We start from the raw sequence: 57,355 nt of genomic DNA, 5'->3' as shown, positions 1-57,355 counted from the left end.
GCCCGCGGCCGGCCCGGCTTGCTGGCGCATCCGCGGCACGCTAGGACAAGGCATGGCGGTGTCCCTCTCAAACCAATGTATCCGGCGATGACGACGCCCGTGGCTCTCACCATTGCCGGTTCCGATTCAAGCGGCGGCGCCGGCATCCAGGCGGATCTGAAGACCTTCGCGGCGCTCGGCGTCTACGGCGCCTCCGCGATCACGGCGCTGACGGCGCAGAACACGCGCGGCGTCACCGGCATTCATGCGGTGCCGGCTGATTTCGTCACCGCGCAGATCGATGCGGTGTTCTCCGATCTCGACGTCGGCGCGGTGAAGATCGGCATGGTGGCCCAGGCCGCCAGCATCGATGCGATCGCAGCCGCGCTGGCGCACTGGAAGCCGCGCCATGTGGTGCTCGATCCCGTGATGGTCGCGACATCGGGCGACCGCCTGCTGGCGTCCGAAGCCGTGGAAGCCCTGCGCATGCAATTGATGCCGCTGGCCTCGGTGATCACGCCGAACCTGCCGGAGGCGGCAGCTCTCCTCGGCGAGCCCGCCGCGGCCAGCGAGGCCGGGATCGAAGGCCAGGGGCGCCGGCTGCTGGCGCTCGGCTGCCGTGCGGTCCTGATCAAGGGCGGACACGGCGAGGGCGCCGAGAGCATCGACTATCTCGTCACGTCCGAAAGCACGATCGCGCTCGCCGCGCCCCGCGTCGCGACCAAAAACACCCATGGCACCGGCTGTTCGCTGTCCTCCGCCGTGGCGGCGGGTCTCGCCAAGGGCGAGACTCTCGAGCAGGCGGTGCGCAACGCCAAGGCCTGGATCAGCGCCGCGATTGCCGCTGCCGACCGCTTCGGCGTCGGCCACGGCCACGGGCCGATCCATCATTTTCACAAATTTTACTGACGCCGGCTTCGAGCTGCGCGCCGGCCCCGGCCGTTAACCAACAAGGCGACGGGGACCGGGCTTTTGCGGACAGCCATGGCCGCTTCGTGTCGCCTGATTGTCGCATGCGACTGATATTCGCGGGGAGGGCGAGGCGAGGTTTGATTCGTATCTGAGGGTGCCTCAAAGGTTCAATCGGTCATCCCCCTGTCACGGGATATTGTTACAGGCTGTCGCATGGGAAGCTACGATGTGAGTGACGAAAGCCCTGAAAGGCGCTTTCGCACCTTGTTCATCTCCGACGTTCATCTCGGAGCCCGCGGTTCACAAGCCGACCTTCTGTTGGACTTCCTGCGCTACCATGACGCCGAGACGATCTATCTCGTCGGCGACATCGTCGACGGCTGGGCGCTGAAATCGAGCTGGCACTGGCCGCAATCGCATAACGACCTCGTGCAGAAGCTTTTGCGCAAGGCGCGCAAGGGTGCCAAGGTGATCTACATCCCCGGCAATCACGACGAGTTCCTGCGCAACTATTACGGCACGCATTTCGGCGGCATCGACGTGGTCGAGAACACCGTCCACACCGGCGTGGACGGCAAGCGCTATCTCGTCATCCACGGCGACATCTTCGACCTCGTGGTGCAGAACGCGCGCTGGCTCGCCCATCTCGGCGACAAGGCCTACGACTTTGCGATCCAGATGAATCGCTTCGTCAACTTCTTCCGGCGCATGTTCAAGGTGCCCTATTGGTCGCTGTCGCAATGGGCCAAGCAGAAGGTCAAGAACGCCGTCAACTATATCGGCGCGTTCGAGCAGGCGCTTGCCGCCGAAGCGCGCCGTCACGACGCCGACGGCGTGATCTGCGGCCACATCCACTATGCCGTGATCCGCGACGAGGCCGGCATCCGCTACATGAACTGCGGCGACTGGGTGGAGAGCTGCACCGCGCTGGTCGAGCACGACGACGGCCATTTCGAGATCATCACCTGGGCGGATCAGTTGCAGAAGCCCGCGCAGGTGCCGCAAGTGGCAGCAAGGGCCGCCTGATGCGCATCCTGGTCGCGACCGACGCCTGGCACCCGCAAGTCAACGGTGTGGTTCGGACGCTGACCAAGCTTGCTGACGCCGCCAAAGGGCTTAGCGTTGAAGGTCTTAGCATTGAAGGTCTTGGCGTCGAGTTCAATTTCCTGACGCCGCAGTCGTTCCGCACCTTCGCGATGCCGAGCTATCGCGACGTGCGGCTCGCGATGCCGCGCCCGGCGCGAATCGCGAAGCTGATCGCGGAAGCCCGTCCCGACAGCATCCATATCGCGACCGAAGGGCCGATCGGCCTGATGGTCCGCCGCTATTGCCGCCAGCGCAAGCTGCCGTTCACGACCAGCTTCCACACCCGCTTCCCTGAATATGTCCGCGCCCGTGTGCCGGTTCCGGGCTCGCTGATCTGGCGGGCGCTGCGTCGCTTCCATGCGCCCAGCCGCGCCGTGATGGCGGCGACCCCGGCGCTCGCCCGCGAGCTGACCGAGCGCGGCTTTGACAATGTCGTGCTGTGGCCGCGCGGTGTCGACACGCACTTGTTCCATCCCCGCGCGATCGATCTCTGCCTGCCGGCTCCGGTGTTCCTCTCGGTCGGCCGCGTCGCGGTGGAGAAGAATCTCGAGGCGTTCCTCGACCTCAAGCTGCCCGGCACCAAGGTGGTCGTCGGCGACGGCCCGGCGCGGGCTTCGCTCGAAGAGGCCTATCCCGACGCGATCTTCCTCGGCGAGAAGCACGGCGAGGCGCTGGCGGAAATCTACGCGGCCGCCGACGTCTTCGTGTTCCCCAGCAAGACCGACACGTTCGGCCTGGTCCTGCTGGAAGCGCTCGCAAGCGGCCTGCCGGTCGCGGCCTTCCCGGTGAAGGGCCCCCGCGACGTGATCGGCGATGCACCGGTCGGGGCGCTGGATCATGACCTGCGCAATGCATGCTTTGCCGCGCTCGACATCTCCCGGCAGGCCTGCGTCGAATTCGCCGCCAATTACACCTGGGAGGCCTCGGCGAGGGCCTTTATCGACAGCATAAGGGCGGTCGGTGCGGTGCTGCCGGGCCGGAACGGGGCGGAGCAGCCACGCTTCGTCGCCTGAAGAAGAAAAACCCTCGCGCGGAGGTGTCTTGCCCGGGCGTCATCCGCCGCGATAAGGTCGGCCATGACCGAACAGCCCCTTCCGATCGGCCCTGCCGATATCGATGCCGCAGCGCGGGTGATCGCACCCTTCGCCATCCGCACCCCGCTGTTGTCCTTTCCCGTGCTCAACGAGCGCGTCGGCGCAAAAGTGTTCCTGAAGCCGGAGATGCTCCAGCGCACCGGCTCCTTCAAGTTCCGCGGCGCCTTCAACAAGGTCGCCTCGATCCCGCAGGACAAGCGCGCCGGCGGCGTCGTGGCATTCTCTTCCGGCAACCACGCCCAGGGCGTGGCGGCGGCGGCCAAGATCCTCGACATGCAGGCGACCATCGTGATGCCCGCGGACGCGCCGCTGTCCAAGCGCGAGCGCACTAAATCCTACGGCGCCGAGGTCGTGCTGTACGACCGCGACCGCGACGACCGCGAGGCGATCTCGCGCGGCATCGCCGAGAAGCGCGGCGCGACGCTGGTCAGGCCGTATGACGATCCCTTCGTGATCGCTGGCCAAGGCACCGCCGGCCGCGAGATCGCGGACGACATGGCAGCGCTGGGCCTCAGCCCCGACATCGTGGTGGCACCGGCCTCCGGCGGCGGCCTGATCGCCGGCGTCGCGACCGCGATCAAGGCGCGATATCCGCTGGCGCAGATCGTGGTTGCCGAGCCGGAGGCGTTCGACGATCACGGCCTTTCGCTGACCGCCGGCCATCGCGAGCCGCATGGGCCGGCGGGCCGCACCATCTGCGACGCGCTGATGGCGCTGATCCCCGGCGAGATGACGTTTGCGATCAACAGCAAGCTGCTCGCGCGCGGCGTCACCGCATCCGACAAGGAAGTCGGTGCGGCGGTCGCGTTCGCCTATCGCGAGCTGAAGCTGGTGGTGGAGCCGGGCGGGGCCGTCGGCCTTGCCGCACTGCTTGCGGGACGTCTCGACGTCGCCGGCAAGAACGTCGTCATCGTGCTCTCCGGCGGCAACGTCGATGCGGATTTGTTTGCCGAGCTGGTGGCTTGATTTTTGGAGAGTCTGCTACTGCGACGTAGCATCGTTCTTGAAACCCGCGAGGGCCAGGTAGAGATCGTCGATGAGCCGACGTATTCGTTTGGCTCCGCGGACAATCTGCGAAAGTACGGTACGGAAATCCGTCTTGATAACGCTCATCTAAACTCCGTTCACGGAGTCCGCGCGGACGGGAAGTGGTCCGCGGTCTTTGGCGCCAGTGGAGGGTGTTCTGGCGTCCATCAACACTCTGCCATCGAAGTGGACCGCCATCTATATCTCGCGGTGGGTGATCAAGTCGTCTGCTTAGACCTTGCGACAGGTTCGAGGGAATGGTCACGACGCGTTGATCCGGCGACGTGCTTCGGCGTCTATTGGGATTGCGCTCACGAAGCTCTCATATCCCACGGTGAGCTGCAGATTTCTCGTCTTTCCCTGACGGGCGAAGAGATTTGGAGTGCGACAGGCGCAGACACTTTCTCCGAAGGGTTCAGGTGCCTAGCTAGTGGCATCGAGGTTATCGATTTCAATCAGTCGGTGTACCTTTTTGACTATCGCAGCGGTGCGCGTCTAGCCAGCCCGTAGAGTTCGTGCCGCGAACATGACAAAGGGGCAGAGCGTTTCCGCTCTGCCCTTTTGTCGTTTCGCTTGCCGCGATCAGTGCATGAAGCCGCGGTGATTGTTGCCGCCGCCCATGGCGGGCGCCTGGTTCATCTACTGCCGGAAGTTGTTGCCGCCGTTGTTGACCATGCGGTTGGTCGCATTGAACTGCGGGTGGTTGTTCTGCTGGGTGTTCTGGACCTGCACCTTGTTCACCGGGTTGTTGTTGAGCTTCACGATGCCGGTGTTGCCGTTGTTGACGCGGCTCGGGTTGTTCTGCGTCTGAACATTGACAGGCTTGGTCTCGACAGTTGAACCGGCCTTGCCGACATTCACCGGCATGCTCACGATCTTGCCGGGGGTGCCATTGCCGGCGTTCGGCGTGTTGTTGGTCGCGGGCAGCGTCACGATCTTGCCGATGCCGCCATTGTTGTTGGTGGTGTTGGTCGGCGCAGGCAGGGTGACGATCTTGCCCGGGGTCTGCGAGGGCGTGCCGTTCGGCTGGCTCGGCTGGTTGTTGCCGGCCGGCAGGTTGACGATCTGGCCGCCATTGCCGAGCTTGCCGATGACGTTGCCGTCCACGGGCTTCTGCACGACCGGCAGATTTCCATTCATCTGACCACCGCCATTGCCCTGCTGCAGCGGCAAGTATTTGGGCTGGCCGAGATTGCCGATCTTGAAGGTCGGCGCAATGTTCTGCGGCGCCAGGAACTTCGTCGCCTGCATCAAGGGGACCAGCTTCGGCTGGGCTGCGAGCTTCAGCGCGGACACGGCGTAGGGGCTGTTGCCATAGCTGTCGTAGAAGGTCTGGTAGCCGAGCGGCGAGTTCGCGAGCACCGCCTTGTGCCAGGCCTGCGTGAGCAGGAGGTTGTTGAGCAGCCAGCGGATGTGATCGCACAGCGGGTCGTGCGGGTACATCTGGATGAACTCCTGATAGTACTCCGGCCGTCCCTCCGAGACGACGTAGTCATAGGCCTGGCGCGTCGAACGGCTCGGCAGGTTGGAGGCCATCTGCACGACGGGCGCATTCACCGGCGCACGGTTGGCGGCGACAGCGGTGTCGCCGAAGAAGGTGAAGTCCGACGTCAGCGAGGAACTCTCCCACGGGATCTGCGCGCCGCTGGTGGTCTGGTTCACTGCGAGGCGCACGCGCTTGAAGAGCTGCTCGATCGGCACGTTGGGCTCGCGCGCGACGCTCAGGAAGGCCTGGGTGTAGGGACTGTGGCCGCCGGTGCCGTCGAGCGCCTCGGCGCCCGGCGCGGTCGAGTAACCCACGATCGAGCCGTTCGGCGCATCGACGATTGCCAAGCCGCGGCCGGCATCGTTCACGGAGGGGAAGGGGTTGTTGCGGCAGGCATCGAGGATGACGATGCGCATGCGGCTCGGGATCGTCTCCAGCGTCGACATCACGTCGACCAGACGCACCGAATTGTTGACGAGCTCGGTCGGGCTCGAGACCCTGGCGTCGACGGGAACGAGATAGTTCTCGCCGGCGAGCTGCACGCCGTGACCGGCGTAATAGACCATCGCCACCGTGTTCGGACCGCGCGCGGAGACTTTGGCGGAAAAGTCCTGCACCACGCGGAGCATGTCGTTCTGCGTGAGGTCGGTCGCGGCGACCACCTCGAAGCCGGCCGAATTCAGGAACTTCGCCATCGACTCGGCGTCGTTGTCGGGGTTTTGGAGCTGCGGCGCGTTCTGGTAGTTCGAATTGCCGATCACCAGCGCCACCCGCTGCTCCGGGCCTTGCAGCGCGGTGGGGGCCGGCTCGACCGGGGCGACTTGCGCGGACACCGGGCCGCAGGCAAAGCCGAGCAGGCTTCCCAGGAGGCCTGCAGTCATCAGGAAAGGCTTTAGGCGGAACATGGCGTGCTCCTCTGGCACTGATCTCGATGCGAGATTGGTTGCGAGGAAGCCTGGCCGCGTTCGAGCCCGGGGTCCGTGATCCCTGTCACCATGGGTGGCAGCGTGATCTGAATCACGCTTGGAACCTGCTATGGTGAATGGCCGGTTTCGCCGGCGAAAGACAAGCCTTTAGGGGAAATGCCGTCACATGCTGAAATCGATCGATCCGATCCTGACGCCCGATCTGCTCTGGCTCCTGGCCTCGATGGGCCATGGCGACGACCTCGTTTTCGTCGACGCCAATCATCCGGCAACGCGTATCGCCGCTGCGACATCCTCGCGGCGCCTGATCCAGCTGCCGGGCATGCGCATGGAGACTGCCGCCCGCGCCATCATGTCGGTCTACCCGCTCGACGATTTCGATCCCGATCCGGTGCGCGTGATGATGCCGGTGGACGATCCCGATCGCGTGCCCGACGTGCAGCGCGCGGTGCTCGCGGAAATCGAGCGCGCCGCCGGCCGCACTGTCGCTCCCGGCAAGCTGGCGCGTCCGGATTTCTATCGCGCGGCGGCGGCGGGCTTTGGCGTCGTGCAGGTCGGGGACAGCAGGGGCTATGGATGCTTCCTGATCCGCAAGGGCGTGATCAGTTAGCGGACGCCTTGCGTTCGATCAACAAGATCGCCGCTTCTCACGCAGGGTGTGACGCAATTCCCGTCTGCGATATCCTGCGCATGGCTGCAAACAGTTCTGCACTCGAATTTGAATGGTCATCTCGCAACCGGCTGTCTATGGTCGATCCATGTCGCGCCTTATGTGTCTATTCGTTGCTGTCATCCTGTCTCTGCTGCCGGCCGTCGCGCCCGCCGAGCCCGCTCAAAAGCGCCCCAAGCCGGTCTGGCACGGCTACGGCTTCCTGCCGGGCTATCGCCAGCCGCTGAGCAACAGCATTCCGCTCTACAAGCAGAAGGACGCGATGCGCCGCCTTGCGCGCAACGACCGGCGCCACTGGTACATCGATCCGGTTCCCCAATATTATCGCTGGGACGGCGAGTGGCATTATTTCGGCCGCCCCGGCTTCGGCGGCGGCCGCTACAACGGCGGCAGCTTTGGCCCGTGCTGGACGCGGACACCGATCGGCGCGGTGTGGAATTGCGGGTGACGCTGATCGTCACCATTGCGAGCGTCCATCTATCACCGTCACCCTGAGGTGCTCGCCTCTTCGGCGAGCCTCGAAGGGCGACGGCCCGGCTGCATCGGGGCCGTTCATCCTTCGAGGCTCGGCTTGCCATGCTTCGCATCGCAAGGCTCGCACCTCAGGATGACGGGGCCAACGGCGCCTCCATTGCGAGTGGAGCGAAGCAATCCATACTGTGGCCGCGGAAAGACTCTGGATTGCTTCGCTGCGCTCGCAATGACGATGTTGAGAGAGTGTGCGCCCGCCTTACGAGAAGAACGCGATCTTCTCGGCCTGGGTCATGCGGCGGATCGGCGCGAGCGGGTCGTTGGCGGGCGCGCGGGGTTTTTGCAGGATGCCGCTGGCGAGGATGGTGGCGCCAAGCGAGGACTCGGACAAGGACGCCGACAAGGGCGAGGGCATCGGCAGCGGCGCGGTCGGCGCGGCTGCGAATGAGGCCGTGGCCGCCATGGCCGGGGCGGGTTGCTCCATCACTTCGGCGGCGGCTTCCGCGATGGCATTGGTAAGGCGCGCCAGCGATTCCATCGCGATCGGCGCTTCTTCTGCGTGCGCCTCCGCGATCGGCGCGGCGGCGGGTTCCGGCGCGGCCGGCTCCCGAAGCACGGCAGCAACGGGCGCGGCGACCTCCGCGATCATCGGCTCGGGAATGGCCGCTGCCATCTCGACCGGCTCGATGATCTCGTCGAAATCAGGATCGGGCGCGGCCATCTCCAGCGCGATGGCTGCGAGCACGGCGTCGTCCTCGGCTTCCGCGGCGGCGTCGAGTGAAAACTCGTCGGCGACTTCCGCGAACGCGGGCTCTTCGAAAGCGGCGTCTTCCGGGGCGGCATCTTCGAGCGCGATCGGGCTTTCGGCTGCAATCTCCGGCTCGACGGCGGCATCCATTGCCTGCTCGGCAATTGCGAACGCTTCAGCGTCGCCGGCCGTCTCAGCGGCGGCTTCGGGCTCGGCAGCCACCGTGATGTCCTGCGGCGTCTCCGTAAAAGCCACGGCGGTTTCGCTCGCCATCGCGGCGGGCGCAGCCTCGAGAGGCGAAGCTTCTGCGACGGACGGCGGTGCTTCCCGCACCGGAGCTGCCGAGGAACGCACTGCCGTCGCCTGCGGCGTTGCGTCGCCGTCGGCATCGAGCTGCTCGACCCGATCCCTCAGCAGATCGAATGCGGCCTTGAGCTCGACGCGGGGGTCGAGGGTCGAAACCTGTCCGCAGGCGGCCTCGATCGAGGCGAGCTGCGAATCAATGAGGTCGCAGATTCGCCCGTCGGCGCCGATCTCGCGCCAGCGCCAGGAGATCTCCTTGATGATGCGCACGCCGCGCGGGATCGGGGCAAGGCTCGCCTCGATCGCCGCGGGGTCGAACGCCGCGATCGCGATCGTCTCGGCTTCCCGGATCGCTCGGCGGATCTCGACCAGCGCCTCGGGCAGACGGTCCTCGACGACGGGTTGTCGCTGTGCCGCAAGGGTTTCTTCGATTTTGGCGACCGCATCGAGCACCATGCTCGTGTCGGCATTGCGGTTGCGCTTGGCATATTCGCCGAGGAACCAGCGGCCGCGCGCGGTCTCCATGAAGGCTTCGCGGATCGCGTCGTAATCCTGCTCGTTCGGCTCGGCCGCGCGGGCAGACATGGGCGAGAGGGCGAATGCTTCGTTGGCCATGACAATCTCGTCGCGCAAATCACCGCGCGTTACTGTAACGATCACCACGATATCGACCGAATCGCAATTGGTTTGATGGCAGGCGAATCACAAATCCCCACGCAAGCCGCCGTGAAGCGGCGATTCGCCGTGAGCCTTGCCCTGTTCTACTCGGCCTTCTTCGCGGTCCTGGGCACGCATATGCCCTTCTTCCCGGTTTGGCTGAAGGCGATCGGTATCGACGCGGCCTGGATCGGCCTCATCAACGCGCTGCCGGCGATCACGCGCTTCACCACGCTGCCGCAGGTCGCGGCCTTCGCCGAAAAGCGACATGCCATTCGCGCCGGCATCATGGTGTCGGTGCTGGCGACCGCGATCGGATTTGCGGCCGTCGGCCTGCAGCAGCAGCCGCTGGCGCTGTTCCTGATCTACGCGCTGACCTGCATGATGTGGACGCCGACGATGCCGCTGACCGATGCCTATGCGCTGCGCGGTGTCGCCCGTTACGGACTCGATTACGGACCCTTGCGGTTGTGGGGCTCGGCGGCGTTCGCCGCCGGCTCGCTCGCCTGCGGCTATCTCGTCGACAGCATCGCGGCGCGCGACCTGATCTGGGTGATCGTCGCGTGGGCCGTCGTTGCGGTTCTCGCCAGCCTGCGGCTTCAGCCGCTCGACGATCTCAGGCGGAGGACGACGGAGACGCATGCCGGCAAGGCGCTGCTGCACGATGGCGGCTTCTGGGCCGTGATCGCCTCGGCGGCGCTGATCCAGAGCAGCCATATCGCCTTCTACACGTTCTCGGCCATCACCTGGCAGCTCCATGGTCACGGCGGGCTGACGATCGCGGGGCTGTGGACGCTGGGTGTGATCGCCGAGATCGTCGTGTTCGCGCTGTCGCCGCGCTTCTCGCTGCATCCGTCCTCGCTGATGGCGATCGGGGGACTGAGCGCCGTGGTGCGCTGGATCGTCACCGCCAGCGAGCCGTCGCTGGCGCTGCTCGCGATCGTGCAGCTCGGCCACGGCCTCTCCTTCGGCATGACCATGGTCGGCACCATGAATCTGCTGGTGCAGCGCGTGCCCTCGCATCAGATCGCGCGGGGGCAGGGCTACTACGCCGCCTGCAACGGGTTGCTGGGCGCGGCGACCTCGATCGCGTCAGGCGCGATCTACGCCCGCATCGGCGAGGGCCTGTATTACGTGATGGCCGCGATGGCCGCGGCCGGCGCGCTTGTCATCTGGTCGGCGCGACACCGGCTCAAGGCTCATCCCCACAGCGAGGGGGAGGGCGGATAGACCAGGCTGTCGTCATAGCGCAGGCCGTGATCGCGGTCGCGCGCCAGCAGCAGCGGGCCGTCGAGATCGACGAAGCGCGCCTGCGGCGTCACCAGCATCGCGGGGGCCATCGACAGCGAGGTTGCGACCATGCAGCCGATCATGATCTCGAAGCCGAGCGACTGCGCCGCATCCGCCATCGCGAGCGCCTCGGTGAGGCCGCCGGTCTTGTCGAGCTTGATGTTCACGGCGTCGTAGCGCTCGCGCAGGGGAGCGAGGGAGCTGCGGTCGTGCACGCTCTCGTCGGCGCAGACCACGAGCGGCCGCCTGATCCGCGCCAGCGCGTCGTCCTTGCCGGCCGGCAGCGGCTGCTCGACCAGGGTGACGCCGACGGCGTCGCAGGCGGCGAGATTGTGCTCCAGATTGGCCTCGGTCCAGGACTCGTTGGCATCCACGATCAGCTCGGACTCTGGGGCGGCCTTGCGCACCGCTGCGATGCGGGCGTCGTCGCCGTCGCCGCCGAGCTTGATCTTGAGCAGCGGCCGGTGCGCCGCTTTCGCGGTCGCTGCGGCCATGGCCTCGGGTGTGCCCAGCGAGATCGTGTAGGCGGTGGTGCGCTCGCCCGGGATCGGGCGGTCCAGCAGGCTCCAGGCCCGCAGGCCCGCCGCCTTGGCCTCGAGGTCGATCAGGGCACAATCCAGCGCGTTGCGGGCGGCGCCCGGCGGCATGGCGACTTGCAGCGCCTGCCGGGTGATACCGCCTGCCACGGCCGCCTGCATGGCCTGGACGGCGGCCAGGGTTGCCTCGGGGGTCTCGCCATAGCGGGGATAGGGCACGCATTCGCCGCGGCCGGTGAGGCCGTTCTGGCTCACTTCGGCCACAACGGTCACGGCCTCGGTCTTGGCGCCCCGGCTGATGGTGAAACTGCCGGCGATGGGAAAGCGCTCGATTCGCGCCCGAAGTGCCGGAACTTTGCTGGAAGTCATTTTGAACTCTGGCGAAATCTGAACCTGCTAGTTACCTCTAGCAACTAACATTAACCAGTTGGGGATACCTTCTCCGGGTAAGGGCGCGTGCGCAACTATCTGATTTCCTCCGCCCCGGCACGGGAGCGGACATCTTGAGCAGCGATCCGAAGCTGGAACGGATTGCGAAGGGCAATGCGCTGGCACTCTGCGCCACCGGAACCTGGACCGCGAGCTTCGCGCCGGTCCTGGAGCGGATGGTGGCGGATGCCGAGAAGTTGGCCGGCAGCCCCCAGAGCATCTTCATCGACGTCTCCGAGGTCGCCAAGCTCGACACCTTCGGCGCGTGGCTGATCGAGCGGCTGCGCCGCAGCCTGACCCAGGGCGCCGTCGAGGCGCAGATCGCGGGCCTCTCGGCCAATTATTCGAGCCTCGTCGACGAGGTCCGGCGGGTGAGGGCGACGCCGGTGGTCGACGCCGGCACGATCACCATCACCGGCATGCTGGAGCAGATCGGCCGGGCCGTGGCGGGGGTCGCCGGGACGGTTGCGGGCCTGATCGACATGCTCGGCGCGGTGCTCGCGGCGGGCGGCCGCGTGCTGATCCATCCGCGCTCGTTCCGCCTGACCTCGACCGTGCACCACATGGAGCAGGTCTGCTGGCGCGCGGTGCCGATCATCGTGCTGATCACCTTCCTGATCGGCTGCATCATCGCCCAGCAGGGCATCTTCCATTTCCGCAGGTTCGGCGCCGACATCTTCGTCGTCGACATGCTCGGCGTGCTGGTGCTGCGCGAGATCGGCGTGCTCCTGGTCGCCATCATGGTCGCGGGCCGCTCGGGCAGCGCCTACACCGCCGAGCTCGGCTCGATGAAGATGCGCGAGGAGATCGACGCGCTGCGCACCATGGGCTTCGACCCGATCGAGGTGCTGGTGCTGCCGCGCATGCTGGCCCTGGTGCTGGCGCTGCCGATCCTGGCCTTCCTCGGCGCCATGGCCGCGCTCTATGGCGGCGGGCTCGTCGCCTGGCTCTATGGCGGCGTCGATCCCGAAGCCTTCCTGCTCCGCCTGCGCGATGCCATCTCGATCGACCATTTCATCGTCGGCATCGTCAAGGCGCCGGTCATGGCCGCCGTGATCGGCATCGTCGCCTGCGTCGAAGGGCTCGCCGTGCAGGGCAGCGCGGAATCGCTGGGACAGCACACCACCGCGTCGGTGGTGAAGGGCATCTTCTTCGTCATCGTCATGGACGGCGTGTTCGCCATCTTCTTCGCCTCGATCGGGATGTGACGATGGCCCAGGAAACCCAAAACGGGATCCAAAATCCCATCATCCGCGTCCGCGACATCACCGTGCAGTTCGGCGCGACGCGCGTGCTCGACGGCCTCAACCTCGACGTCAAGCGCGGTGAGATCCTCGGCTTCGTCGGCCCATCGGGCGCGGGCAAGTCGGTGCTGACGCGCACCATCATCGGCCTCGTGCCGAAGGTGGCAGGCTCCATCGAGGTATTCGGCGTCGACCTCGATTCCTCCAACACCTCGCAGCGCCGCAACGTCGAGCGGCGCTGGGGCGTGCTGTTCCAGCAGGGCGCGCTGTTCTCCTCGCTCACCGTGCGGCAGAACATCCAGTTCCCGATGCGCGAATACTTGCGCGTCTCGCAGCGGCTGATGGACGAGATCACCATGGCCAAGCTGACCATGGTGGGCCTGAAGCCCGAGGTCGCCGAGCGCTTCCCGTCGGAGCTCTCGGGCGGCATGATCAAGCGTGTGGCGCTCGCACGCGCGCTTTCGCTCGATCCGGACCTCGTTTTCCTCGACGAGCCGACCTCGGGCCTCGACCCGATCGGCGCCGGCGACTTCGACGAGCTGGTCAGGACGCTCCAGCGCACTTTGGGGCTGACCGTTTTCATGGTAACGCACGACCTCGACAGCCTTTACACCGCTTGCGACCGCATCGCCGTTTTAGGGAACGGTAAGATCATTGCGGCAGGGTCGATCGCCGACATGCAGGCCTCGCAGCATCCCTGGCTGAGGCAATATTTCCATGGCAAGCGCGCCCGCGCGGTCATGGGCTGAGTGGTAGCCGGAGTACCTGATGGAAACGCGGGCGAATTACGTATTGATCGGATCGTTCACGCTGGCAGTGATTGCCGCGGCGATCGGCTTCGTGCTGTGGTTCCAGTCGCTGCACACCACCAAGCAGCGCAGTCCCCTGCGCGTGGTGTTCGAAGGCCCGGCGGCGGGCCTGCGCAACGGCGGCAGTGTCAATTTCAACGGTATCCGGGTGGGTGAAGTGGTCTCGGTGAAGCTCGACAACCCGCGGCGGGTTGTCGCACTCGCCATGGTCGAGAACAACGCCCCGATCCGCAAGGACACCCTGGTCGGCCTCGAATTCCAGGGCCTGACGGGCGTCGCCGCAATCTCGCTCAAGGGCGGCGAGGAGGCAGCGCCGCCGCCGCCGCTCGACGAGGACGGCATCCCGTCGCTGACGGCCGATCCCAACAAGCTCCAGGACGTCACCGAAGCGATCCGCGGCACGCTCCAGAACATCAACAAGATCGTCGCCGACAATCAGGAATCGGTGAAGAACTCGCTGAAGAACCTCGAGACCTTCACCAACTCGCTGGCGCGCAACTCCGAGAAGATCGACGGCGTGATGGCCAAGGTCGACGGCGTGATGCTCAAGGCCGACAACCTCATGCTCGGCCTCAACACGCTCGCCGGCGGCAAGGACGGCGGCGAGCTGTTCCAGGCGGTGAAGTCGATCCGCGAACTCGCCGACGATTTCGACAAGCGCTCCGGATTGCTGATCTCGGACGGCCGCCGCACCCTCGGCGACATCAGCCGCGCCGTGAACAATTTCGACCGCAACCCGACCCGCGTGCTGTTCGGCGCCAGCAACAGCGCGCCGGCAGCCGCCCCGCCGCCAGCCGAGCCGCCGAAGCCGGCGGCGAGCGAGCGCAAGCGGCAGTAGCGGTCCCTCCGTCCATCATTCGTCTCACGCGCGACACGCATCGGCGTCGCGCGATGACCGCGGCGTGCGCGCTGCTCAGGACGGCGAGAGTCCGGTGACGATACGAAAGTATGGGGGTCTGGCCGAGCCAAGGTAGGGGGCGGGGCCGGCGGCGATGTCAGCTATATCGCGCTCAAGTCGCGCGCCAAGGACGCGCGTCGTTTCACTCACAGGGGAGGAGAGCGCGTGGTACGCCTATTGCTGTTGTTGCCGTTCGTCGGCCTGATGATCGTGCCGTTCTACAATATCCGGGAGCCCCAGCTGCTCGGCTTCCCGTTCTTCTACTGGTACCAGCTCGCCTGGGTGCCGCTGACCTCGCTGCTCACCTACATCGTCTACAGGAGCGTGCGTCGTGCTGACTAATGTCGATAGCGCGGCGTTCGCCGTTTTCCTCGCACTGTTCGTCCTCGTCACCGGCATGGGCTTCGTCGCAGCGCGCTGGCGCAAGCCGGAGACGCTCGCCCATCTCGACGAGTGGGGCCTCGGCGGCCGCAAGTTCGGGACCTGGATCACCTGGTTCCTGGTCGGCGGCGACTTCTACACCGCCTACACGGTGATCGCCGTTCCGGCTCTGGTCTATGCGGTCGGCGCCTACGGCTTTTTCGCGCTTCCCTACACCATCATCGTCTATCCCTTCGTATTCGCGGTGATGCCGGTGTTGTGGAAGGTCGCCAAGGAGCGCGGCTACGTCACCGCAGGCGACGTGGTTCGCGGTGCTTACGGCTCGCGTGGGCTCGAGCTCGCCGTTGCGGCGACGGGCGTGCTTGCGACGATGCCTTACATCGCACTCCAGCTCATCGGCATGGAGGTGGCGATCAAGGCGCTGGGGCTGAGCGGCGAGGTGCCGCTCGTCCTCGCCTTCCTGGTGCTGGCGCTCTACACCTATTCGTCGGGCCTGCGCGCGCCGGCGCTGATCGCCTTCGTCAAGGACATCATGATCTACATCGTGGTGATCGCCGCGATCGCGATCGTGCCGTCGAAGCTCGGCGGCTACGGCGCGATCTTCACCGCGGCGGATGCGGCATTCGCCGCCAAGGGCTCGGGCGGCATCCTGCTGTCACCGGCACAGGTCGTGCCCTACGCCTCGCTGGCGCTCGGCTCGGCGCTCGCCGCCTTCATGTACCCGCACACGCTGACCGGCATCTTTGCCTCGTCCGGCGGCAACACCATTCGCAAGAATGCGATGCTGCTTCCGGCCTATACGCTGCTGCTCGGCCTGCTTGCGCTGCTGGGTTACATGGGACATGCGGCGGGACTGAAGCTCGCGAGCAACAACGACGTCGTGCCCGCGCTGTTCAAGACGCTGTTTCCGAGCTGGTTCGCGGGCTTTGCCTTCGCCGCCATCGCCATCGGCGCGCTGGTGCCGGCGGCCGTGATGAGCATCGGCGCGGCCAACCTGTTCACCCGCAACTTCTGGAAGGTGTGGATCGATCCGAAGGTGACGCCGTCGGGCGAGGCGAAGGTCGCCAAGATCACTTCCATGCTGGTGAAGGTCGGCGCGCTGCTCGCCATCCTGCTGATGCCGACGCAGTTCGCGCTCGACCTGCAGCTGCTCGGGGGGCTCTGGATCCTGCAGACGCTGCCGGCGCTGGTGTTCGGCCTCTATCTGAACTGGTTCTCGAGCACCGCGCTCCTGGCCGGCTGGGCCGTCGGCCTCGCAGGCGGATCGTGGCTGGCCTGGTCGGACGGGTTGAAGCCGCTGCACGGCATTGACCTCGGGGCTGGCCCGGTTGCGATCTACACCGGTCTGTTGGCGCTCGCCCTCAACATCGTGGTTGCCGTCGTGGTCAACCTGGTGATCAAGCGCATGCCGCAGGAGCGGCTGTCCCGCGAGGCAGCCTGAGGTTGGCCTCACCGGCGGCCGGAGATCTCCGGCCGCCAATCCCTCCGGCACGAATAGCCTTCCATGCGATTGAAAACGCTCTAGTATCCGCCCCGGCGCTCCGGCCGCTCGTCGGGGGCGGATCGGATGGTCTCGGGTGAGGATGTCTTGCAGGCGTGGTTCGTTCTTGCGGTCGCTGCCGGCTATGTGACCACGCTGTTCCTGGTGGCCTGGTGGGGCGATCGGCGGAGCGCAGGTGGGCCGCTGGTCTCGCCAAATTCCTGGGCGGCCGCGATCAGCTATTGCCTGACGCTTGCGGTCTACAACACCTCCTGGAGCTTCTACGGATCGGTCGGGCGTGCCGCCACCAGCGGACTGGACTTCGCCACGATCTACATCGGCCCGACCCTGGTGCTGTTGTTCGGCCAGACGCTCCTGTCCAAGGTCATCGCGATCGCGAAGGCGCAGAACGTCACCTCCGTTTCGGACTTCATCGCCGCGCGCTACGGCAAGAGCCAGGTACTCGCGGCCTTCGTGACGCTCGCATCGCTGCTTGGCGTGCTTCCCTATATCGCGCTTCAGCTCAAGGCCGTCGGCAAGAGCTTCGATTATCTGATCCTCCAGCCGGAGCGGGCGGGCGGCGAGGCGCTGCGGTTCTGGCAGGACTCCGCATTCGGCGTCGCCGCCTCGATGGCGCTGTTCGCGATCGTGTTCGGCGTCCGGCATGTCCACGCCAGCGAGCATCATCGCGGGCTGATGCTCGCGATCGCGTTCGAGAGCGTCGTCAAGCTGATCGCGTTCCTGATTGTCGCGCTGTTCGTGCTGTTCGGGCTGTCCGGCGGGCCGGGCGCCCTGCTGTCGCAGTTTCAATCGGATCCGCAACTGACGAGAATCCTGAGCTTCGACCCGATGCAGCCGGTCTGGCCTTCGACGATCATCATCTCGGCTATCGCCTTCCTGTGCCTGCCGCAGGCATTTCACGTGGCCGTGGTCGAGAACGAGGCGCCGGCGCATACGCGCACTGCGGCGTGGCTCTACCCGGCCTACCTTGCGCTGTTCAGTCTGCTGATCCTGCCGATCGCTGCGGCGGGGCTCGCCAGGTTCGGCGCCATGATGGACCCCGACACCTACGTCATCTCGCTGCCGATCGCGGCGGACGCGAGCACCGTCAGCCTGATCGCCTTCCTGGGCGGTCTGTCGGCCGCCACCGGCATGGTGATCATGACATCCGTCGCGCTCAGCACCATGCTCTGCAACGATGTCATCATGCCGCTGCTGCTGCGCTCCCGGTTCTTCGGCCTGCGTGCGCAGAGCCGGCCGATGACCTCCGTGCTGGTGGCGGTGCGCCGGCTCTCGATCCTCGGCATCCTGCTGCTCGCCTATCTGACGCACCGCCTGGTCAACCAGGCCTATCCGTTGACCGTGATCGGTCTGTTGTCGTTCGTCGCCGTCGCACAGTTCGGACCGGCATTCGTCGGTGGCTTGTACTGGCCGCGCGCCAACAAGGTCGGCGCGTCGGTCGGGATCGCGGCCGGATTCTGCATCTGGGCCTATACGTTGCTGCTTCCCTCGGCCGCGCCGCTCTGGCCCGCGGTCGGGGAGATCGTTCGCCTGGGCCCATGGCAGCTCGCCTGGCTCAAGCCAAACGCGCTGTTCGGTATCGACGGGCTCGATCCGATCTCGCATGCGACGCTGTGGAGCCTTGCGGCCAACCTCGTCTGTTTTCTGGCATTTTCGACGCTCGGACGGCAGTCGACCGTCGAGCGCAACCAGGCCGCCGCATTCGCCGACGGCGTCGTCCGCGAGATGGTCCCGAAGCTGTCCTCGCGCGTGGTGGTTCGCCTCGACGATCTCCGCGCGCTGACGCTGCGTTTTGTCGGCGTGGAGCGGGGCTCGGCGGCTTTCGACGGCTATCTCGCCTCCCGCACGACCGGTACCGGGCCGCGTCTCGACCCATCGGGTCTCGTCGATCTCGACTCGATCCGATTCACGGAGAACCTTCTCGCCGGTGCAATCGGCGCGGCGTCGGCGCGCGTGGTGATCGCAGCTTCGCTGGAAGGGCACTCGCTGTCGCGGCGGGAGGCGATGGCGATGCTGGACGAGGCCTCCGAGGCGTTGCGCTTCAACCGCACGCTTTTGCAGAGCACGCTCGAAAGCGTACCGCAGGGCATCTGCGCGTTCGATGCCGATTTCAACATCACGGCCTGGAACGGCCGCTTCATCGCGCTGTTGGACCTGCCTCCGGACTTCGTGCGTGTCGGCCTCCCGCTGGCGGACCTGATCGCCTTCAACGTCGAGCGCGGCGAATATGCCGCATCCGAATTCGCCGCACTCCTGGTCAATCGTGATGTCGCCACGCAGAGCTGGCCCTATCTGTACGAGCGCAAGCGGCCGGATGGCACCGTGCTCGAGATCGTCTACGATCGCATCGCGGAGGGCGGCTACGTCTCGACCTATACCGACGTAACCGAGCGTCACCGCGCGGCGGAAGCCCTGCGGCGGGCGAACGAGGATCTCGAGCTGCGTGTCCGTGAGCGGACCGAGGCGCTCGAGCGGGCCAAGGCGGAGGCCGAGCAGGCCAATCTCGGCAAGACCCGCTTCCTGGCGGCGGCCAGCCACGATCTGCTGCAACCGCTGAACGCGGCGCGGTTGTTCCTGTCCGCGCTCGACGAGAGTCTGCACATCTCCGCGTCATCGGGCGGAGTCGACAAGGAGCGCAACCTGGCGAGCAGCGCGATCACGGCGCTACGCTCGACCGAACATGTGCTCGACAGGCTGCTCGACATCTCCTCCTATGATGCCGGCGCCGTTCGTGCCGAGCCGTTCGAATTCCCGATCGCGGATCTGCTCGTGCAGCTGAAAGTGGAGTTCTCGGCGATGGCGCGGGAGCGCGGGCTTGTCCTGCGCGTCGTCGATTGCGGGCTCGCGGTGCGCAGCGACCCGCATCTGTTGCGGCGGATCCTCCAGAACCTGCTGTCGAACGCGCTGCGCTATACGCCCAAGGGCCGTATCCTGCTCGGCTGCCGGCGGCGCGGCGGCGACCTGCGCATCGAAGTGTGGGACACCGGCGTCGGGATCGCGGCGGAGGATCAGAAGCGGATCTTCGAGGAGTTTCAGCGTCTCGCGCCCGGACCGGAGAAGGGCCTGGGCCTCGGCCTTGCGATCGTGGATCGTGTCTCCCGGCTGCTGGGCCACGCCGTCGACGTCCGATCGCGGCCGGGACGCGGTTCCGGCTTTGCCGTCACGGTGCCGCTGGCACGCGGCGCGGGGACATCGCTTCAGCGCAAGCCGGCAAGCCCGGCGCCCGCGGCCGCCGAGCGCGCGATGACGATCCTGTGCCTCGACAATGATGTGACCATTCTCGATGGCCTGACGGCACTGCTCGGCGGATGGGGGCACCATGTGCTGGTCGCTGCGGACGCTGACGGAGCGATGCTCGCTGCCGCGGCCAGTCCGCCGGATATCGTGCTGCTCGATTATCACCTCGATGGCGGCCGCAGCGGCTTGGACTTTCTCGATGATCTCAGGCAGAAGTCGGGTCGCGACGTCCGCGCGCTGGTCGTCACCGCCGATCGCAGTGAGGCGGTGCGCAAGGAGGCGGGGGCACGCGGCTGCGCGATCCTGTCGAAGCCGGTCAAACCGGCGGCGCTGCGGCGCTTCCTCGGCGGCGAAGCCCTGAGCCGGCAGTTCGGAGCGAAACAGAGGACTTCCCCGGCGTGACCATGCGCATCCTCATCGGTGACGATCACCCGCTGGTACAGGCCGCTTTGCGCAGCGCGCTTTCGACCGTGCTGCCCGATCTCGACATCGTCGCCTGCCAGTCGCTCGACGAGGCGCTGAGCGTGCTGTCATCCCAGTCCGACGAGATCGACCTGATCCTGTGGGACCTGACGATGCCGGGCATTCAGGGATTTGCCGCGCTGTTCATCTTGTCGGCGCAGTTCCCGACGGTGCCGGTCGCGATCATCTCGGCGCGGCAGGATGCCGCCACGATCCGCCGCGCTATTGCCTATGGCGCGTCCGGCTATATCCCGAAATCGCTCAGCCTGCCGGAGATGGCCGACGCGATCACAAAAATCCTCGCCGGTGAAATCTGGATGCCGCCCAATGTCGGGGGACGGGGCTCGATCCAGAGCGCCGATGTCGAGCTGGCCGCGCGCATGGCCACGCTGTCGGCGCAGCAGCTCCGCATTCTCGCGATGATCGTCGAGGGCAAGCTCAACAAGCAGATCGCGGGCGAGCTCGACATTGCCGAGCAGACGGTGAAGGGCCATGTCTCGACCATCCTGCGCAAGCTCGGCGTCGGCTCACGCACGCAGGCCGCCGTCCTGGCCGAGCGGCTGTCGTTCGGTCAGCCCGGCGGCAATTGAGCCCAGGACATCCAAACGAAAACGGAGGCCACGAGGCCTCCGTTTTTTATTCGCGATTGGCTTGAGTGTTACCCCAGCCGTCCCGCCGCGTGCGCGAGCAGCGTGTACACCAGGCCGGTCTCCGAGGTCAGGTGGCTGCGCAGCTCCTGCGGGCCGCGGCCGTCGCGGGCGACTTCGTCGAGCAGGCGTTCGAACTCCGCGACATAGCGGTCGACCGTACCCTTGAAGTTGCGATCGGCGCGATACTTGCGGGCGACCTCGTCGAAGGCCTTCTGGCCGGCGGGCGTGTAGAGGCGCTTGGTGAAGGCCTTGTTCTCGCCGCGCTGGTAGCGGTCCCACATCTCGGCGGCGAGGTTGCGGTCCATCAGCCGGCCGATGTCGAGCGACAGCGATTCCAGCGGATTGCTGCTACCTTGCGGAGCCTGCGGCTGCGGAGCCGGTGCAGGCTGGCGGCCGCGCGGGGCCTCGCGGCCGTTCGGAGCGCCCTGGTTGGCGTCCGTGCGGTTCAAGAGGTCCGACAGCCAGCCGTCGCGGCCCTGGTCGTTGCCAGCCGGCGCAACCGGCGGAGCTTCGGTGCGGCGCGAAGTGGCCGGCATGCCGAGGTCCGGCGGCGGCAGCGTCGAGGCGCTGCCGGTGTCGCGCAGGCGGGTCTCGGTGCTGCGAGCGCCGACGGCCGCCAGCAACGGCTCTTCCTGGCGCTGCACGCTGGCGCGGCCCGCCGTCGAGACGTCGAGGCCACGGCCATGCTGGGCCACGATGCGGTTGAGCTCGGCGAGGGCCTCGATCTGGTCGACGATCACCTTGCGCATCTGCGCAGTGCTCTCGGCGGCCTCCTGCGGCATCTCGAGCACGCCGCGGCGCAGCTCGTTGCGGGTGGCTTCGAGCTCGTTGTGCATCTCGAAGGCCATCTGCTTCATGCTGGAGACGAGGTTGGAGAACTTCTCCGTCGACTGCTTGAACATCGCATCCGCCTCGTCCGTGGTCTGGCGGTAGATGTCGTGCATGGCGTCGAGGGTCTGCCGGTGCTCTTCCTCGGAGGCCGCGCGCACCGCCTCGAACTGGCGGGTGATTGCGGCGGAACCTGCGCCGGCGGTCTCCGCGACGACGCGGGCGATGTCGCGGGCGCGCTCTTCGGCCGCGGCCAGCGATTCATCGAGCAGGCCGGTGAAGCGCGACAGGCGCTGGTCGAGATCGGCCGTGCGCAGGTCGATCGTGGTGACGAGCGATTCCAGCGCCTGCTTGCGTTCGGCGAGCGAAGCGGTGGTGTTCTTGTTGCTCAGCTCGACGACCTGGGCGGCCTCGACGAGTGCCTTGCCGTGCGCGTCGAACTGGGTGGACAGCTCGCCGAGATCCTGGAGCGCTCGCGTGGTCTTCGTGTTGAAGACGTTGAGCTGGTCTTCCAGGTTCTGCGTCGCAGCGCCGTTGCGCGAGGTGACGTCGTTCATCGCCGAGACGAAGTCGGCGACGCGCGTCACCAGCGCCCGCTCGAGCGAGTTCAGGTTGTCGTGCGCACCGGTCAGCACCTCCTGGAGGAGGATGTTGCCTTCGCGCAGACGCTCGAACAGGGCGACCGTGTCGGTGCGCAGGATCTTGCTGGTCTCCTGCATCTCGGTGACGGCCGCGATCGAGACCTGGCGCGACTGGTCGATCGCCGCGCGCGAAGCCTGCTCGAGGTCCTTGAGCGACTTGCCGATCGCGCCGGTGGCCATCTCGCTCGCCGCGTTGATGGTGCGGGCGACTTCGGAGCCGTTGCCCATCATCGTCTGCGAGAACGCATGGCCGCGCGTCTCGATCGACTTCAGCGCGTCCGAGGTGACGCGGTCGATGTCGAGCGTGAGCTGGCTGGTCTTGGAGCCGATCGCATCGACCAGGGCGCCGCGCTTGGCGTCGATCATGTTCGACAGACGGTCGGCCTGCTGCTGCACGTAGGTGACGATCTCGTCGGTCTTGCCGGTCATGGCCTGGCCGAAGCTACTGCTGGCGGCGAGCACGGAGCGCTCGACGTCGGCCGAGCTCGATTTGACCCGCGAGCTCGCCTCGTTGGAGGCGGAGATCAGCGCGTTCTGGGCGTTGAGCGCGCTGGTCTGGATGTCGTTGGTCGCGTTCGCGGTGGCCGCGCTCAGCGCGCGCTCGATCTCGGTCGAGATCGTGCGGATCTGGCTCGCGGCATCCGCCGAGGTCGAGGTCAGCGAGGTCTGCGCCTCACGCGCGCTGTTGAGGATGGTCGAGGCGGTGTCGGCGCCGACCGCGGTCAGCGTGCGCTCGATGTCCGTGGTCAGCGACTTGATCTGGCCTGCCGCGTCCGTCGAAGCGGAGATCAGCGTGCCCTGGGCCTCGCGCACGCCGCTGGTGAGCGCCTCGATGGTGGCGCCGCCGGCGGTCGCCAGCGCGCGCTGCATCTCGGCCGCGAGCGAACGGACCTGGCTGGTCTGTTCGGCCGAGACCGCGAGCAGGGTGCTCTGGGCGTCGCGGGCGCTGGTCGTGATCGTCTCGGCGGTCGACTGGCCGACCTGCGAGAGCGAACGATGCACTTCGGCCGCGAGCGACTTGACCTGGCTCGCCGCATCCGAGGACGCCGTGACCAGGGTGTTCTGCGCCTCGCGGGCGCCGGTCGTGATGGTCTCGGCCGTCGCGGTGCCGGCCATCGAGAGCGAACGCTGGACGTCCGAGGACAGCGCCTTGATCTGGTTGGCGGTCTCGCTCGAAGCCGCGATCAGCGCGCTCTGCGCATCGCGGGCGCCGGCGGTGATGGATTCCGCCGTGGTGGCGCCGGCCAGCGACAGCGAGCGCTGCACGTCGGCGGTGAGCGTCTTGACGTGGGTGGCGGCATCCGAGGAGGCGGTGACGAGCGTGGTCTGCACCTCGCGGGCGCCGGCCAGGATCGAGGCTGCGGTCGCAGAACCGGCCGCCGACAGCGTGCGTTCGACGTCGGCCGCGAGCCCCTTGATCTGGTTGGAGGCATCGCCCGAGGCGGCAACCAGCGTCGACTGCGCTTCGCGGGCGCTGGTCAGGATCGAGTTCGCGGCGCCGGTGCCGACCGCGGTCAGCGCGCGCTCGACCTCGGAGGAGGTCATCTTGAGCTGGGCGTTGACGTCGGAGGAGACCGTCATCAGCGACTGCTGCGCCGTGCGCGCCCCGGTCTGGATGGTCTCGCTGGTGTTGACCACGAGGTTGGTGAGCGAACGCTCGGCGTCCTCGACATGCGAGCGGATCGCGGTCGAGATCATCTCGGCGCGGGACATCATGTCCTCGCTGGCCTGGCGGCCGCTGCTCTCGATGCGGCCGGCGACGGCCTCGACGCGCGAGCCGAGCAGGTCCTCGAACTGCGCCACGCGCACGTCGATGTCGCTGGCGACCGAGCCGACCTTGGTCTCGATGGCCTGGTGGATGTCCTGGAAGCGCGCCGTGACCGTGTCGGTCAGGTGCATGCTGCGACCGTCGATGATCTCGGTGACGCCGGTGATGCGGCGGTCGACCGCCTCGATCGCCTGCGCGGTGCCGTCCGTGAGGGTCGAGGTCAGGAGGCTGAGGCGCGAGTCGATCGACTGCACGGCCTGCGAGGCGCCGTTCGTCACCGCGCTGGTCAGGTAGGTGAGGCGGGAGTCGATGGATTCGAGCGCCTGCGAGGCGCCGCCGGTGAGCGTGGTCGTGAGGTGCGTCAGGCGCGTATCGATCGTCTGGATCGTCTGGGATGCGCCGTCGGTCAGCGTCGTCGTGAGGCTGGTCAGGCGGGAGTCGATGGACTCGAGCGCCTGCGAGGCGCCTCCGGTCAGCGACGTCGTCAGATGGGTGAGGCGGGAGTCGATCGACTGGATCGCCTGCGCGGCACCGTCGGTCAGTGACGCGGCGAGCGTGTTGAGACGTCCGTCGATGGTCTCGGTGACGGACCTCGCGCGGGTGTCGAACGACTGTTCGAGCGCGGTGACGCGGCCGCCGAGCTGCTCGTCGAAGGTCTTGATGTGGCCGTCGATCGTGCTGTCGAGGCTGGTGATCTTGCCGTTCAGCGAGTCATCGAGGTTGGCGACGCGTTCGCCGACCGTGGTCTCGAACTGCATCAGGCGCTGGTCTAGCACGGCCGTGATCCGGCCGCCGTGCGAGGTGAAGCGGGTGTCGAAATTGTCGACATAGGTCTTCAGCGTCTCGGCAATGTCCTGCGTGCGCTGGCCCATGCGCTCCACGACCTCGCCGCCGAACGTCTTCACGGTGCGGTCGAACTCGGAGATGTGACGGGTGATCAGCGCGCCCAGCGTGCCGGAATCGCGGGCGAACTTCTCGACCAGCTCGGTGCCCTGGTTCTTCACCAGTTCGTCGAACGCGCTCATCTGGAGCGACAGCGAGTCGTGCGCGGTCTCGGTCTGGCTGACGACCTTGGCGACCAGGGTGTTGACGGTGGCGTCGAGCGCGTCGCTCGCCTTGTCGCCGGAGGTCATGATCTGGTTGGCGAGCCGGTTGCCGGCATCGTCGATCTTGGCGGAGAGGTCGTTGGAGCGCAGCTCGAGCTCGAGCAGCAGGGAGTCCGACGAATTCTTCAGGCTGTCGTGCACCTGCTCGGTGCGCTCGGAGATGCCGTCGACGATCGCGGCGGAGCGCTGCTCGAACTCGCCGGTGATGCGGTCGATGCGCTCGTTCAGCATCTCGTGGACGCGGTCGGCGAGGTCGACGAACTCGTCGTGGACGTGGCCGGTCTTGAAGTTGAGGCTGGTGGTCAGCCGCTCGCTGGCGTCGAGCACGGCGCGCGTGGTCTCGTTGCTGGCTTCCTCGAGGCGGTCGAGCAGGTCGCCGCCGCGCTCGCCGAGCGCGAGGATCATGTTGTCGCCGGCATTGCTCAGGGCGCCGGTGATGTGGGCGCCGCGCTCTTCGAGAGCGCCGGTGATGCTCTTGGCGACCTCGTCGACGCGCGAGGCGATCGCATCCGAGATCAGCGCGATGTCGTGGCGCAGGTCGATCTGCACGCCGGAGATGGCGCTGCGGACCTGCTCGGCCTGGCCGACCAGGTTGTCGCGCTGATGCGCGATGTCCTGGAGCAGGGCGCGGATGCGCACCTCGTTGTCGGAATAGGCGCGCTCCAGCGCCGCGACCTCGTTGGCGACCAGCGTCTCGAGCTCGCCGGCGCGCGCGATCGCGCGCTCGATGCCGTCGCCCATCGCCGCGACCTCGCGGCGGATGGCTTGGCCGACGGTGACCATGGAATCGGAGGCCGAGCCTTCCGGCTCGGAGAAGCGGATCGCAACCTGCGCCATCGCCTGCGCGATCATGCGCATTTCCTGGCCGCGCCAGACCAGGCTCGCGAGGAAATAGAACAGCATGATCGGCGCGAAGAACATCGCGATCAGGCCGGCGATGACGAGCACGCCGCCGCTCTGGCCCATGGCGGCCTGGATCGAGGGCAGGAAGCCGACGGTCAGCGCGGCGCAGGCGGCGAGCCAGACGCCGGCGAAGATGGTGGCGAAGGTATAGACGCTGCGGGCAGGGCGGCCCTTCTGAAGCGCCTGGAGCAGCTGGCCGATGGTCTCGCGGTCGTCATTGGCGGCGCGGCGCGTCGAGCGCGGCTCCTCGATCGTATCGAACACGGTGGCCCGCTCGTTCGCGGCAGGGTGCGGCTCGAAGCTCGGCTCGTCAAAGATCGGGGGCTCCGGGGGCGCCACCGAAGACGCCGTTTCGTTGCGCATCGAGGCGTTGCGGCTGGTGTCCGCAGCGGTGTCGCTGATGTTCAGAGCTTCCTGGATCGCAGAAAGCGCAACTTCTGTCGGGTCTTTGACCTTTTTCGGAGTGTTCGCCATGTTCAGTCCGAGCCCTCGTTACTTGTACGCGTCCCCCCGCGAGCCCCGCGCGCTACGCAAGCCCACAGACCGGATCATGCCGCTTGCGCGGATCTTTCAGCCGTCCCCACCCGGACGGCTTGTCCGCCAATTTCTCCAACATCCTATTGGCAGAGCGTCGCGAATGAAATGCCCGCGATTAAGACAATCTTAATCATCGTTAACAGGATCGGGCCGTAACGCCTTAGCAATAAATGCAATTCTCCACTGGACTCGGCCGATTGCGGCAACTTTTCGTCAATAAACGGGCGGATTTGCGTAAAGCGGCCCAAACATTTCGTTAACCATTTCCATGCTTGGCTAGGAGGAACCGCACCGCCGAACCGGCGGAACCGTCGCGCGATGCCGGGGTCCTGCGCCATGACGCCTGAACTGCAACGGATGGAATGGATGCCCTCGCCCCCGCTTGCGCCCGTCGACAGCCCGCTCGATCTCGATCACCTCTCCCGCATGACGCTCGGCGACGCCGAGCTGGAGCAGGAAGTGCTCGCAATGTTCGCCGAGCAGGCGGTTCGCCTGCTCGCCGCGATGACCAATTTGCCGGCCGAGGCCGGCGCGCTCGCGCACAAGCTCAAGGGCTCGGCCCGCGGAATCGGCGCCTTTGCGGTAGCGGATGCCGCCGCTCACCTGGAGACCGCGATCCGGACCGGCCACGACCGGCACCACGCCTTCGCCGCGCTGAAGGAGGCCGTGGCCGAGGCCCGCGCCGCCATCGAGGCGATCCTGAAGCACTAGGCCGGCAACCCCGCAAACGGCGGTGTCTCTAGTCTTTTGTTTTGACGCGTTTTCTGCCCGCAAACCGGGATCCAGCTCGCATCAAAACGCTATGGCGCCGGGCTAACCGACCCGTTATAGGACAGCCCGGACCCTCCTTCATTCCCAACATCGCGGCAGCACGAGCACACATGGCCAAGATTCACTTTGTCGACCACAAGGGCGAAACCCGTACGGTGGAAATCGAGAACGGCGCAACCGTGATGGAAGCCGCCATCCGCAACAGCATTCCCGGCATCGAGGCCGAATGCGGCGGCGCATGTGCCTGCGCGACCTGCCATGTCTATGTCGACGAAGCCTGGCGCGAGAAGGTCGGCAGCCCGACGCCGATGGAAGAGGACATGCTCGACTTCGGCTTCGACGTGCGCCCGAACTCGCGCCTGTCCTGCCAGATCAAGGTCTCCGACGAGCTCGACGGGCTGGTCGTGTCGACGCCGGAACGCCAGGCCTGATCCGACCGTCCCCCTGCATCAGGTGCCAGGCGGCGCGACCTCGATGCCGCGCTTGTGCCAGGGTCTGAGCCTCTCGACGATCTCCGCGGCCAGCGGCGCCGGCCGCCGCGTCGCCTCGTCGAGCATGACGCCGACCGACGTCGCCGAGGCGATGCATTTTCCCTGCGAGAACACGACCTGCTCGAAGGTCACTGACGTCCGTCCCAGTTTCACCACGCCGAGGCCGAGCTCGATCGTGTTCGGCCAGTGCAGCTCGGCGCGGAAATGGATGTCGAGCCGCACCATGATCCAGGCGAGGCCCGGCGGCGTCAGCCCGTAGTCCGGGCTCTTCATCAGGGTGACACGGCCGGTCTCGAAATAGGTGGCATAGACCGCGTTGTTGACGTGCTGGTTGGGATCGAGATCGCCGAAGCGGACGTTGTCGCTGAGGCGGTAGGGGTAGTCCTCCAGGCGCGGCGTCGTATCGAGGCGGCTTGGTGCGTTCACCGATTGATCTCCGTCATATCCAGCCTCGTTACAGCCCAGTTATTTTGACCCGGCAAGTGGGCGCGGCTGCGGGGCGCTCCCGCTTTTATGCCTTCCCTGATCCATCCCCGTTGGCTAGACAGGCAGGGTCACCTCGGCCCAAAGGGCGCCGTCCAACCGATAACGATAAAGAGACGACATGAGCGACGTGATCAAAACCGATGTGCTGATTATTGGCGCCGGCCCCTGCGGTCTGTTCGCCGCCTTCGAGCTCGGCCTTCTCGATATGAAGGCCCATTTCGTCGACATCCTCGACAAGGTCGGCGGCCAGTGCGCCGAGCTCTATCCGGAAAAGCCGATCTACGACATTCCCGGCATTCCGCATGTTTCGGGGCAGGGGCTCACCGACGCGCTGATGGAGCAGATCAAGCCGTTCCATCCGACCTTCCATCTCGGCGAGATGGTCGAGACGGTGGAGAAGATCGGCGATCCCGCATTTCGCTGCACCACCGATGCCGGCAAGGTGTTCGAATGCAAGGTGCTGGTGATCGCGGCCGGCGGCGGCTCGTTCCAGCCCAAGCGTCCGCCGGTGCCGGGCATCGAAGCCTATGAAGGCACCTCGGTGCATTACGCCGTGCGCAAGATGGAGACGTTCCGCGACAAGAACGTGCTGATCGTCGGCGGCGGCGATTCCGCGCTCGACTGGACGCTCAATCTGCATCCGGTGGCCAAGCGCATCACGCTTCTGCACCGTCGCGACGAATTTCGCGCAGCCCCTCACAGCGTCGAGCAGATGCGCGCGCTGGTCGCAGCCGGCAAGATGGATCTCCGGCTCGGCCAGGTCACTTCGCTCGCCGGCACTGACGGCAAGCTGACCGGCGCGACGATCAAGGGCAACGACAACAACGTCACCGAGATCGCCTGCGACGCCATGCTGCCGTTCTTCGGGCTGACCATGAAGCTCGGTCCGGTCGCGAACTGGGGCATTGCGTTGGAGAACAATCTGGTGCCGGTCGAGACATCCGCGTTCGAGACCAACATATCAGGCATCTTCGCCATCGGCGACATCAACACCTATCCCGGCAAGATCAAGCTGATCCTGTGCGGCTTCCACGAGGGCGCGCTGATGTCGCAAAAAGCCCATCGCTACGTCTATCCGGAGAAGCGGCTCGTGTTCCAGTACACGACCTCGTCCTCCAGCCTGCAAAAGAAGCTCGGGGTCAGCTGACCGCGAGCGGGGCGGGAAGGATGCCCCATGTTTCTGGTGCTGGAACCGTTCGCGAAATCGCCGTAGTCTGCGGCCATTCCAGTCGTGGAATAGCAAGGTGATCATAATGCGGAATCCGTTTCCCAGCTTTCGGCTGCTCTCGCTCCTCACGCTCGCGCTGTCGCTCGGCGTGGTGAGCCCGGCTGCGGCGCAAGCCCCGGTTGCGACGTCGGCCCAGCCAACCGCCGCAGGGCTCTGGCAGAAGGTCGAAGACGGCAAGACGGTGGGATGGTTCCTCTTCGTTGACCACAACGGTGTGTTCGAAGGCGTGATCGCCAAGACGTTCCCGCGGCCCGGCGACGATCCGAACGAGGTCTGTGCGAAGTGCACGGACGATCGCAAGAACGCGCCGGTGCTAGGCCTGTCCTTCATCCGCGACATGAAGCGCGACGGGTTGAAGTATGATGGCGGTAACGTGGTCAATCCGCGCGACGGCAATATCTGGAAGGCCAAGATGACGGTGAGCCCCGATGGCCAGACCCTGACCATGCGCGGCTTCCTCGGCATCTCCCTGTTCGGCAAGGACGAGACCTGGACGCGCCTGCCGGACGCCAACATCGCGCAGGTCGATCCCGCCATCGTTGCCAAATATCTGCCCGCACAGGCCGCAGCGACCAAGCCCGCACCCGCGCCCGCGGCGAAGAAGGGCGGCGCAATGATGGCGCCGGCGCCGAAGCAGTAGGCTACAGTCGTTGTTTCACATGCCGCTGTCATTCCCCGCGCAGGCGGGGAATCCAGTACGCCGCAGCCTCTCGATTCAATCACGTCCGTCACGGAGTACTGGATCGCCCGCCTTCGCGGGCGATGACAGCTGAGTGCGTGGCACGTGCGCGCCTCATCTCGTCATTGCGAGCGTAGCGAAGCAATCCAGTAAGGTTGCTTCCGCATTCTCTTGTCGCCCGCATGAGCGAAGCGATATGCGGGACCACTTGTCCCTGATATCGCTGCGCTCACCCGGGCTACGGAATTGTCAATACGTCCGCGCCTTCTTGCACGGCGCATAGAAGGTGCCGTTGCCGGCAACGACCCGCTCGAGGCATTGCCGGGGATCGGTGATCTCGCCGTCGACCTGGAAATAATAGGCCTGCGTGCCCAGGCTTAGGACGTAATGTCCGGGCGCAAGTTCGAGCTCTGAATCGCCGGTGTGAAGCTCGTGCATCTCGGGTGTCCCTGGAATCGGTGACACCCGGAACGGATAGGCGAAGTTGCGGATGACGCCGACGTCGTCTCCGCCATTCAGCGTCTTGCCCGCGGCGTCGGTCGAAAACTCCCTGGCGATCTTCGCCACGACCCGAACCTCGACGCGTTCGGAAATCGCGTGTGCGGCGTCGCGGCGGAACACGATGAATTTGACGCGGCCGTTCGGCAGATGCGGCCGATCGGGCTTCTTGAACTCCGGTGAAATCGCGACGCGCATGTCCGGCGCCATGACGCCGGTCGCATTCAACTCCGCCAGCGATTTGTCGTCGATCAAGGCGTAGACGCCGTAGTCGGTTGGAAGCACGCGCGTCGGTTTCAACGGCGGTGCGACGGCGGTCACCATTTCCGGCTTGCTGACCGTGATCGTCGTCTCCGGTCTGGGCGGGACCAGCGCGATCTCCTGGGCCTGGGACGAAACCAGCCGGCGCAGCGCGGCGATATGGTCTCGCTGCGAGATGAGAAGAACGATGGCGCCGGCGGCAAGCAGGATGGCCCCCGTACGCTTCATCACCGGCCAGAGCGGACCCGAGATCGCAGGCCGCCTGGATGTCTCGATCGCCGATCGCAGGACCGGAGCGTCGGCGGACAGAAGTGGGCCGCCTGTCTCGCCCGCCTTCGCCGATGTGAGTTGATGTTGCGGCAACCGCTCCAGCGGCGCCTCTTCACGCGAGAACTTCTCGACCTCCTCGATTGCGACCTCGAGCGCCCGCTTCATCTGATCGATGTTCTTGGCGTCGGCGTAGGTAAACTGCTCCTGGAGCTTGTAGCGGGCAAGATCGTAGACGAGCTGCCGCCTGAACTCCGGATCATCCTTCACCGTCTCCAGCATGCGCGAAATCACCAGCGCAAACTGCACCTCGTTTGCGGGCAAATCGGTCGCGTCCTGCTGGCCAGGGAGCAACTCTCTCGAACTCATAGCGCTGCCGGTCCAATGCCAGTCACGCCGTCACCTGATTTCTCTAATCGAAACAGCCGGTTAAATAAATGCGATAGGTTTCGCGGCCACGTTCGTACACGTTGAGGTGCGACAAGGAAAGCCTCGAAAATGCGCGACAAATCGCCGGCACCCGGAGCATGCAGGACGTGCGTGCCGACATGGGCAACACCGTGCGAGCAGTAGTTCTCCGGAATGCGCGCTGGCGCCGGATTTGCATAGCTGTCGCAAAGCCGCTGGGGAGCGAGTCGCCGTCTCCACGCCTGCCGCCACCGTGCGGAGGGCCGACGGCGGCGCCTATCCCTCGCGGCGCTGATTGCGATCTGCGGGAAGACGACATGCGACTTGCCAGACTATGTGCGGCGGCGCCGCTGGGGCTGATGGCGCTGCTTGCGACCTCGGCGCTGGCGCGCGACGACGGCCGCTACGCCAACTCGCCGCTCAAGCCCTGGTTCGAGAGCCTGCGCAGCGAATACGGACAATGCTGCTCGGATGCCGACGGCTACGTGGTCGCCGATGTCGATTGGGAATCCGACAAGGGGCGTTACCGTGTGCATCTCGACGACGAATGGGTGGTCGTGCCCGACGGTGCCGTGATCACCGAGCCGAACAAGATCGGCCGGACCATGGTGTGGAAGCACTATATCGACGGCCATCCGCGCGTGCGCTGCTTCATGCCGGGCAGCATGACGTAGAAACGTGCGAGCGCCGAACTCCTGACGGCGCGGAAGAGGTTCGTCATGCCCGGGGCTCGTCCCGGGCATCCACGTTCTGAGTGGCCTCGGCAAGACGTGGATGGCCGGGACGTGCCCGGCCATGACGTTGTGGAAACTTCAGCTCAACGATGCGATCGTTGTCCGGTGACGGACGCTTAGCGCGCCTCGCTCGCCGAACCGGCGCTCGCGAGCCGCTTGACCCGCGGCGACAGCACCGAGACTTGCGCGGGCGAGGCGGGCATGCCGGCGACGGTCATCGCGGGCGAAGCCGACTGCTCCTCGACGCCGGCGCCGCCGAGCACCTGCACTTGCGTTGCCGAGATCGGAAACGACTTGATTTCGTAAGAAGGAAGCTCGCCGGCGAACGCCCCGGCCGAGCTCGCAATCATCGCGCCGGCAATGGCAATCATCGAGAGAACACGCATTGGAAAATCTCCGTGAAAGATGGCAATCGGAGGTTTGGTCGCATCGATGCCGCAACAGGTTCGCTGGTGTGCGAACATTCGATCGCCGCCGGCGCGCTATTTGATTGCGTGATGCGACAGGCGCGAAACGCGGAAGAAGTTTTCCGCGCCAATGTTTCCGGACGGTTTCACGGAAGGGCCGAGGCGATTTGCTAGCGCGTTTGCAGATCGAGCTGCCGGGATCTGGTCGTCGCTGTGGCCTCGGGAAAGCACAGGCGCATCGTCGTGCCGCGGCCGGGCTCGGAGGAGATGACCAGCTCGCCGCCGTGGGCGGCCATGATCTCGCGGACGATCGACAGGCCGAGGCCGGCGCCGTCGCCCGCGCTGTTGCCGGTCTGAAACGGCTCGAGCAGCTTGTGCTCCGCATCGTCGGGCAGGCCCGCGCCGTCATCGTGGATCGAGATGCTGCCGCGATCGAGCGTGGCGGTGATGCGTCGCGCGCCACGGGCGTGGATGAGTGCGTTGCCGACGAGATTGGCGAGCGCGCTGCGAATGGCTGCGTCCACGCCCTGCACCAGCAACGGTCCCTGGTCGGCCCGCTCCAGCGCAAGCTCTATGCCGGCGTCCAGCGCCGAGGGGCCGAAATCGGCCAGCACGTCCAGCGTGATCTCGGCAAGGTCGATCGGCCGCTTCTCGATCGCGTGATTTTGCAGGCGCGCGAGGTCGAGCATGGCGGACACCAGCGAGGTGAGGCGGCGGACGTCGCGCACCAGCTCGACCTTCAGGGCCGGATCGGGCACGTCGTCGATCTTCGCGCGCAGCAGCGTCAAAGGCGTGCGGAGCTGATGGGCGGCATTGCCGAGAAAGCGGCGCTGCATCCTGATATAGGCGTCGATCTCGCCGAAGGCGCGGTTCAGCGCCTCGACCAGCGGCTTCAGCTCGCGAGGGACCTCGCACAGGGAGATCAGACCTTGCGGTGCTGCAGGGTCGATCGCGAGCGCGCGAAGCGCCACCCGTTCGATACCGCGTGAGACGAAACGCGCGGCCAGCGCCGCGCCGACGGCAACGGTCGCGGCAAAGGCCAGCGCCAGCAGCGTGATCGAAAAGACACTGCGGATGAGAAAGTTTCTTGCAAGCCGGGCGAAACGGACGTGAGGCTCGCCGACCATCATCGCGAGCTGCAGCGAACCCCTTTGCACGACGGCGAGGCAGAAGGTGCTCTTCTGGTCGAGCGTGCTGAAGACCGATGAGCCGACAGGCCCGTGATAGGGAAACGCGAAGGGGAGGGCCGGCCGGCGTTCGCCGCCGTACTCGCTGACCATGTTGCCTGCGGAAACGACGTACCAGAGGTTCGGACTGTCCGCCTTCAGCTCTTCGAGGGCGGGCGTCGGGCGCACCGTCAGGTTTTGCCCTTCGACCATGGTGGCGCGATCGAGAACGGCGGCCACGACCCGGCAAGCCCTGAACTCGCGTTCCTCCATCGGATAGCGCCAGATGAAGAGGCCGAGCATGATCAGGAAAATCGTCGTCGCGGCGATGCCGAGCGACAGCGCAAAGGTCCGGGCGATCGACGTCATCGCGGCGTTGCCAGCCGCAGGATGTAGCCGATGCCGCGCATGCTGCGGATCTCGACGTCGCCGCCGAGCGCGGCCAGCTTCTTCCTGAGGCGCGAGACCTGCGCTTCGAGCGTGTTGGATTCGATCTCGTCGTCGAAGCCGTAGATCTCCTCGATCAGGGCGGCGCGGGTGATGACGCGGTCGCGGCGCATGAGGAGCGCTCCGAGGATCAGCGCCTCGCGTCGCCGCAGCAGGATTTTGGTGTCGGCGACCACCGCCTCGTTGCTGCCGAGATGCAGCTCGACATTGCCGAGCGACAGCACCGCGGGTGCGAGCAGGCGAGGCCGGCGCAAGACGGCGCGCACTCGCGCGATCAACTCCTGCGGCTCGAACGGCTTGCCGAGATAGTCGTCGGCGCCGCCGTTGAGGCCGTCGACGACATCCTCCTTGGCGTCCTTGGACGTCAGCATGATGATGGCGGGGCGTTCCGGCGACCGGCTCAGCGCCGTGACCACCTCGAGCGCATCGCCGTCCGGCAGCATCCGGTCGACGATGGCGAGATCGTATTTGAAGTTGTCCAGCGCCTGCCGGGCATCGGCAATCGAGCCGACAAGGTCGACGACGCCGTGCAATTGCCCGAGCAGGCGGCTGACATAGGCGCCGATCTGCGGTTCGTCTTCGATCACGAGGGAGCGCACGCGGGTCGTCCTTGACTCTGCTGGGGCAACAAAACCCCGACCTTGACGCTCGCTGGCCGAATTCCAGCAGTTCGGTTCGTGCGCGAGGTTCCCTTTAAGGCAGCGAGCTTGGCGAATAAAAGGCAGGGACGAGAGCGCTCACCTCGCGCGCGGTCAAAGTTAGGAGCGTGAACGTGGCCCGGCAATGTTCGGGCAATGTTGATCCGGCGGCGCATCTGGCGCGCGGAATGTCGCAGGGACGGTTGCCCGTTGCAATCTTGGGGCAATTTTGCCGGATCACATGCTGGGCTCCTGACCACACCAGTCGACCGGCCAGCAGGGCCGGTCGGGGGCCCAGTAATGAAGCATCTTGACGAAGCCGCTCTCGATCGTGCCGCGCGCGCGCAGCAAAGCTTGCTGAGCGTATTCCTTGCCGCACTCGGCGCGATCATGGCGATCCCTCAGTCTGCATCGGCGCAGACCGCGTTTACGCTCCCGGCTCCGCCGTTCGATGTACCGATGCTGCCCTCGCCCTCCGGCAACTGGACCGTCATGGTTGGCATCGGCGGCGAATACACGCCGGACTTCGTCGGGTCGAACAACGGAAAATTCCGCCCGATTCCAATCTTCTCGATTCGCCGCGCCGGATCGTTCGACCAGTTTCGCGGCCCCCGCGACAGCGCCAGCATTGCGCTGCTCGACGTCGGCAATTTTCGCGCAGGGCCTGCGTTCAAATACGTCTCGTCGCGCAAGAGCGACAAATATTCCGAGCTGACAGGTCTCGGCGACGTCAAGGCCGCATACGAGCTCGGCGGCTTCGTCGAATACTATCCGGTCGACTGGCTGCGTCTGCGCAGCGAACTGCGCCATGGCCTGGGTGGCCATACCGGCACGGTGGCCGACGTTTCCGCCGACGTCATCGTGCCGCTGATTCAAAGGCTCACGATCTCGGCCGGCCCGCGCTTCACCTGGAAGAGCACCAAGGCGACCGCGCCGTATTTCGGCGTCGATGCGGCGCAGGCGCTGGCGTCGGGACTGCCGACGTACGATGCCAGGGGCGGTGCGCACTCGGTCGGCTTCGGCAGCCAGATCTCCTATCGCATCAATCCCCAGTGGGAGGTCCATGCCTATGTCGAATACGAGAAGCTGCTTGGCGATGCCGCGGATAGCCCGCTCGTGAAGCTGCGGGGATCGTCGAACCAGACCACGATCGGCCTGGGCGCGTCCTATTCGTTCGACTTCAGGATTCGATAGTCGTCATGCGCCGTCATGTTGTCCTATGGATCGCCCTTGCGGTGACTTCCGTCGTCCTCAGTGCCGCCGCGGCGTTCGAGACGCGCGCGAGCCGGCTCCAGGCGATCAAGACCGTCGGCATCGTCTCGGCCATCGGCGAGGAGATGAGCCTGACGCAGGCCGGCCTGACCGCGCTCGGCAGCACCGGGCAAAGCGCCTCGATCAGCGCGTGGGGGCTGGACGAGATGATCGTCCAGCAGGCGACGAGGCTGCTGAGCCCACGCTTCCGCGTGCAGGCCGTGAGCTACAGGCGCGCCGCGTTCGCCGCGATCAGGGATTCGGCGGTCGCGCCCGTCAATCTCCTGCGCAGCGATCCGTTCAAGGAGCTGGTTCGCAGCGATGTCACGCCACAGGGGCTGGATGCGTACATCGTCATCACAAGGGCAAGATCGAAGCTTGGAAACGGCCGCAACGTCGAGGGTGTCGGGCTCGCCGAATACCGGACGCTGCTTGCGGATTACGGCCTGATCCACGCGCTCTATGAAGTTCGTGTCATCGACGGCAAGTCATTCGACGTGATCGAGAAGCGGGCGGCTGCGCCGCTCGACAACACCGGCACCCTCCGGCTCGCCGGCCCGAGCGGGCCGGTTGACGAGACGTTCGGCGGTTCGGCTTCGGGCGAACGGCTGCGCGCGGCGATTGCGGACCTCATCACGCGCAGCCTGCCCATCACGCTGGGCGACATGCACCTGACCGACAGTCCGTGACTCTCAGGTCACCGGCGCCGGATTGAACAGCGTGAGGTCGTTGTGGATGCCCCAGCGATCCGACCACGGTTTTGTGCGGCCGGAGGCGACGTCGAGGATCAGGCGGAACAGGTCCCAGCCGCATTCCTCGATGGTCTTCTCGCCGGTGGCGATGCTGCCTGAATCGAAGTCGATCAGGTCCTTCCAGCGCCGCGCGAGCTCGCTGCGGGTTGCGACCTTGATCACGGGCGCTGCCGCAAGGCCGTAGGGCGTACCGCGGCCGGTGGTGAACACCTGCAAGGTCATGCCGGAGGCGAGCTGGAGCGTGCCGCAGATGAAGTCGGAAGCGGGCGTTGCCGCAAACAGCATGCCCTTCTGCGTCGCCTTCTCGCCGGGCGCGAGCACGCCGGTGATCGCGGACGAGCCGGACTTGACGATCGAGCCCAATGATTTCTCGACGATGTTGGCGAGGCCGCCCTTCTTGTTGCCGGGCGTGGTGTTGGCGCTGCGGTCGGCGCCGCCGCGGGCCAGGTAGGAATCGTACCAGGCCATCTCGCGCACCAGGGCACGTCCGACATCCTCGTTGATGGCGCGTCGCGTCAGGAGCTGAATCGCGTCGCGCACCTCGGTGACTTCCGAGAACATCACGGTGGCGCCGGCGCGCACCAGGAGGTCGGCGGCAAAGCCGACCGCGGGGTTCGCGGTGACGCCGGAGAACGCGTCGCTGCCGCCGCATTGCAGGCCGATGACGAGATCGGAGGCCGGGCAGGTCTCGCGGGTGCGCTTGTTGAGAATCTTCAGGCGCGCTTCGGCCTGTGTCATGATCGCATCGACGATCGCGCCAAAACCGTCGAAGGCTTCGTCCTGCATGCGGACGATGGCATCGCTGATGCCTTCCGGCACCAGCCGCTCGGGCGCGAGCTTCTCGCAGCCGAGGCTGATGACCAGAATTTCGCCGCCGAAATTGGGGTTGAGCGCGAGGTTCTGCAGCGTGCGGATCGGCACCACCGCGTCGGGCGCGTTAATGGCGACGCCGCAGCCATAGGCGTGCGTCAGCGGCACGACGTCGTCGACGTTCGGGTATTTCGGCAAGAGCTCGGCGCGGATGCGCTTCACCGCATATTCCATCGTGCCCTTGACGCATTGCACGGAGGAGGAGATGCCGAGGATGTTCTTGGTGCCGACCGAGCCGTCCGGATTGCGGTAGCCCTCGAAGGTGAAGCCTTCGAGCGGCGGCAGCGGAGCGGGCACGGCGGTCGAGATTTCCAGCTTGTCGAGGGCAGGGGCCTCCGGCATGCGAATGCGCGCCTCATCCACCCATTCGCCGGCCAGGATCGGCGAGAGCGCGTAGCCGATCACCTCGCCATAGCGGATGATCGGTGTGCCTTCCGCGATGTCGACCAGCGCCGTCTTGTGCCCCTGCGGCACGAAGGCGCGCAGTGTCAGGCCGCAGGCGAAGCGGGAGCCGGCGGGAAGCCCGAAATCATTGACCACGATCGCGACATTGTCGCGCTCGTTGAGCTTGATGTAGCGGGGCTGCTCTTTCGCTGCGACTGACTGGTCCATCTGCGCTTGCCTCCGAAATCGTAGGATGGGCAAAGGCGCAACGCGCCGTGCCCACCGTCTTCACACCGAGCGTAAGTGGTGGGAACGCTTCGCTTTGCCCACCCTACGATGTCTCAACCCGGATAGGTATAAGCGGTCTTCACCGTCGTGTAGAACTCGCGGGCATAGGAGCCCTGCTCGCGGGCGCCGTAGCTCGAGCCCTTCCGGCCGCCGAACGGCACATGATAGTCGACGCCGGCGGTCGGCAGGTTGACCATCACCATGCCGGACTCGCTGTTGCGCTTGTAGTGCGAGGCGTATTTCAGGCTGGTGGTGCAGATGCCGGAGGCGAGGCCGAACTCGGTGTCGTTCGAGATCGCGAGCGCTTCCTCGTAGTTCTTGGCGCGAATGACGGCGGCGACCGGGCCGAAGATCTCTTCGCGCGCAATGCGCATGTTGTTGTTGGCTTCGGTGAACAGCGCCGGCTGGAGGTAGTGGCCGGGCGTCTCGCGCTGGAGCAGCTCGCCGCCGAAGGCGAGCTTTGCGCCTTCGTCCTGGCCGATCTTGATGTAGCGCAGGTCCTGGTCGAGCTGGCTCTGGTCGACGACGGGGCCGATATGCACGCCGGCCTTGAGCGCGTCGTCCACCGACAGGCCCTTCAGGCGCTCGGCCATCGCGGCGACGAAGCGGTCATGGATGCCTTCGGTGACGATCAGACGCGAGGAGGCGGTGCAGCGCTGGCCAGTCGAGAAGTAGGAGCCGTTGACGGCGACCTCGACGGCGGTCTTGAGGTCCGCATCGTCGAGCACGACCAGCGGATTCTTGCCGCCCATCTCGAGCTGGAATTTCTTCATCGGGTTCGACAGCACGCAGGCCTGCGCGATCTTGCGGCCGGTCTGCACCGAGCCGGTGAAGGAGATCGCGGCGACGTCGGGGTGATCGAGCAGGGTCTGGCCGACCACGGAGCCGGAGCCGACGACGAGGTTGAACACACCCGCCGGAATGCCGGAGCGGGTGATGATCTCGGACAGCGCATGCGCCGAGCCCGGCACCAGCTCGGCAGGCTTGAACACGACCGTGTTGCCGTAGCAAAGCGCCGGCGCGATCTTCCAGGCCGGGATCGCGATCGGGAAATTCCAGGGCGTGATCATGCCGACGACGCCCATCGGCTCGCGGGTGAGCTCGACGTCGAGGCCGGGGCGGACGGATGCGCCCTTCTCGCCGATCAGCCGCAGCGCTTCGCCGGCGAAGAACGCAAAGATCTGGCCGGCGCGCGCGACCTCGCCGATGCCTTCGGGCAGGGTCTTGCCTTCCTCGCGGGCGAGCAGGCGGCCGAGCTCTTCCTTGCGGGCGAGGATTTCGAGAGAAATCTTGTTCAGCGCGTCGTAGCGCACCTGCGGGGTCGACTGCGCCCAGGCGGGGAAGGCGGCCTTGGCGGCTGCGATCGCCTTCTCGGTCTGCGCCTTGTCGGCCTTGGCGTATTCGCCGACGAGGTCGTTGGTGTTGGAGGGGTTGATGTTCCTGGTGACGCCGGAGCCGTCGACCCATTCGCCGCCGATGAAGTTTTTCAGGATCGCAGTCATCTCATTCCTCCAGGGAAAGTTTCTTACCGAACGAGGCAGGGACGCTTGTCGTCGAAGGTCCAGCCGGGGATCAGGTCCTGCATGGCAATAGCGTCATCGCGGGCGCCGAGTCCATGCTGCTTGTAGAGGTCATGCGCGGCGTCGATGGCCGCCCTGTCGATTTCGATACCCAGGCCCGGCCTGTCGGGGACCGCAATCTTGCCGCCCTTGATCCGGAGCGGCTCCCTAGTCAGCGCCTGGCCGTCCTGCCAGATCCAGTGGGTGTCGATCGCGGTGACCTTGCCGGGGGCGGCGGCGCCGACATGGGTGAACATCGCGAGCGAGATGTCGAAATGGTTGTTGGAGTGCGAGCCCCAGGTCAGGCCGTTGTCGCGGCAGGTCTGGGCCACGCGCACCGAGCCCTGCATGGTCCAGAAGTGGGGATCGGCCAGCGGAATGTCCACCGCGCCGAGACGCAGCGCATGGGAGAGCTGGCGCCAGTCGGTGGCGATCATGTTGGTCGCTGTGGGCAGACCCGTGGCGCGGCGGAACTCGGCCATGATCTCGCGGCCGGAGAAGCCGGCCTCGGCGCCGCAGGGGTCCTCGGCATAGGCGAGGATGCCGTGCATGTCCTTGCAGAGGCTGACAGCCTCGTCGAGCGACCAGGCGCCGTTCGGGTCCAGCGTGACACGCGCGTTGGGGAAGCGCTTGGCGATCGCGGTGACGGCCTCGATCTCCTGCTCGCCGCGGAGCACGCCGCCCTTGAGCTTGAAATCGGCGAAGCCGTAATGATCCTGGGTGGCTTCCGCGAGCCGCACTACGGTCTCCGGCGTCATCGCCTCCTGATGGCGCAGATTGAACCATTCCGCCCTGCCGGTCTCGCCCGTGACGTAGTCGAGCCTGGACTTACGGCGGTCGCCGACGAAGAAGAGATAGCCGAGCGTCTCGACGCTCTTGCGCTGCTGGCCTTCGCCGAGCAGCGCGGCGACCGGCAGGTTGAGATGCTGACCGAGCAGGTCGAGCAGCGCGGACTCGATCGCCGTGACCGCATGGATCATGACGCGCAGGTCGAACGTCTGCTTGCCGCGGCCGCCGGCGTCACGATCGGCGAAGGCGGTGCGGACGTCGGCGAGGATGTTGTTCATCGCGCCGACGGTCTTGCCGATCACGAGATCGCGCGCGTCCTGGAGCGTCTGCCAGATATTCTGGCCGCCCGGCACCTCGCCGACGCCGGTGTGGCCGGCATTGTCGGTGAGGATGACGATGTTGCGGGTGAAGAACGGCGCGTGCGCGCCGCTTAAGTTGAGGAGCATGCTGTCGCGGCCCGCGACCGGGATCACCTGCATCGCCGTGACGACCGGTGCGCCGGCGACTGGCGCGCCGGAGATGTCAGTCTGGGCCATCGCATGCTCCTCCCTGTTGTCTTGTTATTCTGCAGCCTGTTGTGACGATCGGATGGCGGGCAGCTTCTTGACCAGCGCGGTCAGCTCCGCAATCTCCTGCTCGGTGAGATCGGTCAGCGGCGGGCGGACCGGGCCGGAGTCGCGGCCGATCACCTTCATGCCGGCCTTGATGATCGAGACCGCATAGCCCTTCTTGCGGTTGCGGATCGCGATCAGCGGCAGGATGAAATCCTTCAGCCCGGCATGGATCGTGGCGTGATCGCGCTTGCGCACCGCGGCGTAGAAATTGGTCGCGAATTCCGGCACGAAGTTGAACACGGCGGAGGAATAGGTCGTCACACCCATGTCGAGATAGGGCAGCGCGAAGGTCTCCGCGGTCGGCAGGCCGCCGATATAGGTGAGGCGGTCGCCGAGCTTGGTGTAGACGCGGGTCATCAGCTCGATGTCGCCGATGCCGTCCTTGTAGCCGACGAGGTTCGGGCAGCGCTCGGCGAGACGGGCGAGCGTGTCGGGCTGAAGGATGGCGTTGTCGCGGTTGTAGACGATGACGCCGATCTTCACGGCGGCGCAGACCGCCTCGACATGGGCGGCAAGGCCGTCCTGCTCGGAATGGGTGAGATAGGGCGGCAGCAGCAACAGGCCGTCGGCGCCGGCCTTCTCGGCGCCAACAGCGATCTCGCGGGCGATCGCGGTGCCGTAGCCGGTGCCGGCGAGCACGGGCACGCGGCCCTTGGTCTCCTCGACGGCGATCTTGATGATTTGCGGAACCTCGGTCGGCGTCAGCGAGAAGAACTCGCCGGTGCCGCCTGCGGCGAACAGGCCCGCGACGTCATAGCCGCACAGCCAGTCCATGTTGGCGCGGTAGGTCGCCTCGTCGAAGGAGTAGTCCGCCTTGAACGGCGTGACGGGGAAGGACAGGAGGCCCGATCCGATCGTCTGGGCCATTTCCTGCGGGGTCATCTTGCTCATGGGCGCGGCTCCCTAATTGCGTGTTGTGGAGGACGCAAGCCTGCGCGTCCATGCGCCGTGGTTTAGGAGACCGTTCGATGCGCGTCCAAGCCAAAGCCTATATCGACCGATGCGAAATCAGCATCAATCTTCCATGGTCTCCGCGGAGGACAATTCACCGGCGATTTTGACCAGCGCCGACAGCAGCGGATTCTCGTCATCGCGGCGCCAGACCATGAACAGCTCGACCGGGACGCGCGTGCGCAACTTGAGCGGTCGCAGCCGCACGTCGGAGATCTTCAGGCTTGCGGCCGCGGCCGGCACGATGGCAAGGCCAAGGCCGGCCCGGACCATGGCGAGGATCGAGTGGATCTGGCTCAGATGCTGGACATAGCGCGGCAGCACGTCGGCGCGGGTGAACAGCGCCACCAGGAGATCGTGGAAGTAGCGGCTCTCATAGGGCGAATACATCACGAACGGCTGGTCGTCGAAATCCTTGATGGTGATGCTGTCGGCGCTCGCCAGCGGATGCTTCTTCGGGATCGCGGCAAGCAGGGGCTCGGCGACGACGCGGCGGCTGGCCACTTCGGGGCGCGCGATCGGCGGCCTGAGCAGGCCGGCGTCGATCTGGCCGGAGCTGAGCGCCTCGAACTGGTCGCCGGAGACCATCTCCTTCAGCGAGAAATCGACTTCGGGCAGCTTGGCGCGGCAGGCCGCGACCAGCTCGGGGAGGAAGCCGTAGGCGGCCGCCGCCGTAAAGCCGATCTTGAGCGAGCCGGTCTTGCCCAGCGCGATGCGGCGGGCGACCTGCGAGGCGCTTTCCGCAAGCTTGAGGATGCGGCGCGCCTCCGGCAGGAAGCTGCGGCCGGCCGGCGTCAGGCGCACCGAACGGCTGGTGCGCTCCAGCAGCGGCGCGTCGATGATGTGCTCGAGCACCTGGATCTGCCGCGACAACGGCGGCTGGGTCATGTTCAGCCGCGCGGCGGCGCGGCCGAAATGTAGTTCCTCCGCCACCGTGACGAAACAGCGGAGCTGGTTGAGGTCGAACATCGATACATGCCTTAGATGAATAAGGCGTTTCCCCGGCACTTCTAGCATCGATCATCCCCAAAACAAAGACGGCGGCTTTTGAGCCGCCGTTGAGTTGCCTGGTCAAGCTCCCGCGGGAGCCCTCAGGAGGAACGTTTGAGCACCACCCGCTCGATCTTGCCCACCACGACGAGATAGGCGAACGCGGCGACCAGCGCATTGGCGCCGACGAACAGCAGCGCGCCGTTGAAGGAGCCGGTCGCGGCCAGGATGTAGCCGATCACGATCGGGGTGGTGATCGAGGAGAGGTTGCCGAAGGTGTTGAACAGGCCGCCGGAGACGCCGCCGGCTTCCTTCGGCGAGGTGTCGGAGACGACAGCCCAGCCGAGCGCGCCGATGCCCTTGCCGAAGAAGGCGAGCGCCATGAAGCCGACCACCAGTGCATGTCCGTCGACATAGTTGCAGGCGATGATCGACATCGACAGCAGCATGCCGCCGACGATCGGAATCTTGCGCGCCATGGTCAGCGAACCGGTGCTGCGCAGGATCGCGTCCGAGATGATGCCGCCGAGCACACCGCCGATGAAGCCGCACAGCGCCGGCAGCGTCGCGACGAAGCCGGCCTGCAGGATCGACAGGCCGCGCTCCTTGACGAGGTAGACCGGGAACCAGGTCAGGAAGAAATAGGTCAGCGTGTTGATGCAGTACTGGCCGAGATAGACGCCGAGCATCATGCGGTTGGAGAGCAGCTGGCGGATGTGGTCCCACCCGGAGCCGGACTGAGGCGCACGTTCTTCCTTGGGCGCGTCGAGATCGACCAGCGCGCCGCCCTCCTTGATGTAGTCGAACTCCGCCTCGTTGATCCCGGGATGCTCCTTCGGGCCGTAGATGGTCTTGATCCAGACGAGACCCATGATCACGCCGAGCGCGCCCATCACGAAGAACACGTAGCGCCAGCCGTAATCGTGGGCGATCCAGCCCATCAGCGGCGCGAAGATCACGGTCGCGAAATACTGTCCCGAATTGAAGAAAGCGGACGCGGTGCCGCGCTCGTTGCCGGGAAACCAGGCGGCGACGATGCGGGCATTGGCGGGGAAGGACGGCGCTTCCGCGACGCCGACAAGGAGGCGGAGTGCGAACAGCACGACGATGGCAGCGCCGGCGCTGAGGAAGCCGACCCAGCCCTGCATCAGCGTGAACAGCGACCAGACGATGATGCTGAAGGCATAGACGAGGCGCGAGCCGTAGCGGTCGAGCAGCCAGCCGCCCGGCACTTGGGCGATCACATAGGACCACCCGAAGGCCGAGAAGATCCAGCCCATCGCGACGGGATCGAGATGCAGCTCCTTGGAGAGCGCGGGGCCCGCGATCGAGAGCGTGGCGCGGTCGGCGTAGTTGACGGTCGTGACCAGGAACAACATGGTCACGATGAACAGCCTGACGCGAGACCTCCTCACGTCCGCTGCGGACACCACTGCGCTCATCACGCGCCTCCTTAGAACTCGAAATGTTTCCTCACCACGACTCCTAGAGGCGCGCGCGGCAAAGTGTCCAAGTTCAAGGGAGTATCGATCGATGCCGTTTTTGGATTGATGGAACGGCAGGTGGGAGGGAACGATCGTGAGGATGGAGACCGCGCTCGTCCCAATCGTCGTTCTGGCGAAAGCCAGGACGACTCGGGGAGATAGTATTCGTACTCACAGCGCGTCATTGCGAGCGCGGCGAAGCAATCCAGAATCTTTCGGCGGATGGACTCTGGATTGCTTCGCTGCGCTCGCAATGACGGTGTGGAGAGCGCTCGCTCTCGCTTCTACTGCCGCGCGCTCGGTAGCAGCTGCGGCAGCAGTCCCCGCGTCACGGGCGGCGGTACTGCATCCAGCCCGAGCACGCTGCTTGCGGCCGGCAGCGCCGCATCCGCCATCGCGGCGTGGCCTTCGGCGCTTGGATGCACGGCGCCGCCATAGACGGCGGAGAGCACGCCCCAGGTGGCGTCGTGGATGTCGGTCGGCTGGCTCGCGGCCGGCAGGCCTTGCGGATAGGTCATCGCGGCGAAGTAGCTGTCATTGGCGTCGCGGATCCAGCGCGCGCGCGGCAGATAGGCGCGATACTCGGAGGCGCCGCGGCCGCACAGCATCGGCTGGCTCGCCGCGCTCACGATATCGGGATTGAAGCTCTGGCCGTTCTCGGCAAAACACGTGCGGTCGAATTCGGGATCGTTGCCCGCATGCGCGCAGAAGCCGTGATCGGCGAACGCTGCCTGATGCGCATCGACGAACGTCATGCGGTCGGCTTCGGGATCGCGGCACAGCGCGCCGCGGGTGCAGGTGGCGAGCCCCTTCAACTGAGGCAGGAATTCGGTGTCGACGAAGGTCGAGACGCGGGCGAGGCGCTGCGGATCGGCGTTGAAGGACGGATGAATGTCGAAGCCGGCGCGGCCGCCGCGGCAGGGCACGCCGCCATCGGCAAGCGCCGGATTGGCGTAGGAGACATAGACCACATGCGAGAGGTCGCCGCCGACCAGCGGCTTCAGCGCCTCGCGCAGCTTGACGAAATTCTGCGGCAGCTCGCGCGCCAGCGCATCGCGGGAATCGTCGACGCTCGCCATCACGCCGGAGCGGCGGAACAGCGCGCGCTCGGTCGCGGTGTCGACGATGACGTCGGCGACGAGACCCGAGAAGTAGACATCATTGGCACCGATCGAGAGCAGCACGAGATCGAGCGTGCGGTCCGGCTGGCGCTTCTTCGCCGCGGTGAGCGCCTCGCGCAGCTCGGCGACCTGCGCGTTCACGCTGGTCTGGCAATTGCCGTTTTTGCTGGGCGCGCATTCGCGGGCGCGCTGCGAGCCGAGCAGCCCGTCGCCGATGCTGGCGCCGGTGCAGGCGAGCGGCAGAAAGGTCACCGCGATGTGGGTGTAGCGCACCGCGAGCGCCAGCGCGGTGCGGGCCTGGTAGCTGTAGAGCGAGCGGTGGCAGGGGGAGTTGAACCAGAGCGCGCCGTAGCGCTGCCAGTTGGCGAGCGTATCCGGCGCCTCGCAGGCGCGGCCGCCTTTATAGCCGGCGCGGCTCGGCCGGTAGTACTGCGCGCCGGCGGTGCCGAGATAGGAGCGGAAGCAGAAACCTTCGTCCGACAGCGCCAGCGGCCGGTCGGGATTGCCTTCGCCCGAGGCGATGCTGTCGCCGAGGCCGGCGACGAAGATGTCGCGGACCTGGATCTCGGTCTGAACGCGCTGGGTCGGATCGGAGCCGGAGGAGACGTCGACGCTCGCGACCGTCTGCCGGCCGTAGCGGACGCGCAGATTGACCGGCTCGGCACAGTCGAAGGTCGAGGTCTGCGGTCCGTCGCCGTCGTCGAACGACCAGGCGCAGGTGGCGCCGACCGGCACCGCGCCGGTCAGGCGCACGGTCACCGGATGGTCGATCGGGGTGAGGTAATTCTCTTTGACGTTGTCGCGGGTGCAGGGCTGGTTGACCCGGCCCTGGAGGTCGATGCAGAGCCGGTTGACCATGTTGCGGGCCCAGCCGCGGCCCTCGCTCTGGAGCTCCAGCGACTGTTCGGCGGCGAGGATGCTGCGGTTACGCGCGTTCTCCACATGAAGCAGAAAGTCGCGCTCCTCGCGGAACAGGCGGAAGCGGTTGCGCACCTCCCAATTGATCTGCATGGCGCCGGCGTCCTGCGCGACTGCGCGCTCGGGCGGCAAAGCGGTCAAAATCCCGGCAAGCAGCAGGGCGCCCGCGAAGAAGGTGCGAAGAGATGGTCGGATCATGGCCCGCGTGTTCAACGGCAAAGTTGAGGCGGAAATAAGAGAGGATTGCTCCCCCCGCCCGCAACCTTGTCTGACGATTTTTGCGGGCGCCGTCCAGCGCCCTAGCGCTTGCTGGCCTGTCGCAGCGACCGCTCGCGCTCCATTGCCGCCACCTGCTTGGGCAGGTTGGCCTGGGCGCAGGCCTCCGCCAGCCGCCGTCGCTCCTGCCAGGGCTCGACCACGTTCATCCAGAGCTCGCGCGTGCCCATGATGGAGATGGCGAGGCCGAACGGGATCACGAAATAGAGCAGGCGGAACACCAGCAGCGTCGCCAGAAGCTGCTCGCGGCCGAATTCCGGCAGCGCCACCAGCATGGCGGCATCGAATACGCCGATCGAGCCGGGGGCATGGCTGGCAAAGCCGAGCAGCGTCGCCAAGATGAACACGACCGCCAGCGACAGGAAGTCGATCGGCGGATTGGCCGGTATCAAGAGGTACATCGCCGTGGCGCAGAAGCCGAGATCGACCACGCCGATCAGGATCTGCACCAGCGTCAGCGGCGCCGAGGGCAGCACCACTTTCCAACCCTTCTGGCCGAGCTCGCGGCGCTTCTCGCCCATGCAGAGCCAGACCAGATAGGCGCCGATCGAGGCGAGGCCGCCGAACGCGATCAGCCGGTTGATCGACGACGGCAGCTGATCCATGTAGGAGGCGGCATCGGGATGGACGGCCATGCCGATCGAGAGCACGAAGATGTTACCGAGCCAGAAGGTCAGGCCCGACAGGAAGCAGATCTTTGCGACGTCGATCGCGTTCAGCCCGTAATCCGAATAGATCCGGAAGCGGATCGCGCCGCCGGTAAAGACGGTGGCGCCGATGTTGTGGCCGATCGAATAGGACGTGAAGCTGGAGAGCGCTGCAATGCGATAGGGCACGTGCTTCTTGCCGATCGTTCGCAGTGCAAAAAAATCGTAGAAGGTCAGCGTACAGAACGCGAAGAAGACGCAGATCGCCGCCAGCCCGATATTCCCGCGGGGAATCTCGGTCAATGCGGTCAGGATGACGCCGGTATCGATACCTTTGAGGGTCCGCACCAGCGTGGTGATTGCGAAGGCGATGATGAAGACGCTCGCGGCAATTCCGAGCCGTCGCCAGCCAATCCATCTCTTGAAGCCGCGTTTCAACGCGGGCAGCAGTCCGTGCATTCATCCTCCCGGCAGGGGGCAAGACCGACAAGGCCAGGCATTGGCCAGTCGGGCGCGATGGTTGCCAAAGGCAGGCGTCGATCGCTAGGCATGATCCAGCTCATTTAAGACAAAAACGGTGACTTGTGCAGCCCTTGACAAGGATAGGTTCTGTGCAGGACCGGCGACTTTTGTCATATGTGGTTCACATCGGACGCGCGTTAAGCATATGAGTCGCCAAACCGGCCAGGCCCGCGCGTTCGTATATTGGCATGCTTTCATATCGTGCCGTCCGCGGCATTGTTCCAGCGCAAGCGATGCCGGCTTTTTTGGAACGTCGATGCCGCGTGCCCGTTAGCGCCCCATCAGCAATCGAACATGGCGGGAATATGCGGCTATTCGTGCGAGCCGGTGCCCCCGTGTTCCCGAAACCCAAGAGGATCGGAACGATGGGACTGTTCACAAAAGACATCAAGACCATGAACGACCTGTTCGTGCATCAGCTCCAGGACATCTACTATGCCGAGCAGCAGCTCACCAAGGCGCTGCCGAAGATGGCCGACAAGGCCACCGACCCGCAGCTGAAAAAGGGCTTTTTGACGCACCTCGAGGAAACGAAGCAGCACGTCAAGCGGCTCGAGGAAGTGTTCAAGATGCACGGCGCACAGGTGAAGGCGGTCGACTGCCCGGCGATCGACGGCATCATCGAGGAGGCCGACGAGACCGCCGGCGAGGTCGCCGACAAGGCGGTGCTGGACGCTGCGCTGATCAATGCGGCGCAGGCCGCCGAGCATTACGAGATCGTGCGTTACGGCAGCCTGATCGCCTGGGCCAAGCAGCTCGGCCGGAGCGACTGCGCCGCCGTGCTCGCCAAGACGCTCGAGGAAGAGAAGGCGACCGACAAGAAGCTCACGGCGCTCGCCGAGAGCAAGGTGAATCTGCGCGCGGCGAGCTAGCGCTGGTGTAGGCAGGAAAGCGCCGCGCGGTGGTTCGCGCGGCGCTTTTGCCCTTGCCTCGGCCGTCGTCATTCCCCGCGCGCGGCTGCAGAGTACTGGATCGCCCGCCTGCGCGGGCGACGACGCCGAGTTTCGGGTGGGCACGCTCGCCACACATCCATCCTTCGGCCATTGTCGAAACATGACGGCAGGCCGGAAGCCTATATGTCGCGTGGGGCTGCAACCGAGGTGGCAGCATGCGAGCAAGCACCATCAAATACGAAGCCTTCGACGACGGAGCCGGCGCGCCGCGCGCCTCATCTCGTCCTGCAACCTCCCTGACGCTGGCCGCGATGAGCCTCGGCTATGGCGTGGTGCAGCTCGACGTCACCATCGTCAACACCGCGCTCGACGCGATGGGCAGGACGCTCGGCGGCGGTGTCGCCGAGCTGCAATGGGTCGTCAGCGCCTATACCATTGCCTTTGCCGCCTTCATCCTGACGGCCGGCGCACTCGGCGACCGGATCGGCGCCAAGCGCGTCTTCATGGCCGGGTTCGCCATCTTCACTGCGGCCTCGCTCGCCTGTGCATCGTCCCCCAATGCAATCGTGCTGATCGCGGCACGACTGGTCCAGGGCCTAGCGGCGGCGATCCTGGTGCCGAATTCGCTGGCGTTGCTCAATCATGCCTATGCCGACGACCGCGCGCGCGGCCGCGCCGTCGCGATCTGGGCTGCCGGAGCGAGCCTAGCGCTGACCGCGGGCCCCTTCGTCGGCGGCGCGCTGATCACGCTGGTCGGCTGGCGCGCGATCTTTCTCGTCAACCTTCCGATCGGCCTCATGGGCCTTTGGCTGAGCTGGCGTTATGCGACGGAGACTACGCGCGCGCCCTCGCGCGAGATCGATCTGCCCGGCCAGCTTACGGCAATCGGCGCGCTGGGGGCGCTCGCCGGCGCGATCATCGAGGGCGGCGCGCTTGGCTGGGACCATCCGGCCGTGCTCGCGGCCTTCGCTTCAGCCCTCGTCCTCGCCGTGCTGTTCGTCTGGCGGGAGAGCCGCGCGGCGCAGCCGATGCTGCCCTTGTCCCTGTTCGGTCACCGGCTGTTTACCTTGACCGCGCTCGTCGGCCTGCTCGTGAACATCGCGATCTACGGCCTGATCTTCGTGCTCAGCCTGTACTTCCAGAGGATCAACGGGCTGTCGGCGTGGTGGACCGGACTTGCCTTCGTGCCGATGATGGCCGCGGTGCTCCCGGTCAATCTGCTGGCGCCGCGCCTCGCCGAGCGCGTCGGTCCGTGCCCGACCATTGTCGTCGGCGCCTTTATCTCGGCGCTCGGCTGTCTCGGCCTGATCTGGATCGAGGCTGACACGAGCTATTGGATGATCTGCGCGCAGATGATCGCGATCAGCGGCGGACTTGGGCTGCTGGTGCCGCCGCTGACCTCGACCCTGCTGGGCAGCGTCGAGAAGGCGCGCTCCGGCATCGCGGCGGGCGTCCTGAACGCGACGCGGCAGACCGGCAGCGTGCTCGGCGTTGCGCTGTTCGGCTCGCTGGTGGCCTCGGAAGGTGCATTCATGACCGGCCTGCACGCATCGCTGGTGGTATCGGCCACCGTCCTGCTGCTCGCCGCCGCCGTGATCGGGATCGGCGCGCCTTCGCGAAGATGAACAATGTGAGCAAACGCACACATCTTCCGTTCACCATCGCCGAACCCAGCACATAGCCGGTTACCGACTGTCCATCTCTGCCCGCTCTAGTGCGGGTCGGATAGGGGCCGGCAATGTATCAAGTTCTTTACTGTCTCACGGACCAGCATGACTGGCGCCTCGTCGCACTCGGCGGCGCAGTGTGCCTGCTCGCGAGCGCGGCGGCGATCAGCCTGTTCCAGCGCGCGCGTGCGGCAAGCGGCGGTGCTCGCGTATCGTGGATCGCGCTGGACGCCGTCGTCGCAGGCTGCGGCATCTGGGCAACCCATTTCATCGCGATGCAGGCCTACGGGCCGGGCGCCGGCGGCGCCTACAATATCCCCGTGACCGTTCTGTCGCTGATCTTCGCGGTTGCGGTCACCTTCGTCGGGTTGAGCATCTCGGTGTCGGTGACGCGGACGATTCCGGTCGCGCTCGGTGGCGCCGTCGTTGGTGGCGGCGTTGCCGCAATGCATTACACCGGCATGATGGCGCTCGAGATTCCCGCGCGCATCGGCTGGGCGACTGACACCGTGGCGGTCTCGATCGTTCTCGGTATCGTCTTTGGATCGCTTGCGCTGGTCGTCGCGGGGCGGCGCGACGGCGTGGCGAATGCGCTCGGTGCGACGGTGCTGCTGACCGTCGCCATCGTCTCGCATCATTTCACCGCCATGGGCGCCGCGGAGCTGACGCCGGATCCTTCGATCGTCATCAGCGGCCTGTCGATCCCGCCGGCCTCCTTGTCGGTCCTCACCGCCAGCGCGGCCGTCGCGATCATCGCGATCGCGCTCGCAGCGGCTGTGCTCGACCGCCGCGCCAAGGGTGAACTGGGACGCCAGCAGGTCGTGCTCGATACCGCGCTCGAGAACATGTCGCAGGGGCTGTGCATGTTCGACGCGGACGGCAAGATCATGCTGTTCAACGAGCGCTACGCGGCGATGCTTCGTCGCACCGATATCGCGCTGACCGGCCGCCTCTTGGTCGACGTGCTGCGGGAAGAGCAGGCCAAGGGCCAGTGGCAGGGCGATGCGGATGAATTCTTCGCGCGCCTCGTGATCGACGCGCGCGAGGGCCGCACCACCAGCCAGGTCGTCAACCGGTTCGGCCGCTCCATCCGGGTCGTCAACCAGCCGATGCAGGGCGGCGGCTGGGTCGCGACCTTCGAGGACATCACCGAATGGCTGGAGGCGCAGGCGAAGATCTCGCACATGGCGCGTCATGACGCGCTGACCGGTCTGCCGAACCGCGTGCTGTTCCACGAGCAGCTCGAGCAGGGTCTGCGCCGGACGGGTTCGGGCGACCAGCTCGCGGTGCTCTGCCTCGATCTCGATCACTTCAAGGACATCAACGACTCGCTCGGCCATCCCATCGGCGACGCGCTGCTCAAGGAGGTCGGCCGCAGGCTGAAGGCCACCGTCGGCGAGAGCGACACGGTGGCGCGGCTTGGCGGCGACGAATTCGCAGTGGTCCAGATCGGACGGTCGGAGGAAGCCGCAGCGAGGTGCCTTGCCGGCCGCCTCGTCGAGGTGATCTCGGCGCCTTACGAGATCGACGACCATCAGATCGTCATCGGTGTCTCGATCGGCATCTCGCTGTCGCCGCAGGACGGCAGCAACGCGGACGAGCTTCTGAAGAACGCCGACCTTGCGCTGTACCGCGCAAAGGCGGACGGCCGCGGCACCTACCGCTTCTTCGAGACCGGCATGGATGCGCGCGCACAGGCGCGCCGTCTGTTGGAGATGGATCTCCGCGCAGCGCTGCAACGCGACGAGTTCCAGCCGTACTATCAGCCGATCCGCGACGTCGCCAGTGGTCGCGTCGTCGTCTTCGAGGCGTTGCTGCGCTGGAACCATCCGCAGCGCGGCCTGATCGCCCCCATCAACTTCATTCCGCTGGCCGAGGAGACCGGACTCATCGTCCAGCTCGGCGAATTCGTGCTGCGTTCCGCCTGCACCGACGCGGCCACCTGGCCCGACGATGTCGATGTCGCGGTCAACCTGTCGCCGGTGCAGTTCAGGAATCCGAACCTGATCGCATCCGTGACCGCGGCGCTGACCGTCTCGGGACTGCCGGCGCGCCGGCTCGAGCTCGAGATCACCGAATCCGTGCTGCTTCAGAATAGCGAGGCGACGCTGACCACCCTGCACGAGCTGCGCGCCATGGGGGTGCGGATCTCGCTCGACGATTTCGGCACCGGCTATTCGTCGCTGAGCTATTTGCGCAGCTTCCCGTTCGACAAGATCAAGATCGACCGCTCCTTCGTGTCGGAGCTCGCGACGCGGGAGGATTCCATGGCGATCATCCGCGCCGTGACCGGGCTCGGCCGCAGCCTCGGCATCGTGACCACCGCGGAAGGTGTCGAGAACGACGCGCAGCTCGAGCTGCTCAGGCGCGAGGGCTGCACCCAGGCGCAGGGCTATCTGTTCAGCAAGCCGCGGCCTGCCTCGGATGTGGCGTTGATGCTGGAGCGCCCGCGGCTGCGCGCCTCGGCCTAGAAAGGCTAGCCGCGGCGCAGCGCGAAATGCGCGCCGCAGAATGCCATCACGGCGCCAAGGCACAGCGCGGCGAGCCCGGCAAGCACGCCCGAGACCGTCGGGATCGGGCTCGGGGCCGAGGCCACCTGGCCGGCGCCCGCAAGCAGGAGCACGCCGACCGCGATCAGGAATTGCCGCATCCGTTGCGGGATCTGGCCGTGGGCGGCGCTCTGCATCAATGTCGCCGTGAAATACCCGCCGGAAAAGCCGACCGTGGCGATCAGCCACCAGGCGATCGCAGCGCCCGCCGGAATGAACTCATGCGTGTCGGAGCGCCAGAGGCCGCCGAGGTCGAGCCCGTAGCGCGCGCCCAGCATGTGCACCGCGAGCGCGAGCAGCACGCCGCAGATCACGGCAGCCCCGAGAATCAGGCGGCGCGGAAAAAAGGTCGTCTCAGCCATGCCCCGCTTGTAGGATGGGCGAGGGCGACCGCGCAAGCGGGTCGCAGACCGGATTGCGCGGTCGGGATTGCAGACGGGATCGATTGTCGAGATGCGGGTTTCGGACGCGCAGGGCGCCCCAGGCGCGAGCTATGCCTACAAGGCGTCGCTGATCGGTTCGGCGCATCGTTTCGAGCTGACCGACGCGGGGCTGTCCTGGCACATCGGCGGCCGTTCCGGCCTGTGGCGCTACGACGAGATCAGCGCAATCCGGTTGTCGTTCCGCCCGGTGTCGATGCAGCAGCATCGCTTTCGCGCCGATGTCAGCCGCAGCGGTGGCGGCCGCATCGCGATCCTGTCGACGAGCTGGCAGACTGCGGCGCTGATGGCGCCGCAGGACAATGGCTTTCGCGACTTCATCGTCGAGCTCCATGCGCGGATGGCGAAAGCAGGCAGCCGCGCGGTGCTGACGGCAGGCCTCGGCCGCAACACCTATGCCGCGGTGCTGGCGTTCATGGCGGTGCTGACGGTGGCGATGACTGGGCTCCTGATCCGCGCGCTCATGATCGACGCCTTCGCCGGCGCGTTGTTCATCCTCGGCTTTGCCGCGCTGTTCGCCTGGCAGGTCGGCGGCTTCGTGCGGCGCAACCAGCCGCAGAGCTACAGCTTCGATCGCGTGCCGAAGGCCTTGTTGCCTTAGCTGCAATCGGCCGCAATCAAACGTGACTTCGCGCCCCGGTGCCGGTGTCGCATCGTGCGGCCATGTCAGCGATGGATTGCAGCACGCGCCGGCCTGCGGCGGATGAGATCGCCAGGATCAACCGCACGCATCTGATCGACACGCCGCTCCGGCCGGCCGACCTCTTGTTCATGTTCGGCACCCGCGAGGACATCGCACTCCGCGTCGACACCGCCGCAAGGCTGTGGCGCGAGGGCTTGTTCCGCTGGTCGATTGTCAGCGGCGGCGTGACGCCGGGCTCGGAGCAATCCGAGTGCACCATCATCAAGGCGGCGATGGTCGCGGCGGGCATTGCGGCGGACCGGATCCTCGAGGAGCATGGCGCGACGAATACCGGCGAGAACGTGATCTTCTCGCTGCCGGTCATCGACGCGGCGCTTGGGCTGCAAAATATCCGCAGCGTGATCTGCCTCGGCAACACCTGGACCGCGCGTCGCTACCCGATGACGCTGCACCGGCACTGGCCCGAGGTCGAGAAGATGCTGCTCACCGTCGACAGCTTTGCGACGCCGCGCGCGCTCTGGCACACCGATGTCGAATTTCGCCGTCGTGTCCTGCATGAATGGGACAAGATCGAGCCGTACAAGGCGAGGGGCTTTATCGCGGAATGGCCGGAGGGCTGACGGGCAAGATTCTAGTTTTGACGCGTTTTCTGTACGCGAACCGGTATCCACTTCGCTCGAAAACGCTCAGGTTACTCCGTCGAGTCAAAGTCCTCTTCCTTGGTGCCGAGCAGCGAGACGAGCGTGCGCAGGCCTGAATCGAGCTGCTCGAACGTGGGCGGGGCGAGCGCGAGACGCACCGCATTCGGCGCGTGACCATGCGCGATTGCAAAAGTCGAGGACGGCGTCAGCGCGATGCCGCGCCTGGCGGCTGCGGCAACGAAGGTCTGCGAACGCCAGTGCGGCGGTAGCGTGAGCCAGAGATGATAGGAGCGCGGGTCGGCGGCGAACTGGTAGCCGGCCAGCAGCCTGGCCGCGGTCTGCTGGCGGCGCGCGGCGTCGATGCGCTTCAGGCGCGTCAGCTCGGCGACGGTGCCGTCGGCCATCAGCCGCTGCCCCGATGCGAGCGCATGGCCGGAGGCGATCCAGCCGCCGGTGCGGACCGCGCTCATCACGCTCTCGCGCAGACGCGGCGGGGTGACGAGGATGCCGAGCGCAAGGCCCGGCGCGACCTTCTTCGACAGGCTGTCGATCACGATGCAGCGGTCCGGCCCGAGCGCGGCCAGCGGCGTGTCGTCGGCGAGGAAGCCGTAGACGGCGTCCTCGATGATGGTCAGATCGAGCTTCTCGGCGACGCGCATGATGTCGGCGCGCCGCGTCGCGTTCATGGTGACGCCGAGCGGGTTCTGGATGATGGGCTGGAGATAGAGCGCCGACAGGTGCGCCTCGCGATGCGCCTTCTGGATGGCGTCGGGCCGCGCGCCATGCTCGTCCATCGAAATCGGGACCAGCGTCACGCCGAGCCGCGCCGCAATGCTCTTGACGTAAGGGTAGGTGAGCGCCTCGACGCCGCAGCGGCCGCCGGTGGGGACGAGCGCCGTGAGCGCGGCCGCGAGCGACTGCTTGCCGTTGGCGGTGAAGACGATCTGCTCGGCCTGCGGCGCAAAATCCTTGCGCGCGAGATAGGCGGCCGCCGCATTGCGCGCGCTCTTGGTGCCGGTGCTGGTCGAGACGCGCAGCGCGGATTCCAGCGCGTCGACGCGCTCGAGCCCCGCAAGGCTCTTGGCGATCATGGCCCATTGCTGCGGCAATAACGGATAATTGACCTCGAAGTCGATCCGCGCGTCGCGCGGCTCGCTCAGCGCCTCGACTTCGCGCCTGATGTCGCCGGAGATGAAGGTGCCGCGGCCGACTTCGCCGACCACGAGGCCGCGGCGGAGCAATTCCGTATAAACCCGGCTCGCGGTCGAGACCGCAATGCCACGGTCATAGGCAAAATTGCGCTGCGGAGGCAGCCGGTCGCCGGGCCTTAACGTGCCATTAGAGATATCCGAGGCAATGGCATCGGCAAGCTTCACATACTCGAACTTGGACATTATTGCACCGAGAGCAATGTTTTCCTTGCTCCGAGCAATGTACTGGAGCATTTAAGTTCCATCAAGGTCCGCGTTGAGCCGAGGAGAGCGAGAGCAATCCTATGGCAAATGAGGTGCAGGCGCTCCAGCGTCTGCGCCAACGGCGCCCGCTTCGCCGCGTGGACAATAGGCCGGAGAAGAAAAATGACCACGATCTCGCAAGCTGCCGGGCGGAGTTTACGCCCATCCACGTCGAGCGGATTTTTCCGCGCTCTCGCCAGCGCCATCCATGCGCTGTTCGACCGCCTGGAGCGCCGCTCCGCCGTCAAGACGCTGAGCGAACTCGACGACCACGCCCTGCGCGACATCGGGATCACGCGCAGCCAGATCGAGGACGCGGTCTACGGGCAGTTCAAAGCCGAGATGACGCGGTATCTGTAACGTGCTTTGACGTCCGCCGTGCCCGGTAGATCTGGGCGCGGTGACCTCGCAATGACGGAGTGCGGGCACGGGCATCGCTCTATCAACTGATATCTCACTCGCAGACACACTTTCGCATCCTCGCGGCTTGTTTCGCCCGAGCTTTGCTTCGTCGCGTCACGCCCAACGAAAGAGGGCGCAGGGAAGACCGGGAGCCGGCTGGCTCCCATTGACCGCCATGCGAGAAGCGGATT

47 protein-coding genes are annotated in these 57,355 nt (G+C 66.1%); 28 read left to right on the top strand and 19 right to left on the bottom strand.

Annotated features, from left to right (window positions below):
- The first annotated feature begins 87 nt into the window (after positions 1-87).
- From thiD to WN73_RS17180, 4 genes are all read left to right on the top strand, one after another.
- On the top strand, positions 88-888 hold the full coding sequence (gene thiD, locus WN73_RS17195; RefSeq protein WP_271553928.1) for a bifunctional hydroxymethylpyrimidine kinase/phosphomethylpyrimidine kinase: 801 nt from the start codon (positions 88-90) through the stop codon (positions 886-888).
- Between the two features lie 216 nt (positions 889-1,104).
- Entirely contained in the window at positions 1,105-1,917 is an 813-nt protein-coding gene (locus tag WN73_RS17190; protein ID WP_060908231.1) for a UDP-2,3-diacylglucosamine diphosphatase, read from the top strand.
- The gene (locus WN73_RS17185; RefSeq protein WP_060908230.1) at positions 1,917-2,990 is read left to right on the top strand and encodes a glycosyltransferase family 4 protein; all 1,074 of its coding nucleotides are present in this window, start codon (positions 1,917-1,919) and stop codon (positions 2,988-2,990) included. The genes WN73_RS17190 and WN73_RS17185 overlap by 1 nt, the downstream gene beginning before the upstream one ends.
- A gap of 63 nt (positions 2,991-3,053) precedes the next feature.
- Positions 3,054-4,037, top strand: coding sequence for a threonine/serine dehydratase (locus tag WN73_RS17180; RefSeq protein ID WP_060908229.1), 984 nt, complete (start codon positions 3,054-3,056; stop codon positions 4,035-4,037).
- Between the two features lie 699 nt (positions 4,038-4,736).
- On the opposite strand, the gene WN73_RS17175 is transcribed toward WN73_RS17180, so the two are convergent.
- Complete coding sequence (locus tag WN73_RS17175; RefSeq protein WP_271553926.1) at positions 4,737-6,488, bottom strand: caspase family protein; 1,752 nt, start codon at positions 6,486-6,488, stop codon at positions 4,737-4,739.
- Between the two features lie 187 nt (positions 6,489-6,675).
- On the opposite strand from WN73_RS17175, the gene WN73_RS17170 reads away from it, so the two are divergent.
- Together WN73_RS17170 and WN73_RS17165 are read left to right on the top strand one after the other, a co-directional pair.
- Complete coding sequence (locus tag WN73_RS17170) at positions 6,676-7,119, top strand: RbsD/FucU family protein (protein ID WP_182868918.1); 444 nt, start codon at positions 6,676-6,678, stop codon at positions 7,117-7,119.
- 148 nt (positions 7,120-7,267) lie between these two features.
- Positions 7,268-7,627: a hypothetical protein gene (locus WN73_RS17165; protein WP_039185965.1), complete on the top strand. Its 360-nt coding sequence runs from the start codon at positions 7,268-7,270 to the stop codon at positions 7,625-7,627.
- Between the two features lie 282 nt (positions 7,628-7,909).
- Here WN73_RS17165 and WN73_RS17160 read toward each other — a convergent pair whose 3' ends face one another.
- Entirely contained in the window at positions 7,910-9,316 is a 1,407-nt protein-coding gene (locus WN73_RS17160; RefSeq protein WP_271553924.1) for a hypothetical protein, read from the bottom strand.
- A 75-nt stretch (positions 9,317-9,391) separates the two neighbouring features.
- Here WN73_RS17160 and WN73_RS17155 point away from each other — a divergent pair, with 75 nt between their 5' ends.
- Positions 9,392-10,588 (top strand): MFS transporter, encoded by a 1,197-nt coding sequence (locus tag WN73_RS17155; RefSeq protein WP_271553923.1) that lies wholly within the window; start codon positions 9,392-9,394, stop codon positions 10,586-10,588.
- On the opposite strand, the gene dgcA is transcribed toward WN73_RS17155, so the two are convergent.
- Positions 10,558-11,553, bottom strand: a complete 996-nt coding sequence (gene dgcA, locus WN73_RS17150) for an N-acetyl-D-Glu racemase DgcA (protein ID WP_271553922.1) — start codon at positions 11,551-11,553, stop codon at positions 10,558-10,560. The two genes, WN73_RS17155 and dgcA, sit on opposite strands and share 31 nt — an antisense overlap.
- Before the next feature lie 134 nt (positions 11,554-11,687).
- Between dgcA and WN73_RS17145 the strand changes: the two genes are divergently transcribed.
- The 7 genes from WN73_RS17145 to WN73_RS17115 all read left to right on the top strand — a co-directional run bounded on the left by WN73_RS17145 (position 11,688) and on the right by WN73_RS17115 (position 20,735).
- The gene (locus tag WN73_RS17145) at positions 11,688-12,821 is read left to right on the top strand and encodes an MlaE family ABC transporter permease (protein ID WP_028173241.1); all 1,134 of its coding nucleotides are present in this window, start codon (positions 11,688-11,690) and stop codon (positions 12,819-12,821) included.
- A gap of 2 nt (positions 12,822-12,823) precedes the next feature.
- Positions 12,824-13,606, top strand: a complete 783-nt coding sequence (locus tag WN73_RS17140) for an ABC transporter ATP-binding protein (RefSeq protein WP_028173242.1) — start codon at positions 12,824-12,826, stop codon at positions 13,604-13,606.
- Positions 13,607-13,625: 19 nt separating this feature from the next.
- A complete protein-coding gene (locus WN73_RS17135; protein WP_011088633.1) occupies positions 13,626-14,504 on the top strand; it encodes an MlaD family protein in 879 nt (292 codons plus the stop codon).
- A 225-nt stretch (positions 14,505-14,729) separates the two neighbouring features.
- Entirely contained in the window at positions 14,730-14,906 is a 177-nt protein-coding gene (locus WN73_RS17130; protein ID WP_028173432.1) for a DUF3311 domain-containing protein, read from the top strand.
- The gene (gene mctP / locus WN73_RS17125; RefSeq protein WP_271553919.1) at positions 14,896-16,386 is read left to right on the top strand and encodes a monocarboxylate uptake permease MctP; all 1,491 of its coding nucleotides are present in this window, start codon (positions 14,896-14,898) and stop codon (positions 16,384-16,386) included. The genes WN73_RS17130 and mctP overlap by 11 nt, the downstream gene beginning before the upstream one ends.
- A gap of 126 nt (positions 16,387-16,512) precedes the next feature.
- Positions 16,513-20,085 carry a hybrid sensor histidine kinase/response regulator gene (locus tag WN73_RS17120; protein WP_271553918.1) on the top strand — a complete coding sequence of 1,191 codons (3,573 nt, stop codon included), beginning with the start codon at positions 16,513-16,515 and terminating at the stop codon, positions 20,083-20,085.
- Positions 20,082-20,735 (top strand): response regulator transcription factor, encoded by a 654-nt coding sequence (locus WN73_RS17115; protein WP_011088629.1) that lies wholly within the window; start codon positions 20,082-20,084, stop codon positions 20,733-20,735. Before WN73_RS17120 ends, WN73_RS17115 begins: the two co-directional genes overlap by 4 nt.
- 68 nt (positions 20,736-20,803) lie before the next feature.
- On the opposite strand, the gene WN73_RS17110 is transcribed toward WN73_RS17115, so the two are convergent.
- Positions 20,804-26,515, bottom strand: a complete 5,712-nt coding sequence (locus WN73_RS17110) for an apolipoprotein A1/A4/E family protein (RefSeq protein ID WP_271553917.1) — start codon at positions 26,513-26,515, stop codon at positions 20,804-20,806.
- A gap of 399 nt (positions 26,516-26,914) precedes the next feature.
- Between WN73_RS17110 and WN73_RS17105 the strand changes: the two genes are divergently transcribed.
- Together WN73_RS17105 and WN73_RS17100 are read left to right on the top strand one after the other, a co-directional pair.
- Positions 26,915-27,289: an Hpt domain-containing protein gene (locus WN73_RS17105; protein WP_028173247.1), complete on the top strand. Its 375-nt coding sequence runs from the start codon at positions 26,915-26,917 to the stop codon at positions 27,287-27,289.
- 170 nt (positions 27,290-27,459) lie between these two features.
- Positions 27,460-27,780, top strand: coding sequence for a 2Fe-2S iron-sulfur cluster-binding protein (locus WN73_RS17100; protein ID WP_011088626.1), 321 nt, complete (start codon positions 27,460-27,462; stop codon positions 27,778-27,780).
- A gap of 18 nt (positions 27,781-27,798) precedes the next feature.
- Here WN73_RS17100 and WN73_RS17095 read toward each other — a convergent pair whose 3' ends face one another.
- Positions 27,799-28,266, bottom strand: coding sequence for an acyl-CoA thioesterase (locus WN73_RS17095; protein ID WP_271553916.1), 468 nt, complete (start codon positions 28,264-28,266; stop codon positions 27,799-27,801).
- A 178-nt stretch (positions 28,267-28,444) separates the two neighbouring features.
- Here WN73_RS17095 and WN73_RS17090 point away from each other — a divergent pair, with 178 nt between their 5' ends.
- The gene (locus WN73_RS17090) at positions 28,445-29,473 is read left to right on the top strand and encodes an NAD(P)/FAD-dependent oxidoreductase (protein ID WP_011088624.1); all 1,029 of its coding nucleotides are present in this window, start codon (positions 28,445-28,447) and stop codon (positions 29,471-29,473) included.
- Positions 29,474-29,579: 106 nt separating this feature from the next.
- A complete protein-coding gene (locus tag WN73_RS17085; RefSeq protein WP_271553915.1) occupies positions 29,580-30,194 on the top strand; it encodes a DUF2147 domain-containing protein in 615 nt (204 codons plus the stop codon).
- 288 nt (positions 30,195-30,482) lie between these two features.
- On the opposite strand, the gene WN73_RS17080 is transcribed toward WN73_RS17085, so the two are convergent.
- Positions 30,483-31,583: a hypothetical protein gene (locus WN73_RS17080; protein ID WP_271553913.1), complete on the bottom strand. Its 1,101-nt coding sequence runs from the start codon at positions 31,581-31,583 to the stop codon at positions 30,483-30,485.
- A 401-nt stretch (positions 31,584-31,984) separates the two neighbouring features.
- On the opposite strand from WN73_RS17080, the gene WN73_RS17075 reads away from it, so the two are divergent.
- Positions 31,985-32,341, top strand: a complete 357-nt coding sequence (locus tag WN73_RS17075) for a hypothetical protein (RefSeq protein WP_028173251.1) — start codon at positions 31,985-31,987, stop codon at positions 32,339-32,341.
- 176 nt (positions 32,342-32,517) lie between these two features.
- On the opposite strand, the gene WN73_RS17070 is transcribed toward WN73_RS17075, so the two are convergent.
- Positions 32,518-32,787: a hypothetical protein gene (locus WN73_RS17070; protein WP_038967743.1), complete on the bottom strand. Its 270-nt coding sequence runs from the start codon at positions 32,785-32,787 to the stop codon at positions 32,518-32,520.
- Positions 32,788-32,799: 12 nt separating this feature from the next.
- Between WN73_RS17070 and WN73_RS17065 the strand changes: the two genes are divergently transcribed.
- Positions 32,800-32,982 (top strand): hypothetical protein, encoded by a 183-nt coding sequence (locus WN73_RS17065; protein WP_162494128.1) that lies wholly within the window; start codon positions 32,800-32,802, stop codon positions 32,980-32,982.
- Here WN73_RS17065 and WN73_RS17060 read toward each other — a convergent pair.
- Positions 32,979-34,343 carry a sensor histidine kinase gene (locus WN73_RS17060; protein WP_271553910.1) on the bottom strand — a complete coding sequence of 455 codons (1,365 nt, stop codon included), beginning with the start codon at positions 34,341-34,343 and terminating at the stop codon, positions 32,979-32,981. The two genes, WN73_RS17065 and WN73_RS17060, sit on opposite strands and share 4 nt — an antisense overlap.
- Positions 34,340-35,020 carry a response regulator transcription factor gene (locus WN73_RS17055; RefSeq protein ID WP_028173254.1) on the bottom strand — a complete coding sequence of 227 codons (681 nt, stop codon included), beginning with the start codon at positions 35,018-35,020 and terminating at the stop codon, positions 34,340-34,342. The genes WN73_RS17060 and WN73_RS17055 overlap by 4 nt, the downstream gene beginning before the upstream one ends.
- Positions 35,021-35,359: 339 nt before the next feature.
- Here WN73_RS17055 and WN73_RS17050 point away from each other — a divergent pair, with 339 nt between their 5' ends.
- Entirely contained in the window at positions 35,360-36,253 is an 894-nt protein-coding gene (locus tag WN73_RS17050) for a MipA/OmpV family protein (RefSeq protein WP_271553909.1), read from the top strand.
- Between the two features lie 5 nt (positions 36,254-36,258).
- Complete coding sequence (locus WN73_RS17045; RefSeq protein ID WP_271553908.1) at positions 36,259-36,999, top strand: hypothetical protein; 741 nt, start codon at positions 36,259-36,261, stop codon at positions 36,997-36,999.
- Positions 37,000-37,002: 3 nt separating this feature from the next.
- Here WN73_RS17045 and garD read toward each other — a convergent pair whose 3' ends face one another.
- From garD to WN73_RS17005, 8 genes are all read right to left on the bottom strand, one after another.
- The gene (gene garD / locus WN73_RS17040) at positions 37,003-38,544 is read right to left on the bottom strand and encodes a galactarate dehydratase (RefSeq protein ID WP_028173257.1); all 1,542 of its coding nucleotides are present in this window, start codon (positions 38,542-38,544) and stop codon (positions 37,003-37,005) included.
- A gap of 113 nt (positions 38,545-38,657) precedes the next feature.
- On the bottom strand, positions 38,658-40,106 hold the full coding sequence (locus tag WN73_RS17035; RefSeq protein WP_161534312.1) for an aldehyde dehydrogenase family protein: 1,449 nt from the start codon (positions 40,104-40,106) through the stop codon (positions 38,658-38,660).
- A gap of 23 nt (positions 40,107-40,129) precedes the next feature.
- Entirely contained in the window at positions 40,130-41,488 is a 1,359-nt protein-coding gene (gene gudD, locus WN73_RS17030) for a glucarate dehydratase (RefSeq protein WP_271553904.1), read from the bottom strand.
- A 24-nt stretch (positions 41,489-41,512) separates the two neighbouring features.
- A complete protein-coding gene (gene kdgD, locus WN73_RS17025; RefSeq protein ID WP_271553902.1) occupies positions 41,513-42,457 on the bottom strand; it encodes a 5-dehydro-4-deoxyglucarate dehydratase in 945 nt (314 codons plus the stop codon).
- Between the two features lie 123 nt (positions 42,458-42,580).
- Positions 42,581-43,486, bottom strand: coding sequence for a LysR substrate-binding domain-containing protein (locus tag WN73_RS17020; protein WP_011088611.1), 906 nt, complete (start codon positions 43,484-43,486; stop codon positions 42,581-42,583).
- Positions 43,487-43,608: 122 nt separating this feature from the next.
- The gene (locus tag WN73_RS17015) at positions 43,609-44,949 is read right to left on the bottom strand and encodes an MFS transporter (RefSeq protein WP_028173261.1); all 1,341 of its coding nucleotides are present in this window, start codon (positions 44,947-44,949) and stop codon (positions 43,609-43,611) included.
- Between the two features lie 326 nt (positions 44,950-45,275).
- Positions 45,276-47,228 carry a hypothetical protein gene (locus WN73_RS17010; protein ID WP_028173262.1) on the bottom strand — a complete coding sequence of 651 codons (1,953 nt, stop codon included), beginning with the start codon at positions 47,226-47,228 and terminating at the stop codon, positions 45,276-45,278.
- Positions 47,229-47,329: 101 nt separating this feature from the next.
- Positions 47,330-48,412, bottom strand: coding sequence for a lysylphosphatidylglycerol synthase transmembrane domain-containing protein (locus WN73_RS17005; RefSeq protein WP_060908217.1), 1,083 nt, complete (start codon positions 48,410-48,412; stop codon positions 47,330-47,332).
- 428 nt (positions 48,413-48,840) lie between these two features.
- Between WN73_RS17005 and WN73_RS17000 the strand changes: the two genes are divergently transcribed.
- The 3 genes from WN73_RS17000 to WN73_RS16990 all read left to right on the top strand — a co-directional run bounded on the left by WN73_RS17000 (position 48,841) and on the right by WN73_RS16990 (position 53,506).
- Positions 48,841-49,347 (top strand): YciE/YciF ferroxidase family protein, encoded by a 507-nt coding sequence (locus WN73_RS17000; protein WP_011088607.1) that lies wholly within the window; start codon positions 48,841-48,843, stop codon positions 49,345-49,347.
- A 236-nt stretch (positions 49,348-49,583) separates the two neighbouring features.
- On the top strand, positions 49,584-50,993 hold the full coding sequence (locus WN73_RS16995) for an MFS transporter (protein ID WP_271553900.1): 1,410 nt from the start codon (positions 49,584-49,586) through the stop codon (positions 50,991-50,993).
- Between the two features lie 113 nt (positions 50,994-51,106).
- The gene (locus tag WN73_RS16990; RefSeq protein ID WP_271553898.1) at positions 51,107-53,506 is read left to right on the top strand and encodes a bifunctional diguanylate cyclase/phosphodiesterase; all 2,400 of its coding nucleotides are present in this window, start codon (positions 51,107-51,109) and stop codon (positions 53,504-53,506) included.
- A gap of 5 nt (positions 53,507-53,511) precedes the next feature.
- Here the strand turns inward: WN73_RS16990 and WN73_RS16985 are convergent, their stop codons facing one another.
- Positions 53,512-53,946 (bottom strand): hypothetical protein, encoded by a 435-nt coding sequence (locus WN73_RS16985; RefSeq protein ID WP_011088604.1) that lies wholly within the window; start codon positions 53,944-53,946, stop codon positions 53,512-53,514.
- Between the two features lie 91 nt (positions 53,947-54,037).
- Between WN73_RS16985 and WN73_RS16980 the strand changes: the two genes are divergently transcribed.
- Both WN73_RS16980 and WN73_RS16975 read left to right on the top strand, forming a co-directional pair.
- Complete coding sequence (locus WN73_RS16980; RefSeq protein WP_011088603.1) at positions 54,038-54,625, top strand: hypothetical protein; 588 nt, start codon at positions 54,038-54,040, stop codon at positions 54,623-54,625.
- A 62-nt stretch (positions 54,626-54,687) separates the two neighbouring features.
- Positions 54,688-55,287: a YdcF family protein gene (locus WN73_RS16975; protein WP_271553897.1), complete on the top strand. Its 600-nt coding sequence runs from the start codon at positions 54,688-54,690 to the stop codon at positions 55,285-55,287.
- A gap of 71 nt (positions 55,288-55,358) precedes the next feature.
- Here WN73_RS16975 and WN73_RS16970 read toward each other — a convergent pair whose 3' ends face one another.
- Positions 55,359-56,702, bottom strand: coding sequence for an aminotransferase-like domain-containing protein (locus tag WN73_RS16970; protein ID WP_028173267.1), 1,344 nt, complete (start codon positions 56,700-56,702; stop codon positions 55,359-55,361).
- Positions 56,703-56,885: 183 nt separating this feature from the next.
- On the opposite strand from WN73_RS16970, the gene WN73_RS16965 reads away from it, so the two are divergent.
- Positions 56,886-57,122: a DUF1127 domain-containing protein gene (locus tag WN73_RS16965; RefSeq protein WP_271553896.1), complete on the top strand. Its 237-nt coding sequence runs from the start codon at positions 56,886-56,888 to the stop codon at positions 57,120-57,122.
- The last annotated feature ends 233 nt before the right edge of the window (positions 57,123-57,355 follow it).

This window comes from Bradyrhizobium sp. CCBAU 45394 (genome assembly GCF_028128655.1).
Taxonomy (GTDB): Bacteria; Pseudomonadota; Alphaproteobacteria; order Rhizobiales; family Xanthobacteraceae; genus Bradyrhizobium; species Bradyrhizobium diazoefficiens.
The sequence above is the reverse complement of the archived record's forward strand: the minus strand, read 5'-3'. Positions and strand labels throughout refer to the sequence as shown.

What these genes read in the sequence shown, in the direction of transcription:
- WN73_RS16975 (WP_271553897.1), top strand. Translation starts at nt 54,688, where the DNA reads ATGTCAGCGATGGATTGCAGCACGCGCCGGCCTGCGGCGGATGAGATC.
- WN73_RS17045 (WP_271553908.1), top strand. Translation starts at nt 36,259, where the DNA reads ATGCGCCGTCATGTTGTCCTATGGATCGCCCTTGCGGTGACTTCCGTC.
- WN73_RS17000 (WP_011088607.1), top strand. Translation starts at nt 48,841, where the DNA reads ATGGGACTGTTCACAAAAGACATCAAGACCATGAACGACCTGTTCGTG.
- garD (WP_028173257.1), bottom strand. Translation starts at nt 38,544, where the DNA reads ATGGACCAGTCAGTCGCAGCGAAAGAGCAGCCCCGCTACATCAAGCTC.
- WN73_RS17185 (WP_060908230.1), top strand. Translation starts at nt 1,917, where the DNA reads ATGCGCATCCTGGTCGCGACCGACGCCTGGCACCCGCAAGTCAACGGT.
- WN73_RS17005 (WP_060908217.1), bottom strand. Translation starts at nt 48,412, where the DNA reads ATGCACGGACTGCTGCCCGCGTTGAAACGCGGCTTCAAGAGATGGATT.
- thiD (WP_271553928.1), top strand. Translation starts at nt 88, where the DNA reads ATGACGACGCCCGTGGCTCTCACCATTGCCGGTTCCGATTCAAGCGGC.
- WN73_RS17175 (WP_271553926.1), bottom strand. Translation starts at nt 6,488, where the DNA reads ATGTTCCGCCTAAAGCCTTTCCTGATGACTGCAGGCCTCCTGGGAAGC.
- kdgD (WP_271553902.1), bottom strand. Translation starts at nt 42,457, where the DNA reads ATGAGCAAGATGACCCCGCAGGAAATGGCCCAGACGATCGGATCGGGC.
- WN73_RS17170 (WP_182868918.1), top strand. Translation starts at nt 6,676, where the DNA reads ATGCTGAAATCGATCGATCCGATCCTGACGCCCGATCTGCTCTGGCTC.
- WN73_RS17180 (WP_060908229.1), top strand. Translation starts at nt 3,054, where the DNA reads ATGACCGAACAGCCCCTTCCGATCGGCCCTGCCGATATCGATGCCGCA.
- WN73_RS17020 (WP_011088611.1), bottom strand. Translation starts at nt 43,486, where the DNA reads ATGTTCGACCTCAACCAGCTCCGCTGTTTCGTCACGGTGGCGGAGGAA.
- gudD (WP_271553904.1), bottom strand. Translation starts at nt 41,488, where the DNA reads ATGGCCCAGACTGACATCTCCGGCGCGCCAGTCGCCGGCGCACCGGTC.
- WN73_RS16995 (WP_271553900.1), top strand. Translation starts at nt 49,584, where the DNA reads ATGCGAGCAAGCACCATCAAATACGAAGCCTTCGACGACGGAGCCGGC.
- WN73_RS17070 (WP_038967743.1), bottom strand. Translation starts at nt 32,787, where the DNA reads ATGCGTGTTCTCTCGATGATTGCCATTGCCGGCGCGATGATTGCGAGC.
- WN73_RS17120 (WP_271553918.1), top strand. Translation starts at nt 16,513, where the DNA reads ATGGTCTCGGGTGAGGATGTCTTGCAGGCGTGGTTCGTTCTTGCGGTC.
- WN73_RS17155 (WP_271553923.1), top strand. Translation starts at nt 9,392, where the DNA reads ATGGCAGGCGAATCACAAATCCCCACGCAAGCCGCCGTGAAGCGGCGA.
- WN73_RS16990 (WP_271553898.1), top strand. Translation starts at nt 51,107, where the DNA reads ATGTATCAAGTTCTTTACTGTCTCACGGACCAGCATGACTGGCGCCTC.
- WN73_RS17100 (WP_011088626.1), top strand. Translation starts at nt 27,460, where the DNA reads ATGGCCAAGATTCACTTTGTCGACCACAAGGGCGAAACCCGTACGGTG.
- WN73_RS17165 (WP_039185965.1), top strand. Translation starts at nt 7,268, where the DNA reads ATGTCGCGCCTTATGTGTCTATTCGTTGCTGTCATCCTGTCTCTGCTG.
- dgcA (WP_271553922.1), bottom strand. Translation starts at nt 11,553, where the DNA reads ATGACTTCCAGCAAAGTTCCGGCACTTCGGGCGCGAATCGAGCGCTTT.
- WN73_RS17140 (WP_028173242.1), top strand. Translation starts at nt 12,824, where the DNA reads ATGGCCCAGGAAACCCAAAACGGGATCCAAAATCCCATCATCCGCGTC.
- WN73_RS16970 (WP_028173267.1), bottom strand. Translation starts at nt 56,702, where the DNA reads ATGTCCAAGTTCGAGTATGTGAAGCTTGCCGATGCCATTGCCTCGGAT.
- WN73_RS17060 (WP_271553910.1), bottom strand. Translation starts at nt 34,343, where the DNA reads ATGACGTCGATCGCCCGGACCTTTGCGCTGTCGCTCGGCATCGCCGCG.
- WN73_RS17105 (WP_028173247.1), top strand. Translation starts at nt 26,915, where the DNA reads ATGACGCCTGAACTGCAACGGATGGAATGGATGCCCTCGCCCCCGCTT.
- WN73_RS17160 (WP_271553924.1), bottom strand. Translation starts at nt 9,316, where the DNA reads ATGGCCAACGAAGCATTCGCCCTCTCGCCCATGTCTGCCCGCGCGGCC.
- WN73_RS16980 (WP_011088603.1), top strand. Translation starts at nt 54,038, where the DNA reads ATGCGGGTTTCGGACGCGCAGGGCGCCCCAGGCGCGAGCTATGCCTAC.
- WN73_RS17015 (WP_028173261.1), bottom strand. Translation starts at nt 44,949, where the DNA reads ATGAGCGCAGTGGTGTCCGCAGCGGACGTGAGGAGGTCTCGCGTCAGG.
- WN73_RS17135 (WP_011088633.1), top strand. Translation starts at nt 13,626, where the DNA reads ATGGAAACGCGGGCGAATTACGTATTGATCGGATCGTTCACGCTGGCA.
- WN73_RS17110 (WP_271553917.1), bottom strand. Translation starts at nt 26,515, where the DNA reads ATGGCGAACACTCCGAAAAAGGTCAAAGACCCGACAGAAGTTGCGCTT.
- WN73_RS17050 (WP_271553909.1), top strand. Translation starts at nt 35,360, where the DNA reads ATGAAGCATCTTGACGAAGCCGCTCTCGATCGTGCCGCGCGCGCGCAG.
- WN73_RS17085 (WP_271553915.1), top strand. Translation starts at nt 29,580, where the DNA reads ATGCGGAATCCGTTTCCCAGCTTTCGGCTGCTCTCGCTCCTCACGCTC.
- WN73_RS17190 (WP_060908231.1), top strand. Translation starts at nt 1,105, where the DNA reads ATGGGAAGCTACGATGTGAGTGACGAAAGCCCTGAAAGGCGCTTTCGC.
- WN73_RS16985 (WP_011088604.1), bottom strand. Translation starts at nt 53,946, where the DNA reads ATGGCTGAGACGACCTTTTTTCCGCGCCGCCTGATTCTCGGGGCTGCC.
- WN73_RS17090 (WP_011088624.1), top strand. Translation starts at nt 28,445, where the DNA reads ATGAGCGACGTGATCAAAACCGATGTGCTGATTATTGGCGCCGGCCCC.
- WN73_RS17075 (WP_028173251.1), top strand. Translation starts at nt 31,985, where the DNA reads ATGCGACTTGCCAGACTATGTGCGGCGGCGCCGCTGGGGCTGATGGCG.
- WN73_RS17010 (WP_028173262.1), bottom strand. Translation starts at nt 47,228, where the DNA reads ATGATCCGACCATCTCTTCGCACCTTCTTCGCGGGCGCCCTGCTGCTT.
- WN73_RS16965 (WP_271553896.1), top strand. Translation starts at nt 56,886, where the DNA reads ATGACCACGATCTCGCAAGCTGCCGGGCGGAGTTTACGCCCATCCACG.
- WN73_RS17035 (WP_161534312.1), bottom strand. Translation starts at nt 40,106, where the DNA reads ATGACTGCGATCCTGAAAAACTTCATCGGCGGCGAATGGGTCGACGGC.